A 50454-nucleotide genomic window follows, 5' to 3' on the forward strand; every position below is an offset into this window, starting at 1 on the left:
TATCCACGTTAATTTATTTAGCTTATATATAGGTACTCCTGTTAATTTATTAAGTTCTTTTATAATAGGGGAATCAGGTTGGACATCAAAAAGGTGATCCTTAGTTGTTCCTATATTCTTGCATATCCAGCTCACACTATCATATAAATTCTCAATAGTTAATCTGGTAATATAACTGCTTAAACATTCGTCTTCAAAAGGCTCTAGAGAAATTAACAATTGTTGTTTCATTATTAACACCCTTTGTATTCAAATTAAATAAAGATGATACCTTAGAAGAAAGGCATCATCTTTATTACAACTAATTATGAAAAATCATTCTAACTAATTATGAAAAATTTCTAACTAATTATGAAAAATCACAAAATTTTTATATAGCCTGCTTCACATTCGCTTTTTCTTGTATAAATATGATTCCTAACTCGTAGTGTTCTCCTTCAAATAACGCTCTCTGAACAAAACGAATTTGATCATATACATCGAAGACCTCTAATCTACAATGTGCTCGATTTTTTTGTAAAGCCTCATAGAATTGCTTTTCTGATTGAACAGCTTGTCCATTAACTTTTGTAATAACCTCACCTATACTTAAACCCATTTTATCAGCAGGAGAATTTGGAATAATCCCTAAGATTAAAACACCTTTCTTCTTTTTCGTAAAATAAAAAGGCAAACGATTTTCATTCATTTTCATAAAATAGTGAATAAGTTCTCTACCTAGTATAGCAATTGTAGCCGCTATAATAGATAAAATCGGCATCCAAATACTTCCGATAGCAACTGCTAATACGACGAATCCTACCATTAACACTCTTGTTCCTGTCATGGAAATGGCTTCTTCTGGTAATCTCGCTTGAACTTTTTGAGAAAAACCCATTAAAAAAGGTACAAGAATAAGTGTAACTGATAGATTGTCAGCTAATTCAAATACTGGCCACCAATCAAATGGTAAAGGTAAATCCCCTCCAGGAATAAATAAAAAAAGTGGTAAAAGCCAAAGTTTTTTCGATTGATGTGCTCCAACGGTCATTCCTCTATTAGAAGTAATCAGCATTGGAGATGTACCCTTCGCTCCATTACTTTTAATTAAGATTGATTCAGCAATCATTAATAATCCCATTAATACCGCTAACGATGGAAATAGAGACGTTTCCATGTTTGCAATAGCGTCTCCTAAGTATGGAATTGGAACTTCTTTTTCAAATAAAAAAAACAAAATAAAGATAGAACTTCCGATTACATAGGCAGGTGACAACAAACGCACCTTTAATGTCAAACTAATAAAGATGGTAACTGCACAAATAATAATAATAGCAGCAAATGGAATGACTAATCCACTTATTATAGTAATAATGGACAATGCTAATCCTATGAGAATAGCAATTGGTAATAGATTTTTCAGCTCAAAATAGCCGCTTTCGACACGAATCTTGAAATCTTTTCTTTCTCTCTTTACACGTCTATAGCCGAGCACTATACAAAGATAAAAGGAAAAATAAAATAGTGGATGTAAAAACAACTTCCCTGTCCCTAACAAAAATTCAATCAGCCATTCGGTTCCCACCTTTATCCACCTTCCTTTTTGAATATACTAATTACTATTTTATCAAAGACCTACTTCCCTGCCTATGCTATAACCAAATAAAGTGAAGCTTCCTTCAGCCATTTTATGATAATTTAATTGATTCTTTTGGAATTTTGACTTTGCAAAGGGCTTTATCGCACTCATATTCCTCTTTCAAAGCCGTTTCTTAAGTAAACGGATATCTCTACGACGGAATTCATTCAACTTTTCACTGATTTGGTTCAACTCTACTATCATTCCATTCAACTTTTGAGGTTTTTAATTCAGCTTTTAACTAATCTCATTCAACTTCCCGTTATAGCATAAAAAAGCACTTGCTCATCAGCAAGTGCTTTCCCTTAATGTTATTTTACTAAATATCGTAAGGCTGTACGTAATTGAAGGTCATTGTCATCGTCTTTCATTTTACTACTTACCTTTTGTTCTAGCAATCTCGCTGTTTTAACATCAATTTTCCCTGTCGCTTTTACTCCTGAATTATTTTGAAAAGCCTTGACAGCAATTTCTGTTTTCAAATCAAAATATCCATCGTTTCTACCTGGTTCATAGCCTAGTACTCTTAAGATGTCTTGCGCATGCTGAATTTGATCTCCTGTCATATCCCGTTTCAATGTTTTTTCAATGTTGATAGCTTGTGTATTAAATAGTTTTGGTTGTTTGATAGCAATCGTTGGCTCTATTCCTGTTTTGTGAATCCAGTTTCCATCTGGAGTTAGCCATTTCGCTAATGTTAATTTAATATTGCTACCATCATCTAGCTTAACGGCTTGCTGGACAGTACCTTTTCCATACGTTTTATCTCCAATTAGTTCATAGCCACCAGCTTCCTGTAAAGCTGCAGCTAATATTTCCGATGCAGAAGCACTTCCATTATCAATTAATACCGCAATATTGTATGGTTTCTTTTCTTTCAGCTTAGAGAAAAGCTTTTCATGTTCACCATTTCTTCTTTCTATTTGTAAGTACGGTTTTTCATTTATAATTAATTCACTGACTATTTCATCTACAGAAGAAAGCAATCCACCTGGATTTCCTCGAACGTCAATGATTAGTCCCTTAATATCTTTAACTTCCAATACTTTTAGTTGTCTTTTGAAATCAGCTGCTGTTTCACTCGAGAATTGCGTGATTTCAATATACCCGAGCTTCTCTCCCGACTCTTCCTTTATTTTGGAATGGACCGTTTCAATCGGAATGGTATCGCGGATGATTTCAAAGGTTAATATTTTTGTAACACCTGGTCGTTTAATCTCAAGTTTTACCTTTGAACCTTTTTTCCCTCGAATTTTCACGCTAACATCTTGTACATTCAGTCCTTGTACACTTTCATCATTTACAGAAAGGATTTCATCTTTTGCTTTTAGGCCTGCTTCTTCTGCTGGTGAGTTTTTATAAGGAGAAACGATAATAATTTTATCATCTTCCACTCCTATCTCTGTTCCAATACCCTCGAAAGAAGAATCTAGAGATTCTCTAAATTGATTAGCCGCTTCCTTATCCATATAAACAGAATAAGGGTCCTTTAATTTAGCTACCATTCCTTCTATCGCACCTGTAATAAGATCATCATCTGTCATTTTTTCAATGTAATGCTCTTTGATTAATTGATATACCTGTTCCACTTTTACTAGCTCTAATTGGTCATCCTTATTTGTTGTCGGCTCTTGCTTTAATTTGTCATTCTTAGGAGCATCCCATTTGAGAAAAATATTCGGTCCCATATACAATCCTCCCACCAAACCAACTAATAAGGAAAGAGTAATTGCTAAAGGAAGTACCCAGCGTTTATTCATAAAAAGCTCCTTTCTATTTAGAAAAACCGGCACCGTTCCTTTTTGATTTGACTGTTAGCTTAGAAAAAATTTTTGCCCTTTACCTAACTCATATTCAAATATGTTTCCTGTCAAAAAGGAGACATGCGGGAGCCTATAAGACAAGCCTTGCAGGAAGGGGCGGGTATTTCCTTCCGTAAAGGAAAGGCTTATAGCCTAGCATGGCAGGTGTAAGGTTAGACATCTACCAAACTCCATTTATTCTCAGATTATAGAAATACATTTTACTCTCACACATCTATATAAAAAAGACACCGCACATTTGTGTGATGCCTTGTACTTACTATAGATGTATGAAAAGCTTGTACTTTTTATGATAAAAAACGATTACAGTTTCGTTAAAATAACAGGACCATCCTCTGTAATGGCAAGTGTATGTTCATATTGAGCAGATAACTTCCCGTCGACTGTACGTGCTGTCCAGCCATTACTATCCATCTTACTATGCCATGAGCCTTCATTAAGCATTGGCTCAATCGTAATAACCATACCGGCTTTTAATCTAGCTCCTTTTCCAGGTGTTCCGTAATGAAGAACCGTTGGATCTTCGTGCATAGTACGTCCAATGCCATGCCCTGTAAAATCTCTTACCACAGAGTAACCTTTACTTTCTGCATAGCTTTGAATAGCATGACCGATGTCTCCTAAACGATTGCCAGGTACGGCTTGTTCAATCCCTAAATACAGTGACTTTTCAGTTACCGCTAATAAATCCGCTGCTTTATCAGATATTTTACCTACTGTATGAGTCCATGCAGAATCCGCTAAATAGCCATTCAGATTGACAACCATATCCACTGTTACGATATCACCTTCTTTAAGAGGTTTGTTTGTCGGGAAACCGTGACAAATTTCGTCATTTACAGAAGCGCAAGTGGCGAAAGGAAAACCATGATATCCTTTTTGTTCAGGTGTTGCTCCATGGTCACGCATATATTTTTCTACAAAAGTATCAATTTCTAACGTAGTCATACCAGGTTTCATCATTTTTTTTACTTCTTGATGAATCGTTGCTAGCAGAATTCCTGCTTTTCTCATGTTCTCAATTTCACTTTTTGATTTTAAAATAATCAACAATGACACTCTCCTTTTACATATAAGACCGTTGCGATAAGATATCTTATTTAGTAATCTCTTCACTGACTTGAATTATTCATACCTATTCTATAATAGTATCAATAATATGAAGCATTACCAAAGAAAGTGCAAATTTTTCTAAGAAAAATCATAATTAATATTGTAGCATTGTATAATTACGGTTCATTTTGCTCCATTAAAAAAAGACTCTTCCTTCAGAAGAATCATTTATAAATCGCGTATAATCCCATGACTAGAGCCAAATAAAACCTCTTTACCCAATTGGTTTCGATAAACGGATTTAATGGCTACTTTCTTATATCCATTCATTTGCTCAACATTTGTAAGCAAAACCTCACAAGTAATCGTATCACCTGCAAAGACAGGTCGAACAAATTCACTTACCATTTCTCTTGCAATATAATTTAAATCTCCACCGATTTTTGTTCCTAAACTAGCCGTTAATAAGCCATGAACCATAATACGTCCTTTATCGTCTTGCTGCATATGATGATGACCTTGATCTCTTGTTATTTCAGCAAACTGCAATACTTCCTCTTCAGTAAACGTTCTGCTCCAAGTTAATATAGTACCTTCCTCTATGTTCATAGCCATCCCCCCTTTGTTCTTCATCCTTTTACACTATAACATACGGAACAAAAAATGAATATCAATTCACTATTATAAAAAAAGCATAACTACTCTTTCAGGTCCTACCCGTCCCAAACGGGCTAATCCTTCTTTCATGATGATTTTTTTCATTAATTTCTAAAATAAAAATCCGAAATATAATATTCCTAAATAAAATATCTTGACTTCGAGATATTTTGTGTTTATAGTAATAAACAGATACTAATTAACGTAATCAATGACGATAAAAAAATAATCGATTTGAGTTTATCGTCTTAAATTTTAGGGTAATATCTTGAAGTAGAGATAAATGATGAGGAGGAATTTTCAATGGCAAAATACGTAGTAGACAAATCACATTCAAACATCGGTTTCCAAGTGAAGCATATGATGGTATCAAAAGTGAAAGGTAACTTTGAAAACTATACAGCTGATGTCGTGGCAGCAGACTTATCAGATCTTACAACAGCAAATATCACATTCACATTCGATGTAGCAAGCATCAATACAAAAAGTGAAGATCGCGATAATCATTTAAAATCAGCGGACTTTTTCGAAACAGAAAAGTATCCTGAAATGAAATTTCAATCAACAAATATTACGGGTTCTGGAAGTGACTATGAAGTGACTGGTGACTTAACAATTAAAGACGTAACAAAACCAGTATCATTTGAGGTAACATATAACGGAAAAGGTACAAACCCTTGGGGTGTAGAAGTATACGGATTTGAGGCTGAAACTAAAATCAATCGTGAAGAATTCGGACTAACTTGGAATGCAGCACTTGAAACAGGCGGCGTTTTAGTTGGTAAAGATATTAAAATTAGCATTGAACTTGAGTTAAATCCTGAAGCACCTGCAGCTGAGTAATATATAAATACAAATCAAAGTAGGTATCCCAAAGGCATAGTTATGTTGGATACCTCTTTTTTATTTGCTGTTTTTAACTAAGTTCAGAGCATAAAAAAGGGCGATTAAAGAGTAAGTGCTAGCCTCCTGTAACAGAATTCAACTCGAAACTTGTTCATAGGCCACGAAGTATTCGATCAAGAAGGGCCACTCAAAAGTGATTGAAAATTACTTTTGAGTGGCCCCGTTACTTTAGATTTATAGATTCTTAAAGAATTTCTTTAAACATAGCAATTGTTTGTTCTTTTGTTGGCATAAATGGATTACCTGGTGCACAAGCATCTAATAAAGAATTGCTTGCTAATAAATCTAAATCAGGATTTTCAACGCCAAGATCTTTTAAAGATTTTGGAATACCTACTTCTTCAGATAAAGTCATGATTTTATCTAGAACAAATTGGCTGCACTCTTCGTCTGATTTATCACATACATGCATACCTAATACCTTCGCAATTTTACGGAATTTCTCTGGTGCATGTTTAGCATTTTCACGTTCAACGATTGGTAATAACATCGCATTACATACACCATGCGGAAGGTCGTAAATACCTCCAAGCTGATGAGCCATAGCATGAACAAACCCTAATCCAGCATTTGAGAATGCAGCTCCAGCTAAGAAACAAGCATAAACCATTTGTTCACGAGCATCTACATTATGACCATCTTTCACAGCTGTTGGCAGTGAATCGAAAATGATACGTACAGCTTCAAGAGCTGTTGCATCTGTAATTTGAGTAGCCCCTGGCGTTACAATGGTTTCAATTGCATGTGTTAATGCATCCATACCAGTAGCCGCTGTTAAACTAGCAGGTTTATCTAGCATGAGCATTGGATCATTAACTGAAAGAAGAGCGAGGCTATTCTTATCGACACAAACCATTTTTACTCCGCGATCTTCATCTGTAATGACATAATTTATCGTAAGCTCTGCAGATGTACCAGCTGTTGTATTAACTGCCACAGTCGGGAATCCTAATTTTTTTGATTTATGAAGTCCTTCATAATCACGAATATTTCCTCCATTAGTAGCAAGGATACTCATAGCACTTGCACAATCTTGTGGAGATCCCCCACCAATAGAAAGAATAAAATCGCAGTTTTCAGATTTTAATATCTCTACACCCTTATCTACTTGGGCACATGTTGGATTTGGAGTTACTTCATTATAAATCGTATATGTAACATTTACTGCATCTAATTGATCTGTCACTTTTTTTACAACGCCGTTTTCACTTAAGATTTTATCCGTTACAATCAGAGCCTTCTGAAACCCCAATGCTGCAACTTCAGCTCCTAACTGATTTAAACAATCTCGTCCAATCAAGTTCTTGCTTGGTAAATAATACATCATAATTAGTCTTCCCTCCAATTATATTGTTCAAAGTTTCACAAATTTATTATAAAATGCAGAGGGAATATTTAAAATAAACTTTTTTAAGTAAATATTCCCTCTATTTACATAGATTTTTTAGCTAGCTTTACCATATCGCTCTTCTTGTATTTGCTCGAGCGTTTTTCCACGAGTTTCAGGAGCCATAAAGATTCCTATTAACATATGTACTACTAAGAAACCAATCATAATAGCACCGGCAACTTTGAAGCCTAATGTAGAAATTAAAACCGGAACAGCTAAAGATATTAATCCTACACCAACACGAGCTACAAAGAACATAAGACCTTGTGCTTGTGCACGATATTTCGTATGGAACAATTCACTTGACCATAGACCGTAGAAACACTGCGCACCAAATCCACATGAAACTCCCCAGAATAGCACGTAAATTAATAGTTCCGTAATACCCATGCTACCAAATGCTAGTACAGCCCACGCGACAATACCTAATGCTGCTCCAATTCCAAATAGCAGCTTTCGGCTCACTTTATCTCCAAGTTTAATAAATACAAAGTACGTTGCAACAACTGTTAAGACCCATAAGAATGCTTGCAACAGATTTGCTTGAGCAGAAGTTAATCCACCGACTGTTTCATAAATATAAGGCATAAAATAACCATTTGTTCCAGCTACTAGATTCCAGAAGAAATAGATACCAATTAACAACGTTAAAGCTCTTAAGTTAGCTTTGTTTGTAAACAATTCTTTAAGTGAACCTTTTTCCAGCTTACCTTTCTCTTTATCCTCTTTCTCTTTCGCTTTCTGTTCTTCCCAAATAGTTGATTCATTAATTTGTTGTTGTAAAATCCAGGTAATTAAAGCGATTACAAAAAGCTGAGCAAAAATAATTCTGCTTCCTAATAAGCCAAGAGGTGCTAAAGCAACAGATAGAAGTAAAGAAATTACTGGCCCAATTCCCCAGGCTAACTGTCCCCAACCTACACGGGCGGCACGTTCCTCAGCTGGAGCTTCTTCTGCAATATATGTCCAAGCGGCAGGAATCGCAGCTCCTACAGCAATACCTGTAATAACATAACCTGCTAAAAGCATTGGAAAATTGAATGAGCAAGCAATTAGTGCTACTCCAAGCATGTACACTAATAAATCATATTTATAGATAAACTTACGACCATATCGATCAACCAAAAATCCCCCAAGTAATGCCCCAATAGCCGCCCCAAATCCATTTGCACTTAGAGCCCCTAATAAACCTACCATTGAATCATTCAAGCCTAAATATTCAACCCAAAGCGTTAAACCACCAGCACCGGCCACAATAGATCCAGCTTCTAAGTAGTTGGACATTGCTACAGTAATCGTTGACTTCAAACTGCCTTTATTAGTTCCAGCCATTCTATTAACTCCTCTCATGGTGTGACGCTTTCCCCAGTATTACAGCTAAGGAAAACGAAATAGATTATTTACTTTAAGAAAAATACTTCTTTTAAATCAGTAGCTATTGGACTGTTATCTGGATTTGTTTCCATCAACGGTTCCATGTAAGCCCACCACTTCTTACAAATATCTGTATCTGCCATGGAAGCCCATTTGGCTTCGTCTTCGATTTCAACATAGGCAAATAATTGACCTGTTTCTTCTAATAAGAAAATGGAATAGTTATGTGAACCATGCTTGCGTAGTTCATCTGCCATTTCCGGCCAAAGTTCATCATGGCGACGTTTGTATTCCTCATATTGATCACGGTAAACCTTCATGACACTAGCTTTTCTAATCACGCTACATCACTCCTAGATTTATTAAATAGGCTGTTTTTGCATACTTTATTACAAATGAACAAGCAGTAATATAGACTAAGTAAAATCCTCTTCAAGATGCTCGCTTTCCGCGGGGCAGACAGTGAGCATCCTCAGCACTTTGTGCCTGTCGGGACACACCTGTCCCGCTGCTCCCGCAGGAGTCTCGCACTTTACACTCCATCCGACCATTTTATGCCCATTGGTTCTGTGAACTTATTTAAAAACAACAATCTATTAGATAACTTTCAATTAAATAAGAACACCTTCACGAACCTTTAAAATGCCAGGTCTTGCCTGCACACCGAACGCATCTGCTAGCTCTTGTAATTGTTCATCCGTGATGGTTTGTTTTTTCCCACCTTGAGCACAAACAATTGTGTATACTTCCGCTGCTTTTTCTGCTGTTTCAATTAAACCAAATGTTTCATCCATTGTTGTACCTGCACCAAAAATACCATGATGTGGCCACATTACAATACGCACTTCTTTCATTTTCTCTGCAGAAGCTTCTCCAATAGCATCTGTTCCTGGTACCATCCAAGGAATGATTCCTACTCCTTCAGGGAAGACAACGATACATTCTGTACACATTTCCCATAATGTTTTCGTGAATTCTTTTTCATCTAAACTATGAGTAAATGTCATACCAATTAAGTGTGTAGCATGACAATGCATAATAACACGATGGTTTGGATCTACTTGTAATCGTTGAATATGATTCATTAAATGTGTAGGCAATTCACTTGTCGCTACACCACCATCTTCAAATCCCCAGAGCAAATCATAGCTTCTACCGTCCGCTGCAATTCGAATAATTCCTAGATTCACTGCAGGATTTCCCATTACGTTTTTAAAATATTTACCCGAGCCAGTTACAATGAAGTATCTTCCTGCTACTGCTGAAGCATCAAAGCTCATTGGAATCGTACGTGATACTTTATTTATATCAAGATATGTTTGAACTTCTTCTTCATTTAATAGATAACTAATATTGCCTCCGTTGCGCTCATCCCAACCTAAACGATATAGGTTTGCTGTTGTATCGCACATTTCTTTCACGAAAGGTGCGCTTAGTATATCCTGATACATGTTTCATCCACCTTTTTTTTAAAGTTTTGCCATGTTAAACTTCATTGTTCATAAATCTTCCCTTCGTTTGCACAACGGGAGAAGGCCAAGCCTCCTCGTTCTATCCTTACTCTAGAGTCATGGTCTTTCTAACTTCTCCCGCGGGATACTCACGAATTTTCTTGTTAACTATCAACAGTAACGTTTAACAGAGCCTAAGACATAGAAATTGTTCTTATACTAATACTGGTTCTACATTTCTCTTAACTAATACTTCTTGTTCATACGCCTTTACTTCTTGTAACCATTCTTCACGAACTGGTACATTTTGAGTTGCACAATAATAATCCCAAATAGCTCCGAAAGGATATGATTTTAGTTCTTCCATCAACGCCAAACGAGTAGTGTAGTCACCATTCAACTCAATTTCTTTTAGCTGTTCCGTTGGTTCCAGCATTGCCATTAACAATGCTTTTAGCATATTACGTGTTCCAATAACCCAAGCAGCAACACGGTTAATGCTTGCATCAAAGAAATCTAATCCAATGTGAGTTGTTTCGAGCATGTCATTTACAACTAATTCTCTAGCGATTGCTTGTAGTTCATCATCAAATGTCACAACATGATCACTATCCCAGCGAATAGGACGACTCACGTGAAGTAATAATCCTTCTGTAAATAATTTCATCGCCGATAGTTTAGTAGATACCACCTCTGTTGGATGGAAGTGTCCTGCATCTAAACAAATTAATTTATTTCTTGATAAACCATAGCCCATATAAAACTCATGAGAACCGACTGTATAACTTTCTGCTCCAAGCCCAAATAATTTACTTTCAACAGCATCTAAGTTATAGCTCGAGTTTAATTCTTCAGCGAATACCTCATCTAATGATTCTTGTAGACGTTTACGAGGAGCTAAACGATCAACGGGGTTGTCTTTAAACCCATCAGGAATCCATACATTTGTTACACAAGTTTGCCCAAGCTCTTTTCCAAAGTACTCTCCTATTTTACGAGCTCGCTTACAATGCTCAATCCAGAAATCACGAATCTCTTTATCTGGATGACTTAATGTAAAGCCATCAGCCGATTTAGGATGAGAGAAGCAAGTAGGATTAAAATCAAGGCCTAGACCTAACTTCTTCGCCCAATCTACCCATTTAGAATAATGACGTGGTTCAATCTCATCAAAATCAATCTTTTCATCCGTATCTGTATAAATCGCATGTAAATTCAATTTATGCTTACCAGGAATTAAAGAATATGCTTTCTCTAAGTCTTGGCGCAATTGTTCTGGTGTCGTTGCTACTCCAGGGTAGTTCCCTGTTACAGAAATTCCACCTGTTAAGTCTTGATCTTTATTAATGAAACCTCGCACGTCATCGCCTTGCCAGCAGTGCATTGAAATTTTAATTTGGCTTAATTTCTCCATTGCAGCTTCTACGTCCACTCCAAGATTGGCGTATAAATCTTTAGCTATAGCATAATTTTGCTGAATTTTCTCGTTCATTTGATGTAACCTCCTTGAATTGTTGAAGCATTTCTGTACGATTCATAACTTGTGGTTGATATTCTTTTATTTCAAATGATTCTTTAATGAAGTGGCGTGCCTCTTCTATATTCTTCAATTCATCTGTTGCAATCATTTGCATAACCAAATTGCCAATAGCCGTCGCTTCCGTAGGACCTGCATAAACTGCTCTACCACTCAAGTCAGCTGTTAATTGATTTAGCAATTCATTATGAGCGCCACCACCTACAATATGTAGACGATTGACTTTCTTACCTGTAATTTGTTCTAAATCATTGATTGAATTGGTATAAATGATTGCTAAATTAGTATAGATACAACTCGCTAACTCTCCAGCTGTTTCTGGCACGACTTGATGTGTTTCACGACAATAACTTTGAATTTCTTCAATCATATTAATTGGATTTAAAAATCGCTCATCATTGAAATTAATAAAAGGTGGAATCCCAGTCACTTTCTTAGCTTCTTCCACAAACTGTGCAAAGTTATAATCTTTTGGAAGAAGCCTTCTTACTTCTTGAATGAGCCACATCCCAATAATGTTTTTTAAAAAACGTGTCGTTTTAAAAGCCCCCCACTCATTTGTATAATTGTGCTGAAAGGCTTGTTCAGAAATCACAGGCTGATCAAGCTCCATTCCAAGTAAGGACCATGTTCCACTGCTTAAAAATGCCCAATCATCTTTCGTTCCAGGTGTCCCTAATACCGCTGATGCCGTATCATGAGTAGCCACAGTAATAACCTGACAATCTGGAAGTTCATATTCTGGGAACCTGCTTTTTTCCACATTTCCAAGTACAAAACCAGGCTGTTTTAGTGGAGGAAATTGTTCTCTTTTCATATGTAACAGTTTTAGTAAATCCTCATCATAGTCACCGCTGTGTACATTTAACAATTGTGTTGATGAGGCATTGGTTGCTTCTGATACTGCATTTCCCGTCAGACAATAACCTAAATAATCAGGAACCATCAATATATGCTTTGCTTTTGCTAGTTTACTTGGATCTTCTTCATACAACTGATAAAGAGTATTAAAAGGCAAAAACTGAATACCTGTTTTTTCGTATATATCTTCTTTCGAAATCTGTTTTGTCACTTTATTTATTGTGTTTTCTGTACGATGATCACGATAGGATACAACCTCTTGTAACCGCTTACTTTTTTCATCAACTAATACATAATCAACTGCCCAAGTATCAATGCCTACGGTACAAGAATGATGCCCTAAGCTTTTCACAACCTGTAAACCTTTAACAATTTCTGTTAATAAATGATCAATGTCCCAATAACATGTCCCACCTACTTCAGTAAATCCATTTGCAAATCTGTGAATTTCTTTGATTTCAAGTTTGTCATTCTGGATCTCTCCTAACACTAGGCGACCACTTGATGCACCTATATCAACAGCTACATAAGTCAATTATTTCACTTCCTTGAGAATCCGTATTGTTCTTCGTTTACAACCTCATAATACTATCAAAACAAAAAAGAATCAACATATTTTGTTGTTTTTCTTTTGTTTTTTATTTATTTGTTCAAAATTTAGCCTAAAACAAACACAAACAAAGAATATTTTCTGTCTTTTTGTTATTTATTATGTTTTTTTCTGTTTTTTAGGTAAAATAATACGTATAGAGGTGGACTGAATATGAAAGCATTCGAAAGAAAAGAATTAATAATGAAAGAATTATACAAGGAAAAGAAGGTGCTAGTGGCTCAATTAGCTGCAAGCTTTGATGTAACCGAAGAAACGATACGGAGAGACTTAGAAAAGCTTGAAAAAGAGGGTGTGGTAACTCGTAACTATGGTGGTGCAGTATTAAACATTCATACAAACGAAGATTTACCTTATCAAACTCGTAATACTCGAAATATGGACAAAAAACTTCAAATAGCCGATCAAATTCTATCATTAATTCAAGATGATGAAACGATCTTAGCTGATTCTAGCTCAACGGTATTCGAAGCAGTAAAGAAACTATTAGAGCAAAGAGAAAATTTAACGATTATATCCAATTCCGTTACAGTTTTACAAGAATTCAATAATGCCAATCATACTATCATTTCTACAGGAGGAACTTTACGTGCCAAATCAAGTGCATTGCTAGGTCCTGTAGCAAGACACACCGTTCAAAACTATAATGTTGGTGTTGCCATCTGCAGCTGCAAGGGACTCTCTATGCAGCACGGCATTACAGATTCAAACGAGCCTGAAAGTGAATTAAAAAAGCTCATGAACCAGCAAGCAACGAAAACGATTCTTTTAGTAGACTCTACAAAATTTGATAAAATCGGCTTCGTCAAAATGTTTGATTTCAGCCAAATCGACTACTGCATTACTGATCAAAAACCAGGTGAAGAATGGATTAGCTTTTTGGAAGGTCAAAATATTACTCTGTTGTACAATTGAACTTTTTATCTCTAATCACAAGAAAAATCCCGTTCATTAAAACGGGATTTTTTCCTATCATTAACCTTATTTTCATTTGAAAAAGTACGTCTGGTTAATATATTTTATAGTGGTACAATTCCTACTGGATTAATCGCACCGCTTTTCGATGCAGTCCAAGGACCTTTGTGCAATTCAAAATGTAAGTGTTGACCAAAAGATTGACCAGTATTACCCATAATACCAATTTGTTGACCTTTGCTTACTGTTTGACCATTTGATACCATACGACTTTCCATATGAGCATAAACTGTTGTATACACTTGTCCATTAATAGAATGTGAGATAAATACTGCATTTCCATAAGAAGTTGAGTAGTAAGATCTCACAACAACCCCATCAGCTGCCGCCACAATCGGCACATCAGAAGAGTTAGCGATATCTACCCCATAGTGCATAGTTCCCCAACGTGATCCGAATCCTGAGCTTAATCTGCCAACGGCTGGTCTTGTAAAGTTTCCTGATGAGATAGCTGGAGCTTGTCCACTACCTGATCCTGAGCCTGAGCCAGAGCCTGAACTAGAACCACCGCTTGATTCACTTTTAGCCGCTGCTTTTTTTCTAGCTTCCTCTAGTTCTGCTTGTCGTTTCTTCTCGTTAGCAATTGCCTTATTAATAGCATCTTGTTGCGCTGCTAAAATATCATCTTCTTCTTTTAAACTCATTTTATATGTATGAGCATCTTTCTCTTCAGCCTCTAATTTTTTCATTAGAGAATCTTTTGTTGCTTTTTGTTTCGCTAAAGTTGCTTTCATGCCCTCTAATTCTTGTCGTAAATCATTTAAATTAGATAGCTTCTTTTCAACTTTCTTTTGAGTATCTTCTAGGTCTGCTTTATCTTGTTCATGCTGCTTTACTAAATCTTGATCCGCTTCCATAATCGTTGAAACGGCTTGTACACGATCTAGTAAATCTCCGAAACTAGTAGCTCCTAGCAATACTTCTAAATAGTTAACCTTACCGCCATTCTCTTGAAAAGAAATCGCTCTATCTTTTAAAATCTGATTTCTTTTCTCAATGCGTTGTTTTAATGTTTCAATTTGCTCTTCTAATTTCTTAATTTCTGCTTTTGTATCAGTAATTTCACTATTTTTTTCACGAATTTTAGCATTTGTATCGGCTACTGCCAAATCAATACGTTTAATTTCTGCAGCAAGTGTATCTTGGTCATCCTGCAATTGTTTAATTTTTTCATCTGTACTTGAAATATCCGACTTTAATCCTGAACGCTTGTCCTGAATTTGTTGCTTTTTGCTTTCCATATCGCTAATCGTTTCAGCACTTACACCAGTAGTAACAACCGTACTAGTTAGTCCAAGAATGATTGTTGTATTTAAAATGAACAATTTCTTTTTTAGCATGTACACTCACCTTTCTTTCCTTTACAAATAATAAAAGAGGAGTTGAGCCAACGAATTGGCTCACCCTCTTTTTAGATTTTTAGGAATTTACGTACAGACATCATACTTCCCCATACTCCAATTAGTCCGCCCATTAGAATGAGAATTCCAGCAATCTGATAAACAAATGGATTGAATGAAAGTAATTCAATAAATGGTACATCTATTCTTGGAGTTACATAGTTATAGACGTTGTAGTACGTAGTTGCAATTAGAATGATTGGAATAATGGCCCCTAAAATACCAAGCCATAAACCTTCTAAGAAGAAAGGCCAGCGAATAAACGAATTCGTAGCACCTACTAATCTCATAATCTCTATTTCAGACTTTCTTGCAACAATGGTAATTTTGATCGTATTTGAAATTAGGAACATCGCTGTAAATAGTAAACCAATAATTAAAGCTATACCAATATTACGAGAGATCTTCACAAAATCGAATAACTTCTCAACTGTTCCTTTTCCGTATTTCACTTTTTCAACGAAATTTAGCTTTTCGATTTTCTTAGCTACTGAAATAACATCTTGTGGTGTTTTGGTTTTAACCACATATACATTTCTTAAAGGATTATCCTGTTCAAATAAAGAGAATGATTCTCCCATTGAATTAATTAATTGATCTAATTCTTCTTCCTTAGAAGAGAACGTAACTTTTTTGACCTGAGGTATCTCTTTAAGTTCTTTCTCAACCGTCTTCATATCTGCTTGCGTTGCAGCAACATCTAAATGAACACGAATTTCCACATCATTTTCAACATTCTTTGCAAAATTATTTAAGTTCATCATCAGTACGAAGAACACCCCTACTAAAAGAAGGGTAACTGTTACCGCACTGACTGAAGCAAATGTCATCCACCCATTACGACCAAGACTTTTAAAGCTCTCTCTAAAGTGGCGACGGATACTATTAATATTCATAACCGTAGTCACCTCTTTGTTCATCTCTAGTGATTTTCCCGCCTTCAATTGCAATAACTCGATGCTTTAAATTATCTACAATCTCTTTATTATGCGTCGCCATTACAATCGTTGTTCCACGTCTATTAATCTCTTCGAAAATATTCATAATCTCCCAAGAAGTTTCTGGATCTAGGTTACCAGTAGGTTCATCTGCAATAACAACCTTTGGATCATTCACAATAGAGCGAGCAATAGAAACACGTTGCTGCTCTCCCCCAGATAACTCGGCTGGTTGCATTCTCGCCTTATGCTTTAATCCAACAAGATCAAGTACTTCCATAACACGTCTTTTTATCTCTTTTGGTTCTTCTTCAATTACTTCCAATGCGAAAGCAACATTCTCGTAAACTGTAAGTTTTGGTAATAGTTTAAAGTCTTGAAAGACCACACCAATATTTCTTCTAAAAACCGGAACTTTCGAGTTACGGATACTCGCTAGGCCTATACCATTTACAACAATTGAACCACTCGTTGGTTTTTCTTCACGGTACATCATTTTTATAAATGTTGACTTACCCGCACCACTTGGTCCAACAACGTAAACAAACTCACCTTTTTTTATTTTCACATTAATCCCATTAACAGCTTTAACACCATTAGGATACGTTTTTTGAACATCTATCATTTCTATCATAAAAAAACCACCTATGCTTTTCCTTGTTATTCTTCATTAAAAAGGACTATTTATAATCTTTATTCGACAAATTATCATCATAAATTAACAAAATTAAACAAAAACCCTTATTTTCTACTAAGCCATTATACCATCAAACCTTACGAATGAGGGGCTAATTAATATTACATTTTCATTTCAATCGTGTGTTGGGATTGTATTTGTACCAATGTATTTAAATATTGGAGAAAAAACGGGATCGTGGAATTAAATGGAAGTAACTCATCTACAATGTAACATATTTATAAGCATCATTCACCTAGAAATTTGTCATAAATAAGAATTATTTGTCAAATATAACCATTAAGCATTGTCAATATAGTACTCGATTTAAACATACTCCAAACCTAATCTACTATGTAAAACAAAAAGACTAAATCCATCATGCTGGACTTAGTCTGATTAACTACTATTTTTTTTCAGATAACCATTGCGCAACTTGTGAAGCCTCTTCCCCTTGAAGCTGTTCTTTCGGCATTGAACCCTTACCTTCTAGAATAACCTTCTCAATCTCATCCTTTGATAAAGTAGCACCGACTTTCTTCAATTCTGGACCTACCAATCCTTCTAGATTTTCACCATGACAGCTCGCACAATTATTCTTATATAACTTCGCTTCTTGACCAGAATCAGCAGTTGTTGTACCGCCATCACTCGAAGGCTTATCATCTGCTTTATCTCCCCCACACGCAGCTAGAACAATGGACGTACCAAGCATTAAAGCAAGTAACTTTTTGTTCACACCTATCCCCCCTACAAAATTTACAAATACAAGAATATTATACCATTTTGTAGGTGCTATTAAACGCCATTAAATCCTTCTCCTAGAACCTCAGAGGCATCCATTACTACAACAAATGCTTGAGGATCAATGCTTTTCACCACTTGTTTCAATTTTGTGAATTGCGAAGTATCTACTACACAAATAAGCACTGGCTTATGCGTTTCTGTATAACCCCCTTTTCCATTAAGCTCCGTTACCCCTCGATCAATCTTATCAAAAATCGCTGTGCGAATTTCTTCTTCCTTATTCGTAATAATCATTGTCATTTTTGAGCTTTCAATTCCAACCTGTACAAGATCAATTGTCTTACTTGTCACATACAATCCAATCAGCGCATATAGTCCTCGCTCAATATCAAACACAAAGCTCGCTGTGATTACAATTAATCCATCAATAAGTGCCACACATTTCCCTAAACTAACATGCGTAAATTTGTGTAAAATTTGAGCCGCAACATCTGTTCCACCTGTTGAACCTTTACCTCGGAACACAATTCCAAGTCCTAAACCGACACCCAAACCTCCACAAATAGCGCCAAGTAATGCATCTGTTGTCCACGGGTCCCAATCTTTTGTTATATATACGACTAACGGAAAAAACATCGTTCCAACTAATGTCTTTAACCCAAACTGCTTACCTAATAAAACAACTCCCGCAATAAACAACGGAATGTTTAGTGCCCACTGCGTAAAAGCAGGCTCAATTCCAAATTGCGAAGCCACGATTGTACTGATCCCGCTTGTACCACCCGAAGCTATTTTATTTGGAAGCAAGAAAACATTAAAGGTAATAGCAATAACGGCAGCACCTAACAATACATGCCCGTATTCCCATACCGTATTTAAATACTTGTTGCTATTTTTCATACTGGCCTCCTATTGCAAAATCCATCTATTTCTAGTATTTCTTTTTTCTCATATAATTTTCACCAAAAATGAGTATAGCACCCTATAAATGTGTATGTAAATAACAGCTAGATAACGTAGTAAAGCGTTAAAACAACATTTTAGCTATATTTTTGTTTTATTTTCGAATGATGAATTGCGCTCGGGAGATTTTGATTCAACTTTCAATCAATTTCGTTCAACTTATCGTTCGTTCGGTTCAACTTCTAGCAAATTGGATTCAACTTTTGCTGGATTTGATTCAACTTCTTATTCTGAACCGGTTCCGGAAGTAGAACAAAAAAAACTGCAAGACTTATAACAAAGTCTTGCAGTTTCAATTAAGCTAATTTTGAGCGTAAATAAGCATCGATAAAGGCATTTAAATCGCCATCCATAACCGCTTGCACGTTTCCTGTTTCCACCCCTGTACGATGGTCTTTAACCATTGAATATGGGTGGAATACATAAGATCGAATTTGGCTTCCCCAACTAATATCACTCTTATCGCCACGAATTTCATCAAGCTTCGCTTGTTGTTCTTCGATTTGACGTTGATATAGCTTGGATTTCAGCATATTCATCGCACGTTCACGGTTTTTAATTTGCGAACGCTCTGTTTGACATGTTACAACCACACCCGTTGGAATATGAGTAATACGAACAGCTGAATCAGTCGTATTAATATGCTGACCACCTGCACCTGTTGCACGGTACGTATCAATTTTCAAATCTTCTGTACGAATATCAACTTCTATTTCATTATTAAATTCAGGCATTACATCACATGAAACAAATGATGTATGACGACGTCCTGACGCATCAAATGGTGAAATACGAACTAAACGATGAACACCTTTTTCAGCCTTTAAATAACCGTAAGCATTATGACCTTTAATGAGTAGCGTTACACTTTTAATACCCGCTTCATCTCCTGCTAGGTAATCTAGTGTTTCTACTTTAAATCCTTGCTTCTCTGCCCAACGTGTATACATTCGTAGAAGCATAGAGCCCCAATCCTGTGACTCTGTACCACCAGCACCTGGATGAAGTTCAAGAATAGCATTGTTTTTATCATAAGGTTCACTTAATAAAGCTTGTAATTCATATTCACTCATTTGAACAATTAATTGCTTTAATTCTTCTTCTAATTCAGCACGTAAATCGGCATCGTCTTCTTCTTTTAAAAGTTCAAATGTCAACTCCAGATTTTCATGATTTTCACTCATCGATTGGAATTGTCCCACTAATTCTTTTAATGCATTTGCTTCATTAATTACCACTTGAGCCGTATCTTGATTGTTCCAAAAATCCGGATGCGTCATTTCATGATCTAATTCCGCAATGCGAGCCTCTTTCTCTTCTAAGTCAAAGAGACCCCCTAAAGTCCGCTAATTTTTTAGCTGTTTTTTCGAGCTCTGATCTGATTTCTGCTAATTCCATATGCTCTTCACCTCAAAAATTTATTTATATCTAACAATGTATTCAAATCCCTTAACAATAATCCTTCAGGATAATTATCTAAACAAAGGAAAGGAGGAGGCAATGAATTGCCACTCCTCCATTGTTCCTAACTATACGCTCACTGCATTTATAGTCTAAAGACGATTATGCTTTTCTTATCGACCGCAGCAGTTTTTATATTTCTTGCCACTTCCACATGGGCAAGGTTGGTTACGTCCAACTTCTTCTTTCTTTTGAACAGGCTTTTTCTTCACTTCTTCGCCTTCTTTTGGATGTACAGCTTGTCCCTTCGCAACCTCTTCTCTTTCAAGGTTATTACGAATTTCAGCTTTCATGATATATTTAGCAATTTCATCTTCAATCGATGCAATCATTTCTTCAAACATCGCGAAGCCTTCTTGCTGATATTCTCTTAGTGGGTCAATTTGACCGTATGCACGTAAATGAATACCTTGACGAAGCTGATCCATTGCATCAATATGATCCATCCATTTGCTATCTACTGAACGAAGAACGATAACTTTTTCGAACTCGCGCATTTGCTCTTCAGATAATTGCTCTTCCTTATCATCGTATACATCTTTCACTTTTTCTAAAATAAGTTCCACAATTTCCTCTTGTTCTCTACCTTGTAAATCACTCTCAGTGATAACTCCTTCACGAAGAAGATTACCATTGATGTAATCTACTAAACCATGTAGATTCCAATTCGATTGCTCCTCATCTGTTGTAAAAGCAGCTACATGGCGTTCTACAGAAGAAGCGATCATTTGTTCAACGATGCTTCTTAAGCTTTCACTATCTAATACTTCAAAACGTTGCTTATAGATAATTTCACGTTGTTGACGTAATACATCATCATATTGCAGCAATTGCTTACGCGCATCAAAGTTGTTTCCTTCAACACGTTTTTGAGCTGATTCTACAGCTTTTGTAACCATCTTACTTTGGATTGGCTGATCATCGTCCATACCTAGACGAGTCATCATTGTTTTCATATTATCAGAGCCGAAACGGCGCATTAATTCATCTTCCATTGATAAATAGAATTGTGTTACCCCTGGGTCACCTTGACGTCCAGAACGTCCACGAAGCTGATTATCAATACGACGTGATTCATGGCGCTCTGTACCAATAACCGCTAAACCACCGAGCTCTTTAACCCCTTCACCAAGCTTGATATCCGTACCACGACCAGCCATGTTCGTTGCAATTGTAACCGAACCTGGTTGTCCAGCATTTAAAATAATCTCTGCTTCACGACCATGGTTTTTCGCATTCAAGACATTATGAGGAATTCTGTGCTTAGTTAATAAACTTGAAATAAGCTCAGATGTTTCAATAGCAACCGTACCCACAAGAACAGGCTGCCCTTTTTCATGACGCTCTTTAATATCTTCTACAACTGCGTTAAATTTGCCCATCATCGAAGCATAAATTAAATCGGCACGGTCATCACGCATGATTTCACGGTTCGTAGGAATCGCCACAACATTCATATTATAAATATTACGGAATTCTTCTTCTTCCGTTTTCGCAGTACCTGTCATACCTGCCAGCTTTTCATACATACGGAAATAGTTTTGGAAAGTAATAGTCGCTAAAGTCATGCTTTCATTTTGAATATCTAAGCCTTCTTTTGCTTCGATAGCTTGATGTAAGCCATCACTATAACGACGACCTTTCATTAAACGACCTGTGAATTGGTCAACAATCACAATTTCACCGTCTTGTACTACATAATCAACATCATTATGCATACTTACATGTGCTTTTAATGCTTGATTAATGTGGTGATTTAAAGACACATGTGATATATCAAATAGGTTTTCAATTCGGAAAGCACGTTCCGCTTTTGTAATACCTTCTTCGGTTAATTGAACACCTTTTGTTTTTTCATCATACGTATAATCTTTTTCTTTCGTTAATGTACGTACGAAGGCATTGGCTTGCATATATAATTGCGTCGATTTCTGAGCACTACCAGAAATAATCAATGGTGTACGTGCTTCATCAATTAAAATCGAGTCAACCTCGTCAATTACAGCATAATGTAATGGTCTTTGAACCATTTGCTCTTTGTACAACACCATGTTGTCACGTAAATAGTCAAAACCAAATTCATTGTTTGTACCATAGGTAATATCTGCACGATACGCTTCTTGTTTTTCCTCACGAGAAAGACCTGTTAAATTCAAGCCGACGGTTAAGCCTAAAAATCTATATAACTCGCCCATTTCAGTCGCATCACGAGATGCCAAATATTCATTGACTGTAATAACGTGCACACCTTTCCCAGTAATCGCATTTAAGTAAACAGGCATGGTGGACGTTAACGTTTTACCTTCACCGGTTTTCATTTCTGCGATATTCCCATCATGAAGAGTCGCGCCCCCCATTAACTGAACTGGGAAAGGAAACATTCCTAATACACGCTTAGAAGCTTCACGCACAACAGCGAACGCTTCTACTAGCATGTCATCTAGCTTTTCACCATTATTATATCGATTTTTAAATTCTTCCGTTTTCGCTTGAAGTTCCGCATCTGACATGGCCTCCATTGTAGGCTTTAGCACTTCAATTTGATCTGCTAATTTTTGCAGACGTTTCACTTCACGCTTATTTGGATCGAACACTTTATTTAATATTGATAACATTCACAAACGCTCCTCTGTTTTGTGATTATGATTCGAATAGCCATTTCTGCTATACCATGAACCAAAATGAACTATTGACACAATGACCTATTAAAAACCTATTCCAGGTTTTTATTTTCATTTAAAAGTAAACCTAATTTTAACGCCTAAATGACGCCTAATTCATGATAATTTAAAAAAATTATCCATTTTTTATAATACCATTTCTACAAACATGGTACAACTAGTGGAGATTGAGAGAGGCATAAGGATTTATTCATAGAAGATAATCAAAACAAAAGGAACAAAAGAGTATTAATGAAAAAAGCCAACTTTTCATATATTCATTAAGAATGTGAAAAGTCGGTCTTTTTTATGACAATAAGTATAATATTTTTCACTTGGATTACTGTCTAGCTTCAGCGCCTAGCCCCTCGATGTCATAAGTCGAGTCATCTAGAAGATCAAAGAGCAACCTTCTTGCCAACTCGACTTATGCTGGTCGGGGCTGATCAAGGCGCTTGCGCTTAAGTTATTTTATGAAAGAAGTTCTCTTTGAATCCTTAAGATTCTGGCTACTTCTTATTTATTTGGCTCAATTAATCCGTAACGGCCATCTTTACGTTTGTATACAACATTTGTCACTTCTGTTTCAGCATTTGTATAAACGAAGAAGTTATGACCAAGCATGTTCATTTGAAGAATTGCTTCCTCACTGTCCATTGGCTTAAGGTAAAATCGCTTGTTACGTACAATTTCTAATTCTTCTGCTTCAACAACATCTTGCGGATCTGCTTCATCTTCTGCTTCAAAAACAAATACCTCTGGAGTTGTTCCAGTTGCACGGAACTTACGATTTACTTTTGTTTTATGCTTACGAATTTGTCTTTCAAGCTTATCCGTAATCATATCGATTGCTGCATACATATCTGTGTTTCTTTCTTCTGCGCGCAATACAAGATTAGTCATTGGTACTGTAATTTCAACCTTACATGTTTTATCGTTATAAACCTTTAAGTTTACGTACGCATTAGCATTTGGTGTGTTGTTAAAATATCTTTCCAGTTTTCCAACTTTCTTCTCCACATATTCGCGTAGAGCTGGAGTTACCTCAATGTTTTCACCACGAATGTTATAATCCATAAGTGAGTCCTCCTTTAAATAAAACTATACTATATAAATTCTATGATACCCCTTTCAAACCCTTCATGAAACATAAAAAAAATTTGTCGAATTTTCGAACAAAAAACTTCATATTTTTTTCATTGTTTAAAACGTACAGATTTGTCTACTCTTATTGTTGATTTCGACAAAAATCGTTTACTTTCTGTCATAGCTTTATAACATATGTAAAATAGGCTGTCCGTCTATCAACTGAAAAAGCACTATCTTTTTGAAATCCACTAAAACAAAAAGGTAACTCCAGATGGAATCACCTTATTGTTTTTTATCGTAAAAATAGCTACTTGCTCCTGCATTACCATATCCAAGATAGCTATTATTCGATTTCTCTTTCTTCTTCAAATCTCTAATTTTGAGTTGAATTTGCTTTTTTATTTCTACTAGATTACGATCAATTTCTTTATTAAATTCTAAAATTTTCGAAGCATATTCTTGTTCTATAGTGTCTGATGGTTTTTGCAAGGCTGGAAATAAATGTTCGCGCTTTCTCAAAACATCATTGATTTCCTGATATTGCTCGTCACTTATATCATTTGGTTTAATTCTCGACAGCTTTAGCAATTGCCCTGTTAGTTCATAGCAATTTTTCAGTGTTTCTTGCATCAAATAGCTCCACCTTGGTATTGTTTTTTTCGATTCATCTGTACAACTTGCTTCCAAGTATCACGGAATTCTTTTACTAGTCCTTCTGCTTCCACTAACTTCGCCAATTCACTTTGAATATTGGCTTCTGTTAACAAGCCATTAATATATTCATAGATAGTCATCATATTTTTGGATACTTCATAATCCATATTCAAAGTAACCATTAATTCACGTATAATATTTTGTGCTTTCTGGATATTCGTATTGCGTTCCTCAATATGATTCTGCTCAATTGCTATTTTAGCTTTTCCTATAAACTTCAAACAGCCGTTGTAAAGCATTAAAGTTAATTCTCCTGGTGAAGCTGTTGTAACAGAGTTTTGCTCATATGCTTTATATGGATTGTTTATAGACAATTGTAACCACTCCTACTCTAATTAAATGTTCATTAAGAACTAAAGAACTGCGACAAATAGGCTGACTGAGAATTCGAATTTTGTATCGCCTGTTCCATCGCATTAAATTGGGACCAATAACGAGTTTCTAACATTTCTAAACGTTCCTCAAAACGAGTTTGTCTTTTTTCAAGATCATCTAATTCTCTACCTATTTTAAAAGTTTGATTCGTCGAATTGGAATTCCCTGCTTTCTCCTTTAAGGCATCCATTGCATTATTGACTGTTTTTTGTAGATTTTCGATAATTCCATTTTCACCACGGAATAATTGTTCAACAGATTCCGGATTTTCCTCAATCGCTTTCTTCAATTGTGTTTCATTGATTTCTAGCTTTCCTCCATCTAAATAATTCGCCGATGTCGTAATGCCAATTTTCGAAAGCTGATTATACTTATCAGAGATTTCGTTATTTTTAACCGTAGCATAAAAATTGGAACGCATGTTAGAAAGAACTCCGCTTAATATAGAGTCCCTACGTAATAAACCACTCTTCGCTAACCCTTCCCACTTTTCTTGTTGCTTATCGCTCAATGATTCTTTTTGATCATCTGTTAGCGGTTCATAGTCTTTATAACGCTTTTCATCAAGCTTCAATTGAATTTGACCAATCAACTCGTTGTATTTGTCGATAAAGCCCTTGATGTTGTCGTAGATTTTATTTGTATCGTTTGTGACACCAATCGTTACTGGTGAGTCCGTACTTTCAAAAGCTTGTTTCAAATTAAAGGTAATACCATCAATGGTGAAATTATTCGAATGACGTTCTGTATCCAGACCGTTAATCGTAAATTTCGCATTTGTTCCTTGTATAGTGGAAGCTCCAGTTCCAAAACGAAGAGTATTATTTAACAAATCACCGTATACTTCTAAATCATTTCCACTCTTATTAAAGTCTCCTGTTTCTTTCCGAGTAAGTGTCATCTGTCCTGTATGGGAATCATAAAACATGGATACCCCTACATCAGAATCACTGATTTTTCCAGAAAGGTCATTTAAGGAATCTGACCCAGTTACTAAAAACTTCTCATATTGTTTCCCGTCAGATGTATTGGTAATTAATGAGACATTTGTGTATTTGTGACTATATTTCATCTCTAACGTATAAGAAGCATTATCATTTTTAGGAGCTTTCTCATTAAATTTAATTTCGCCCGTTTCCGCATCAACAGCTCCAATAACTGTATCATTTTCATCTAGTATTTCACCAGTAGATTTTAAAGTGTAATTGACCTCTTTTTTCTCACTTGTCTTTTTATCAACAATCGTCACTTTTAGTTTCTCTTCTGTTCCAGCACTTGGTAACGAAATTCCAATTTGTGAAAGCTTGACTGTACCATTTGTGGATACAGCTACATTTTCCGTTTTTTTCAAACCTATATAATCCAAACGAATATCACTATTTGCATCTATATTATCCTTAAATGTTAATGTTTTTCCGTCATTGGATAATAGCACCTGATTAGCATCTGGTGTCCCACTTGTCACAACTTGATACGATTTCCCATTTACCTTTACACTCCATGAAGACAGCTGATCTTTGTCGATATTATCTACATTAAAACTCTCACCATCATTCATTTTAATTGCGCTCAAATCAATCGTATTGCTTTTTTCCGTTGTTTTAAAATTTTCCGTTAAAACGGCTCCTTCTTTCCAATTAATTGGTCCAGTAGTAAATGAATTATTTTGTGAGTATAAACTTTTGGAAGCATCAAATGTTGAACCATTTTTCGTAATCGAACCTGCATTTTTTCTCACTTCAGCAGTAGCAAGTTGTTCCACTCGAGAAATTGTATATGAAGCATTACTTGCTGAGCTTGTAGCAGTTGCTGTTATCTTACTTTCATCAGATGAACTTACTACTTTTGTACGATAACTACTCGTCAATTTCATATTCACTAATTCATTAGTACGGAAATTCAATAATAATGTATTCATTGAGCGATAATCATCCCGCTGCCATTCAAGTAATTGTATCTTTTGCTTTATTTTATCTAATGGAGCTCTTTGTGCCTTCATCATATTTGAAACGATACTATCAATATCCATACCGCTTGCTAAACCACTGATCCTAGTGACCATTATTCCTCACTCCTTTAAATCTTCTGATCTACCACTATTCCTAATACCTCTGACATCATCGAGGCATACATATCCAACATTTTCTTAGAGGGAATTTCTTTGATGACTTCCTGAGTGACATCATCGACAACGGTCACATAGTACTCTCGTAATTCGTCATGAAATTCAAATTTCAAATGCGTATTAGAAGCTGTCAAAAACTGATTCATGCTATCTACAACTTTTTCAAGCTGTTCTTTTGATTGACCATTTTTGATTTGTCTTTCAAATTGTTCAATCTGTTTCAACCCTTCTTCACGATTCTTTGTTCTATCCAAATCGATTCCGCTAGTCGATTTAATCCCAACCGAACCAGAAGAACCCGTCACTTTGTCCATCATTCATCTTCTCTCCTTTCAACTAAACGACATCTTTATGTATATTATCGGTTTCAGCTTTGAAGTTTTTACTTGATGTAGAAATATAGTTATCTCTTTTATATAATAGTCCTTTCCCTAAGTTAAAGTTCCTCTTACTGAAACATAGTCTTCTCTATCTTCTCTTCTTAAAATAGAAAAAGCCCTAACTCTATTAAAAGGAATTAAGACTATTCTATCTCGTAATATAATGATATATAGATACTTTACTTTTTTTCTATTTGATTCAGCTAAAATTCGTTTAATCTACCATCACAAAAAAGAGACTCTAGAAAATCTAAAATCCCTTTCTTTAATATTATTAACGTAATAGTTGAAGAACACCTTGTGGTTGTTGGTTCGCTTGAGCAAGCATTGCTTGAGCAGCTTGTTGTAGGATGTTGTTCTTCGTCATTTCCATCATTTCTTTCGCCATATCAGTATCACGAATTCGAGATTCAGCAGCTGATAGATTTTCAGATGATGCACCTAAGTTATTGATTGTGTGCTCTAAACGATTTTGATATGCCCCAAGTTTAGATCGTTCGCCTGATACAGTATCAATAGCTGACTGAATTTTAGTAATAGCTGCAGCAGCGCTCTCATGCGTTTCTACACTTAGTGCAGCTTCGACAGACATATTGTTTGTACCATTATTAACCGAATTATCATCTGTAAATCCATTCGATCCTTTTACTCCTGTAATACCTAACGCACTAGCTCGTAAGTCTTTAATTTCCATACTCATCGATTGGTTTTCGTTTGCACCAATTTGTAATGTAATAGATGTTCCTACTAACTTAATATTTGGAGCTGTCGCGTTACCTGTATTTTGCTCTAGTTGAATTTTCCCATTAACATTACTAGCCGTATATTTAGCACCTAAAGTTCCATCTCCATTAATTTGCGCAACTAAAGTATCGACATCTTTATAACCTGAAACACCTGTGGAATCGTAGTTAAGCGCAATCCCATCAATATTAAAATCATAATTACTAAAATCAAATTGATATTGTCCCTTAACCTCTGTAATAGGAGGCGTAGCTGTTCCATCTGCTGTCACACCTGCTAATGTAGTGAGCACATCAACACTTGATAATTCAGTAGATTTTTCACCATTTAATAATTTTTGAGTATTAAATTCTGTAGTATTTCCGATACGATTTATTTCAGAGGTTAATTGGTTAATTTCCTTTTGAATTTCACCACGATCTTGGTCATTATTAGTATCATTTCCTGCTTGAACTGCCAACTCTCTCATACGTTGTAGAATACTATGTGTTTCATTTAAAGCACCTTCCGCTGTCTGAATTAACGAGATACCATCTTGAGCATTTTTGGCAGCCATATCTAAACCTCGAATTTGACCACGCATTTTCTCAGAAATAGCTAAGCCTGCAGCATCATCACCAGCACGGTTAATTTTCATACCTGAAGATAATTTCTCCATATTTTTTGATGATGCTGTTTGATTTGTCCCTAATTGACGATAAGTGTTTAATGCTGCAATATTGTGATTGATACGCATATAAAACTTCCCCTTCCATGAGCTCCATTTTCAATAAAAGCATCCTTACTTTTAAAGTTTTGTAGGATGTCATAATGATTTTTGATAACTAATGCTGTTTTTTTTACAAATGATTATCATATGTAAAGATGCTTAAAACATTTAGAATAAGTTATCAAACTTATTCAATATCAGTCTGTTCAATTTACTCTAAGGTCATTATGTATCTTACAAAATAATTTATCGGAGCTATTAGGTTAACTTATATGAACAAAAATCACTATTTTAAATATTCAGTTATTTATATCTATTTGCTTATTATATACCTCATACAGCAGCAAATTAGTAAACTATTAGTCATATTTTTCAAATAGATAAATATATATATTTATCTATTTACACAAAAAAACTGGGGATAAAATAATCCCCAGCTTTTTATCAACCTATTATTAACGTAATAATTGAAGAACACCTTGTGGTTGTTGGTTTGCTTGAGCAAGCATAGCTTGAGCAGCTTGTTGTAAAATATTGTTCTTAGTCATTTCCATCATTTCTTTAGCCATGTCAACGTCACGGATACGAGACTCAGCAGCTGTTAAGTTTTCAGAAGATGTACCTAAGTTGTTGATAGTGTGCTCTAGACGGTTTTGACTTGCACCCAACTTAGATCGCTCACTAGATACTGTATCAATTGCTTTTTGTATCGTAGTCACAGATTTAGCAGCGTCTGCATGAGTTAAAACATTTAGGGCAGTTTCAGTTGCAGTATTATTAGTACCATCAGTTACTGCCAATTTAGAATTCGTATTACCAGCTGTAGTAATACCCAAAGCTGCCGCTCTCATGTCTCCAATAGTAATTGTCATACTTTGGTTTTCATTAGCTCCAATTTGCAACTGTAAATCTGCACCTGCTCCTGCTGCTTTACCAGTAACACCAGGTGTAGTTACAGCTAAAGTTCCACCAGCAACTACAGGTTCCGTTGAAGATTCTGCACCAGTTTTTTGTGTTAATGTAAAGTCAGTACCTGTTCCACCACCAGTGTATTTACCTTTTAAATCATCATCTTTAGCGATTAAAGCTGCTAATCCTGCAGCAGTTTTAAATGTTGCTACCGATCCGTCATCAGCACTATTAGTATCATATTTGAAAGTTTTCCCATCAATTGTTACATCTGCAGCACCTATTGTTATTGCATATTCACCAGCAACTGCTTTAATTTCCGGTGATCCATCCTTATCACCATTCAATAATTTTTGAGTATTGAACTCAGTAGTATTACCGATACGGTTAATTTCAGATGTTAATTGGTTAATTTCTTTTTGAATCTCTTCACGGTCAGTTGTTGTATTTGTATCATTCGCTGATTGTACTGCTAATTCACGCATACGTTGTAGAATAGATTGTGTTTCATTTAATGCACCCTCAGCAGTTTGGATTAAAGAAATACCATCTTGAGAGTTTTTAGATGCCATATCTAAACCGCGGATTTGTCCACGCATTTTTTCAGAAATAGCTAGACCAGCAGCGTCATCGCCAGCACGGTTAATCTTTAAACCAGAAGATAATTTCTCCATGTTTTTAGATGCTGCTGATTGGTTAGTACCCATTTGACGGTATGTGTTAAGAGCTGAGATATTGTGATTAATTCTCATTATATATTTCCTCCTTGAATTTAGAAGTTCACGTCCGTGTGAACTTTATGAAATTTGGAAAGGGTGGCGGCCGTCCACCATTTTCTTTACACGCTATATATCGACATACTTTTCGATTATTTTAATAGAATTAACTAAATTCTTTTATTTCTTTTGTCCTAGTAGCTGCTCCAAATGGTTCAAATGGTTTAATGCTTGTTTATTTTCATTTTGAATCGCTTGATAGATTTCTTTTCGGTGAATTTCCACATCTTTTGGAGCTTGAATGCCTAATTTGATTTGATCGCCTTTCGATTCTATAACCGTGATTTCGATTTGCTCACCAATAATAATCGTTTCGCCGATTTTTCTTGTTAATACTAACATGTCATCACCCCTGTTCAGCTTTCAAAGATAAAGGATGCTTCGTTTGATAGTCTGTTTCATGAAGAATAATCTGTTTTGCATGGTGATTTTTCATATTAAGTATGATTGGTGCTTGTAAATTTGCAGTAGAGTTTTCGAGCGTATCTTCTAATGTTAAAATAACGAGTGGACAAACCTCGTTTTCATTACCTATATCTAAAGTTGCTAGTACATTTTCATCAAGATTAAATTCATAGTCTTTAAAAAACGCAAATGGATTTGCAACAATAAACGCAATTTCACTATGTACAACTGATTGTAAAATTGAAAAAACATCCTGATCTGCTAACGGATATAGTAAAAATTGTTTTTCCTCTAGAAATCCAGGTATCCCTTTATTAAAATGCCAAAGGTCGTTCTCATCTACATCCATCTCGCCATGATATTTCGTCATTATTTTCATTTTGTTCATCTCCTCATGCATTAAAGTCTACGTTTACATAATCAATTTGTAAGGATTCTTTTTGTCTCAAGCCTACCTCAACCTTACCAGGTGTGTAATCTAGTGTCGGCTTATTTGTTCTTGTATTATTTTCCACTTTATTCACTTTCCAATTTATATCAAGTTTCGTTGGTTCATAATGTAACTTTACACTAAAAAGAGGTGGCACAAATCCAATATTAAATTGCTTTTCTGGTCTCTCACTATTTTGTTTAGCCTGCGATACTATAGGGTTTCCTCCATTTTCTATTCGCATTAATTCATCGCCTTCATTCGCTCTTCTCGCCAATCCTTCAAGCCATTCTTGTCGTCCATTTTCAGCAAACTCTTCAATCCTTTTTCGAATCGATTTTAAGTCAACCGCCTCTCTTGCTGCCGTTTGATCAATCGTCAGCTGAGAAGGTGTTCTTTCAATGGTCATTTCAGCAGGTGGTTGCTTGATATCTAATTCCGCTTTAGGTTGTTGAAGCTGAGCAACTGCGTTTTGAGTTTGAAGGGAAATAAGAGCAGACTGCGACTGCAGTCGGATTTGTGGCAATTTCATCATCATGCCCTCCTTTATATAAATGACAATTTTTAAAAAGGACAACATCCTAACACCATATAGGCCAAAAAGAAGCTCTATATAGTGTAAGGAGTGGTTGTCCCCAAAAGTCATTTTATTACCAATATTTTACATAAAAGTAGTTATTATCATTTCTCTATCGTAAAAAGTCCATAAGTGTAGGTTGGATAATTCTTGCACCGACAGCCATTGCTGCTCGATGAACACTTTCCTGAGCTGTCAAAGCCATAATCGCTTTTTCCATATCGACGTCTTCATTATCGGATAGGATACGTGTTGAAAATACTTCCTGTGAACCCAAACGATCTTCCATTAGTTCCACACGATTTTGCTTAGCACCAACCGTTGCACGAACAGCTAAAAGATTATTAATTTGGGTATCCAACTTAGACAGAAATGTCCCAATTTCTTCTTCACTGCCACCATTTTCTAACGTATTGATTAACTCTTGAAGAACACCCGATTTTTCTGGGTTCGTAATAGGTGATGGTTGACCATTATCTAGCGTGATAGTAAACGTCTCATCTGTTTTGGCATTTGTTAAATCAATGGTAATGCCATTAATCGTTGCGTTTTTACCATTAATATCTACCTTTTCTGTACCGTTATCTAACTGCCATTTTTGAGAGGCTGTATCATAGGATACTTTTAATTCGGTAACCGCGTTATCACCATATGTTCCTTTGACATTAATAGTGGAAGTTCCTGTATCACTCGTAATATTGGAAGAAGCAGGAGTTCCAACTAAATCAGGAAACAAGCTTGCTCCTTCTGTATTAACGGAAAATTTGATTCCGTTAAAGATTTCAATTTCGATTAAACCTGTTGCTTGTGAGAAATCATCCGACGGTTTCACATCTGTTTTTGTTCCGCCAAATAAATATTTACCGCCAATTTGTGTATCTCCCACTGATTTAATTTGCTCTTTTAATTGCTTAATCTCTTCCGCAATATAGGAGCGTTGGCTTTCTTCAAGGGTTCCATTACTTGCTTGAACAGTTAATTCACGAATTTTTTGCAAAGCCAAATTGACATTATTAAGGGCGTCATCTGTACTATCCACCCAGTTGTTGACTTCTCCAATATTTTGTTGATATTGCTGAATACGATTTAAATCTGATCGATATCCCATTGCTCTCATAGCCGCAACTGGATCATCCGAGGGTTTTGTGAATTTCTTGCCCGTATATAATTGCTTATCTAATTGAGATAATTTAGTATAGCTACTCGATATTTGTCTCAATGTATTATTACTTAGCATAGATTGTGTTACACGCATTTAAATAAGCCTCCTTATCTGCCAACCGTTCCCATTCCGTTTATAATCTTATCCAATACTTCATCAACCACAGTGATCATTCTTGCTGAAGCGTTGTAGCCGTGCTGATACTTAATCATATTGATCATTTCTTCATCCAACGAAACAGAGCTGGCAGACATCCGTCTTTCTTCTATAGAAGCCGTAATCGTAATCGAATTTGTTAAATTAGTATACGCTCCTTGAGAAACCACACCTAGTGAGCCGATTACACCTTGATAGAAGGAATCTATATTGCCTGTCATCTCTGATGGTAGATTCCCGGCAGTTATGTATTGAGAAAAATCCTTACTTTTAATCTCAGCTAGCTTTTGAGCATTTTCGTTATTTCCGGCATCACCATTCGGATTTCCAGCTGCAATTTTAGATGAATCCTTCATAATTTCATCATTCACTTTAATGATTTGTGCGACATTGCTAATATCATCTAAACTATACATTCCGTTAGCATCAGGCGTTAGTCCATCTAATACGAAGAAATTCATTTCGCTCGGTGCTGTTTCATTTAACGCTACACCTTGACGGTGGATGGCGTTAAATTCATTCACAAAGGCAATCGTCATTTTGTTTATATTTTCAAGCATTTCTGGATAATGACCTTTTATAGTATCCTTTTCGATATATCCATAGTTTTCGATAATCCCTGATAGCTCACCTGTTTTTTTGAAATCACCTATATCAATGGTATGTGTTCCAACTTTAATTCCTGTAACCATATTCGATTTATCTAGATCCTTCTCAATAGAAATCGTGTTTATCTGACCGATTCCATTACCTGTTACTTCAATTAAATTAAGGCCACCATCAACATACGACGTGCCATCTTCTTTTACAATTTCAATATTATATAAGCCTTCTGCCATTTCCTTAGCATTACCATATTCATCTGGCTTTACTTTAGTTACCTTTATGTTAACAAGTCCTGACAGCTGGTCAACTAGTACATCACGTGCATCATATAAGTCATTTGGTAATAAACCGTGTGGTTCTACTTCCGATATTTGCTTATTTAACTCGGCAATTCGATTAATAATATTATTAATCTCTTTCTCTTTCACGCCTAATTGATCCCCAATATCCTTTTGGACACGTGTTAAAGAATTGTAATAATAATTAAATGTCTCCGCTACAGCTTGACCAGTTGAAGCCACTACATTTCTCGCTCCGCTATTTTCTGTATTAGCTGCCAATGTTTGTAGGGAATTCCAAAACTTATCCATTGTTTGTTGCAAGCCACTGCTAGACGGCTCATTCAGGATTTCTTCCATTTTCACAAGCGAATCATTCAACGCACCGAAATAACCTGTTTTATTGTATTGCGTTCGATATTGCAAATCAGCAAATTCGTCACGAATTCGTTGAATAGAACTTGCCGTGGCCCCTGTTCCTAATTGACCAGCAATACCTGGGCGATTCAACCCCGGACTTGGATAGGGTGTTGTCGTGGCAAGATTCACTCTTTGTCTTGAGTATCCAATCGTATTGGCATTTGAAATGTTGTTTCCAGTTACATATAAAGCATTTTGTTGTGCGTTCATTCCCCGTCTTGCTGTTTCTAATCCAAAAAAGGTTGAAGCCATCTTATTTCCTCCATTATCGCTTATTTACCTATTTAAGCTTTTGAATCGAACATTCCTCTATTTATACCTTTTGGTGCTGCATTAGTTGGTTTCTTATAATTAAAGTCTGCTGGTGGTGCAGGTCTTAACATATCCAGAGTTAAATTAACGTATTGTAATGAATTGTAAATCAACTGTTGATTCAATTGGTTTTGACTTTTTAATTGATTTACAAGCTGCAAAAGCCTTTCTCTTTGGCCTAGCAATTTCCCACGCTCTTCATCTGATACATATTTCACTACATCGGTTAAGCTTGTCGATTGACTTTGATTGCCTATTAAACTAGCAACAGTATGCTGTCTTTCACGTTCAACTTGTTCAATCGCCTTTACATACTTTTGCTCATCTTTTAAAAATTTATCGAGACCTTCCATGTCGCTTTTCTTTATTACATCCGTCTTTTGAACAGAAAGCTTATACAGATTTTCATGAAGTTTAATTAATTTATCTAATAGTTCTATAATCTTCGCAGCAGACACGGTGCTCCTCCTCTATTTCTTTAAATAAAAGTTGATTAAGCTTTTAGCAGTTGCTCTTGCATCTAGTTGGTATGTGCCGTTCTCAACAGATACTTTTATCGCTTCTACCTTTTCCTGACGTTGTGAAACGAGCTGTGATGAATGTTGAAGCTCCTTAGCTGTTGTTGAAATTTCAATTTTATCTTTTGTATTGAAAGAAGATTTTTTTAGTTCGTTCATTTTATTTAGGTTTTTATTATAGGGATTGATCCCGGAAGGACCTACGTTATTAATTTTCATAAAATACTCCCCTCACTTTCAAAACGTATCAAATAATCTATTTATAATATCGGCTGTATTTTAGTAAGTTTTATGTCATTGTAGCATTTTTTATTGACAAAAAGAAAAGCTGAAAAGCCCTTCCAATGCTACGATAAGTAAATAGTCTATGGTAGAAAAGTTTGGATTTATAGCCAGATAGAATATTGTCTTCATTTATAGATTTTTAGCACCAAAAAGCTGTATGACAACAGTCATACAGCCTATAGATCCTTAAAATTTTTTGTATAGTATGTAGTCTTCCGATCTCTTTCTTCAATAGCTCGTTTACGATCTTCTTCTTGTTGGTAAACCTTCAAATCTGATAGAAAGGTCTCGGAGCATTTACTGCAAAGAATACCTTCTCGTATAATAGTCCCGCATTTCTCACACTTATAACCCAGATTTGGAAATTGAGCTAATTTGAGTCTACCAGTTCGAATAAATTTAAAAAGCAGTTCTTCATCTATATCTGTAGCATCTATCACTTGCTGGATTGTTGCTTTACGATTTTCTCTTTTTCTTATGTATTGATAGACCTTTTCAAAGAGAAGTTCTTCCTGTTTATAGCAAGCATCACAAACATCTCTAAACTGAGTTTTAATAAATATCGCTCCACAATTTGAACAATTTGACAAGTCATTCATTTCTTTTCTCCCCCCTCCTTAATTCAATACCTCGTTCTATAATTACTCATTCCATTATATATCTACTGTTAAATCTTTCATTTTTAATTTGTTTCAATTTTAGCAAAATTACCTCGCAATAGTTAGCGAATATATATTTTGGGCACCGATTTCTTTTAAAACTTTTGCCGCATGGCGTAAAGTTGATCCGGTAGTATAAATATCGTCTACTAGGAGAATTTGTTTATCTGTTAAATCTTTCTTATCAGCAGACAAAAAAATAGACTGTAGTTCTAGCCTTTGTTGACGTGACTTCTTTGACTGTTTTTCCGTATGGATTCTAGTTAAAATGAGAGAAGGAGTAACGCCTGCCACTCTAAGCAAAGCCTCACTTTGATTAAAACCTCTTTCAAGTAGACGCTCACTACTTAACGGAATAGGAACTACATAATCTACCTTCAATTTTGAAATGACAGAACGGATATCTTCAGCAAATATTTCTGCGATTGCATAATCTCCTCGATATTTAAACAAAGCTAATAACTCTTGAAGAAACGTATTATACTTATACAGTGATATATTTTGATCCAAAATATTTTTCCACCTATCATCCTGCTCCCATCTATAGCAATCTGAACAAAGATTATCATATATATAATCAGGCTCCAACTCCGATAACATTCTTGAACATTTACAACAACGTGGTTCAGCTAATAATTGAAGTTTGCTTTTACATTGATTACACAAATGAATTTTTATCGGTTTGATAGAAAGAGATGCCCAAGAATAATCTAGAATGGTTTTCGTTCCACAAATCCAGCATGGTTTTCCTCGAAAAATATCAATCATCAATTAATCCCCTTTCTCTAGCCTCTCTATTCATCTTGTGAATTTGCTTAACAGCCTGTACCATTTCATGAGTTTTGCCATAATGAAAGAATACAACCTCTCCTTTTGGATCTTCTTTACTTCTCCCTACTCTCCCAGCAATTTGGACCAAAGCACTTTCTGTAAAAATATCCTCTTCAACACCAATAACAGCTACATGTAGCCTTGGTATTGTTACACCTCTTTCTAAAATAGTAGTAGTTAATAGACCTAATACTTGTCCTGTTCTTAAATGATTCACTTTGGCTTTTCGCTCTGGGTCTTCTGCATGGACAGAAGATAGATTTTTATCATGCTTCTGGAAAAGAGGGAGATATTGATTCATTCGTTCAATGTTTGGAAAGAAAATAAGGAAAGGAATTTGCAGTTGAATTTTTTGTAGAAACCATTGATACAGCGGAGAAGGTATTCGACCTTTGGAGAAGATTTTTTTCCAATTTCCTGTCCATTTCAATTGAGGAACAGGAATAGAATGACGGTGATATCGGGCAGGAATGGTAACGCATGCTAATTTCTTTGCTGCAACTAACCTTTGCATTTGTTTTGAAGCTGTCGCGGTTAAATAAATAAGAGCTGATTGAGACTTTCGTGATTTCTCTACTGCAAATTGAAGAGATTGATCCATAGAGTATGGAAATGCATCTACTTCATCGACAATGATTGTATCAAATGCTTGATCATACCTTAATAGTTGATGTGTAGTACTAATGACGAGCTGTGCACAATTTTGTTTTTCTTCGCTGCCACCATAAAGAGCAGCTATTGATGTATAGGGAAATGCTGTTTTGATCCTCGGAGCTAGTTCCAACACCACATCGGTTCTCGGAGTGGCGATACAAACACGTTGATTTAATTTCAAAGCTGCTTCAATCCCAGAAAAAAGCACCTCGGTTTTCCCCGCTCCACACACAGCCCAAACAAGACAAGTTTCTTTCTGTAAAATAGCTTGCACGACTCTATTCGATGCAACTTCCTGCCCTTCTGATAGCTTTCCTCCCCAACGCATGGGTCCCTCTTGTTGCAGAAATTCAACATCAGGACCTATCCATGTCACAAGCTGCACACATTGTTGAGATTTCCCCATCATAATGCAATTTCGACAATACACACAAAGTTTGCTACAGCGAGCACATTCATGCTGATAAAAATGATAAGACTTATTCGTTCCACATTGATTACAAATCCAATGATTCTCTTTAGAACTAATAGCATCAGAATAAGCAACATACCCATTGATGAAGTGTTCATGTAGAAGAGACTGAAACTCTAAAAGTTCGCTTTGTAGAAGAGATTTACCGTAGAGAATTTTTTGAAGTTGATTTGAAGGTTGAAAATCTGTAATAATGAACATCTCCTTTTTTATACAAGTCTTATTTGATATTTCTTTCCTTTACAAACATCCAATTCTTTTAGAATTTTATAGGATATATTTCTAGAAGCTATTTTAAAAAAGCATCTACATTCTTGATTCGTAATAGTTGTATCTATTAAAAGTGCATAATCTTCAAATGTATCTATATGCGCCGTTTTAGAACGATATTTACATAACGGACAATTCCAAAATCCTTTATTACGCGTCATAGAAACGGAATGACAGGCTGGACAATGAACACCCTTTAGAATTTCATCTTTAGGAATGGAGTAATATTGAAGAAGATTGGGGTTATCGGGGATATCTTTCTTTTGTATAAGAGTAGATACACGTTTCAAGTCTTTTTTCTCGAAATAATCATATTTATATTTTTGGTGTAAAGTTATTAATCGATCAGGAAGCGCACCTGCATGGATAATATGGTATGAAGTTTTCCTAAATTTAATAATAGTGGAGGGATTACTAATTACAACGAGGAATTCAATTGGAATATCAGGAAATTTATCGAGCGATAGTCTTTTTTTCAAAAGAAGTGCATTTCTTTTCACTTGAAAGATAGGATGTGCATAACCTTCTTCTTTCTCTTCAAAAGTTCGAATCATTTGCATAAGTTCTTCATCAAAATGCAGGGTACCAGCAAAATTTTTCACTTCAAGTATAACTATAACTTGTTGTGATACTAGAAGAGTGTCGATTTGAAAGTAGCTATCATTAATTGGGAGCCTCACATCTTGATAAATATCAAATGAACTCCCGATGTATTTCAAGTGATAGTCTACTGCAAGTTCGCCACGAAATCCCGCGAGATATTTTTTATAATCTTGTTGGATTTGTTCTCTCTTCGGATGTGATTGAGGTAACCTTCTCAAAAGAGCTTCATATTTTCTAATTCTGAGCGTCTTCTTACGCTCTTTTTTTATCATTACATCATCTCCTTCCATTTTATATTGAAGTTATTCTCTATAAACATGATGATTCCTACAGAAAATTGTTATCATTTGTGAACTTTTTAAAACATAATTGAACTTGCAGTTTTAGATTCATTTAACAAGTTTTCATTCTCATACTCTTTGCGTCTGTTTCTCCAGTTTATGCGTCTAATTCCACACTTTTTGCGTCTATTTCACCAAGTATTGCGTCTATTTCACCAAGTATTGCGTCTATCTAACTATAGTTTGATTTCATTCTCCATTTTTTTGCGTCTAGAACTAGATTTAACTCTATGCAATCCACAAAACCAAAAAAGGAATTAACCCTTTACGGCTAATTCCTTCTTATATTTCAAATCTATCAATCATAGTATGGACCTTTAGTTCATTTCCATCACGGATGATATAATGTTGCGTTTGGTAGGTTTTCTGTGTTTCTTTTTGATCTGCATAAATGAGTTGATATACTTGGTTACTTACGACACTATAACCTTCATCTAGAGGAGTTATATTTATAACTTCAGTATTCAATAGCTTTCGTGTTACATCAGTATTCTCGATTCTTTCGAAGTATTGGTTCGCTTCAATATGAATTTTATCTTCGGCGTCAATATAAGGAAGTAAAATAGAAGCATCTTTCTTGTTAATTGCTATTGTAGCACTTTCAAAGAAACTCTCCATAAATTGCTTAATATCCTCTTTCGAGAACTCTTGCTGATCTGCCGTTATACTTTTCATATAATCTATTTCAAACATTAGATTTACTTCTGGCTCTACAACCGTAACGGCGTCCGTTTTTTCAATTAAGTTGCCTATTGTACGTTCTGCTTGAATTGTGACTGAGCCATCCATTGGGACTGGACCAAATTCTTTGACTTCGCTTATTTTTTTACCTGTATTTTTTCCATTCACATAAAGTATTGCATCTACATCATTGGAGTAGATTTTTACTTCCTTACCTTCGAGCTTTGGAGTTACTTTTAAGCGATTTTGGTTGGCGTTTGAAAAGTCAATTTCCTCTTCAAATAAAAGCTTTGTATATTCATTTTTGTATGTTGCCTTCAACCTATGCTCTCCTGGAAATAGGTAAGCCACACGATTCATTTTATGCGTATCTACAAGTGTTAACATTTTTTCTTTATCTACAAATATATCTGTTCCTGGATAATAGGAAGAAACAAGAAGCTCAATCGGATAAAATTGAATTTCGTATTCTGGATAGAAAAACCATTTCTTTTTTTCCTCTACTAACGAAAATAATTTGTTTCCATTACCATCTGTAATAACATTTCCCTCATTAATCAAACGATTGATTAATTCCTCCAACTCTTCAGAAGCATATATTTGTTGTAAATATACAGCGTATTTTTTGGCCTCTTCTTTGCTAACACGTAATTTATTTTGTCCCTCATTCATGATTTGAGCTAAACTTTCATAATCTTCATTCCGTATCGCTTCTTTAAATTCTGAAATGACTACATCGGGATTATATTTTTGCTTCATATATATATGAGTAGCCACTATTCCAACGAAAAGCATAGACGCTAATACTAAAAGAATAACAGCTCCTTTTCTCTTAAAAAATCGTGACTGTTTTTCCATACAAAATATACAATACTTTTCTTCTGGAAATAGGGACTCTCCACATTTTTTACATGTTTTCATCTCAATCTCCTTTATATTAAAATCGTATATTATTTTACTTTTATATAAATGATACAAAGTATCATCTTATTCAAAACAATATTATTACATTTTATGAACAACTCTATCTATTATATTACAAAAACATTACAAAGCGCATTCCATTTACTTCCACACATTTCAAAAGAGTTCATACAGACAAAAAAGAACGTATCTTAAACGAAGCTCAAGATACGCTCTTTTTATATATTCACAACAGTTGTGTAATATTCTTTATTTTTTGTACCAACCCATACCCATTGCACCTTCACCTAAATGAGTACCAATGACAGGTCCAAAGTAGCTAATTTCAAAATTCACATTCGGATATTGCGCTGCTAATTCTTCTTTCCATTCGATAGCTTCTGCTTCACGCTTAGCATGTATGATTACTGCTTCCATTGGAACACCCGTTTTTGCATCTTCATCTAATAGCTCAACGATACGTTTTAATGCTTTTTTACGTGTTCTAATTTTTTCAAAAGGAACAATTTTTTTGTCTTCGAAATGAAGCACCGGTTTTACTTGCAATAGACTACCCAAAATAGCTTGGGCACTATTTAAACGTCCACCTCTTTGTAAATGCGATAAATCATCAGCCATAAAATAAGCGCGAGTAGATTTCTTTATTTCATTCAAACGTTCTATAATTCGGTCTGGTGTTTCGCCTGCTTGAGCCATTTTCGCAGCCTCTAGAACATAAAAACCTTGGATGCTGCAGCTAATTTCTGAGTCAAAGCCATACACATCTATTCCTTCTACCATATCTCCTGCTGCTACTGCTCCTTGGTAGGTACCACTAATCCCGCTAGACAAATGAATGCTAATAACGGCATCATAATCCTTTGCTAACTCTTCAAATTTTTCAACGAACATTCCAATAGAAGGTTGTGAAGTAGTTGGAAGTTTATCCGCATTCTTCACTTCTTCATAAAAGTCATCTGCTGTTATGTCAATTTCTTCACGGTATGATTCAGCTCCAAAAACTACACTTAACGGAACCATATGTATGTTTAATTTTTCACGCAATGTTTTTGGGATGTACGCTGTACTATCCGTTACAACTGCCGTTTTCATAAAATAGTACCTGCCTTATAAAATATTTCTTCCAATTATATTTATCATTTTATATGATTATGCCTACTTTTGCATTAAAATGTTATTTTACCGTAAATTACACATACTATGTAGACTCATTATTATCATTTTAATTACATTTTACACATGACATTCTTTGACTCATCGATTTCTCGTCATATTCCTTTAACTATTTTCTGACTTTATAATAAGGAAAGCATTCTCATTTAAGAGACTTACGGTGGATTTAATAAGCTGAAGTATTTGTTCAAGTTCATTTACAATAGGAACATTTTTGATAAGAAAAAATCAGAAGACTTCACTTTGTATCTACAAAAAGAGATGCTATAACATATACGCATCTCTTTTCAGACCAATATTTTCTATGGATTTAAATTATACCTAATAATCTGTTCATTAAAGGTGAAAAACTATTATCTTACTTCTACCCAGCCATTTTTAATAGCCATGACAACAGCCTGTGTACGATCGTTCACATCCATTTTTTGCAAAATATTGCTCACATGGTTTTTAACTGTTTTTTCCGAAATAAATAATGTTTCACCAATTGTACGGTTACTTTGTCCATCTGCTAATAATTGAAGAACTTCACATTCTCTTCTTGTTAACAAGTGGAAAGGTCGTCGTATTTCTGGCGTTGAATGTTGTGATGCTTTATAATCATCCATGGCTAATCTTCTATATTCTTTAACAAGATTATGTGTTACCTTCGGATGAAGATACGAGCCTCCATCAGCTACTACCTTTACTGCATCAATTAATGCGTCTGCATCCATTTCTTTTAAAAGATATCCAGCTGCACCTGTTTTCAAAGCATGTGTTACATAATTTTCATCATCATGAATCGATAAGATAATAACCTTTGTTTCAGGATATTGCTCTACTAAATGCTTTGTTGCCTCGACACCATTTGTAACAGGCATATTAATATCCATAATTACTACATCAGGATGATATGCCTCTACTAAATTTATTGCTTCATTGCCATCGTCACCTTCGGCAAGTACTTTAAAAGTAGATTCAAACTCTAGTATTCTCTTAACTCCTTCGCGAAATAGTTGATGATCATCAATAATAACAATCCCTGTAGTATTCAACTCTTTCCCCTCCCTTTATCTATTCCTTGTTCATATAAAAAACGATCAGCTATATAACAAAGCATTCCTTATCTAAAGTATTTACTTTTGCTATACAGCGATTGGAATACTAATAATAATAACGGTACCTTTTCCAATAATTGAATCAATCGTAATTTCACCATCTAGAAGTTCTGAACGCTCCGTCATTCCAAGTAAACCAAATGATCCTTCTTTTTTTACATTTACGTCAAAACCCTTACCATCATCTTTAATCACAGCAATAACATTTGACTTATTAATTTCAACTTTAACGCTAATTAACGAGGCATTCGCATGTTTAATCGCATTTTGAACAGATTCTTGAATCAATCGAAACAAGGCAATTTCAAACTTAGTTGGTAACCTTATTTCTTCACGAATAGGGATGAAATCAATTTTGACAGTTTTATTGTATTCTTCAACATTACTCAAATATTTCCGTAAGGTTGGTATTAAACCTAGGTCGTCTAATGCCATCGGTCTTAAATCATATATAATACGTCTTACTTCATACAAAGCGTTTCTAACCATTCTCTTTAAATCGCGAATTTCTTCCAAAGCTTCTTCTGATCCACGTTCACGAAAAATTCGATCTATTAAATCAGATCTCATCATTACATTTGCCATCATTTGTGCAGGACCATCATGAATTTCTCTCGACAAACGCTTTCTTTCTTCTTCTTGCGCTTCAATTATTTTAAAGGCAAATTCCTGACGTCTTTTAGCATCATATAGTAGTTCACCCATATGAGCTAAATCGCCAGTAAAGAAATTCAAAACAATACTAATTTGAGAAACAAGATGATCTGCTCGTTCAATGGTTTCTTTAACACCAATTAATCGTCGTTCAATATCATCTCGTTTATTTCTAAGTTGCTTCTCTAGCTGCCGGTTCATCTGCAAATCAACTTGTAGCGAATGTGCTATTTCATACGCTTCACGAACTTGCTTTTCACTATATGTATTAAAATGTACACTAACTTCTGATAAACGTTTGCGAGCCATTCTAGCTTTTACTTCAAGTTCGTCTCCTTCTTCAATCACCTGAACGACCATTTTTTTTACATGATCTAATTCTTGGCGCAGTGTTTCAAAATCAGTTCTACTTTGTTCAGCAATTTTGAACACTTCATCTTTACTATGATCTACTACTCTAACCATCTTATCTAATATTCTATCTAATTCTTCGATGTCTACTTTTTTCATGGACATGGACATTCCTCCGAGTTGGTCCAAAATCTCTCTGGGGTCGTTCTCGATGTTTTTGAATAAATGACTATTTATACGGTAGGTGATGAACTATGTCAAATATAGCCTATATATTCTCTATCATATTGTTTTTTTTATAAAAAATAAATTATTATGCAGAATTTTTTATAAAAATAATTATTTTTAATTTATTATTTGCAAATTACCATGTATAAAAGTTTGACACAGTATTTTATTATTTTAAACAAAAAGAATTAACTTTTACATATGTCATTTATCCTGTTCGTTCCATTATTAAACTCTTCAAACAAAATATACCTTTTATTTTATTTCATATTTCTATTACACTATCTTTTTCTATTATTATCACTGATTTGTTTAACAAAGTCATCTTAAAAGCTTATAATATCACGTTTTTTTACGCACTATCGAAAATAGCATCTATTTAACGTGTATATTCTCCGATTATATATGCGAATTGCTAGATAATATTAGGAAGATTATAATAAAGAAGCTAATAAACATCTCATAAGAAAATAGTTCTATGAAAGATTTCCTATTCGAGGAGGGATTATATGCTTCAAGAATATCTAACAGTCAAAGGGTATGGAGAACATGAAATTGTTATTCAAAAATCTCGATTCATTGCTTATATTAATCGTGTAGAAACAGAAGAAGAAGCGCAAAGCTTCATTCAAGATATAAAGAAAAAGCACTGGGATGCTACTCACAATTGCTCAGCCTACATGATTGGTGAGCATGATCAAATTCAAAAAGCAAATGATGATGGTGAACCAAGTGGTACAGCCGGCGTTCCGATGTTAGAGGTTTTAAAGAAAAAAGGATTAAAAGACACTGTCGTCGTCGTTACAAGATATTTTGGTGGAATCAAATTAGGTGGCGGGGGCTTAATCCGCGCCTATGGAAAGGCCACTTCTGAAGGAATTAATGCAACCGGAGTAGTAAATCGTAAATTAATGTGCGTCATGCATACAACCGTGGACTACACTTGGTTAGGAAAGTTAGAAAATGAATTGCGATCCTCTCATTACGGTTTAAAGGAAATTCATTATCTAGACAAGGTTGAAATTGAGACATTCGTTTCCGTTCCTGAAAAAGAACTCTTTAGAAATTGGATGATTGAGTTAACAAATGGTCAATGTGAAATAATAGAAGGCAATTTATTATATCAAGAAGAAATTGTAACGTAACTTTTCTTGTTTTCGTCTAATTGAACAATACTACAAAAGGGAGAAAACAATATGGAGCAGAAAAGAAGTAGAATAGATAAAAAAACAAGGAAAAAGAGAAGATGGAAGAAATTCCTCTTATTCTTTATGGCTATTATATTATTAGTTGGTGGATATGGAGCTTATGTGGTCTATCAAGCGATGCAAGCTGCTAATAGCTCATACAGTGAGCTAGATCGCGGAGATAAATCTTCTCTACGAGACAAAGCTGTAAAATTTGGTAAAGAGCCCGTTTCCATTCTATTATTAGGAATTGAAGACTACGCTTCTGGAGGTAAGGGCGGACGTTCCGATTCCATTATGGTCGCAACCTTTAACCCCGAATTAAAAACAATGAAGCTTATGAGTATCCCTCGTGATACAAGAGTTTATATACCTAGTAAGGACAAAAAAGCAAAAATCAATTCAGCATATAATAATGGAAAGGATTCAACTATCGAGACCGTTGAACAATTCCTCGATATTCCAATCGATTATTATGCAACGATTAATTTCGAAGGATTTAAAGACATTATCGATGAAATTGGTGGCGTAACAGTAAATGTCCCATTTGATTTCTGGGAATACACAGATACATTCCCTCGTAAAAAGCTGTATTACAAAAAAGGTGAACAGACTTTAGATGGTGAAGAGGCATTAGGATATGCTAGAATGCGTAAACGTGATCCAAATGGAGATTTTGGGCGTGCTGATCGTCAAAAAGAAATCGTTAAAGCTGCTTTAGATTCTTTAATATCTCCGAAAAATTTATTAAAAGTAGACGATATTGCTGAACATCTCGGTAAAAATATCGAAACAAATTTAAAAGCGAGCGATGGTTTAGCATTCGCTACAAAATTTAAAGATTTTTCATCTAAAGATATCTCAACTCTTACATTAGAAGGTGACGGAGATCAATCTACAGGAACATGGTATTTCGTTCCGAATGATGAAAGCTTAGAGAAAGTAAAAAAAGAGCTAAAAGAGCATTTAGAATATAAGAAATAATAGTAGAGGGCTGTCTAAAAGAGATTGAAATCACTTTTTAGACAGCCCTTACGCTTTATGTTTACCTATTTCATTATCAGTCATACTCTTTTATAAAAGCTGTACTGTCGCGTTATAATCGCGATAAGAAAACCTTTTTGCCCTGTAAGAGGCTTACACTAATAATTAAAATATAGGAGTGTTCCCAAAAGGATTCATTTTAGGAACACTCTTTATGCTTTAATTTGACTTTTATTACACCTGAGCATAAACGAAAGCCCACTTTATCATTCAGACTGTTTTCTCCTTTCAAAAAGACTCGCTGAGTAAAGTTCGCAGATACAGAGGTTTAGTTGATTGAGCGATAAGTGCGAGATTCCTGCGGGAGCAGCGGTATAGCTGAGACATTATTGGTGCTTGCCAAGAATGCTCCGGAAAGCGAGCATCCTGAAGCAGAATTCAACCTATACTCACTTCTTATTAATAACCAACAAAGTTCACAAAAACTTCCCAAAAAATAACAAAGAGGCATTCCAAGAACCATTTCCCAATCATTTCTTGAGCACCTTTTCATTATATAGTGTAGGATATATCTCTTTTTCTTCATGCATCTAGTTCATTTCCCCTACTTTTAAAATACTCGAATGATTATTGCTGAATAATGAATATTTATCCACTATTCTTTGTAACATAAATATAATTTTACGAATGAGAAAAAAAATTGTAAAATATAGTTTAGCGTATTTATGATGTTAACTAAAAGGAGAACTCAAGAATGATGAACCGTAAAGTATACGTCGTCAAAAAGAGGAAAACAAGTCGTAAAAAACTGGCTATACTCTTATTAACACCAATTTTTGTATTATTACTCGGAACTGGAGCATATTTTGCACATATATACAATCAAGCACAAAAAGCAGTTGATAAATCTTACGAATCGATTGATGGTACCGATAAAGCAGTAGCAGAGTTAACGAATAAAATCGGAAATACTTCTATATTATTCATAGGAGTCGATGATAGTGATTCACGAAAGTATCAAGAATCTACTCGTTCAGACGCTTTGATGCTTGCTACCTTTAATAAAAAAGAGAATTCAGTTAAATTATTAAGCATTCCTCGCGATTCTTACGTTTATGTACCTGCAAGAGACGACTATACAAAAATCAATCATGCATTTGCTGTCGGCGGTGCTAAAAGTACCATTGAAACAGTCGAAAATCTATTGGGTATCCCTATTGATTATTATATGCGTATGAACTTCTATGCATTCATCGACGTCGTTAATGCACTAGATGGTGTCGAAATCGATGTACCTTATGAAATGTATGAAAAGAATTCACAGGATAAACATAATGCCATTCATTTAAAAGAAGGACTTCAAACATTGGATGGAGAAGAAGCATTAGCCTTCGCTCGTACACGTAAACAAGATACGGATATGATGCGTGGACAACGTCAGCAAGAACTATTAAAAGCCATTATGAATAAAGCTACGTCTGTTTCTTCTATTACTAAGTACACAGACTTAATTGAAGCACTTGGCGATAATATGAAAACAAACATGACCTTTTCACAAATGAAGGGCTTTATGGCACTTGCTATAAAGAATAAAGGCTTTACTTTGGATACGATCCAATTGAAGGGTGAAGATAGTTATATTAATGACATCTACTATTACAAACTAGATGAAGCGGCTTTAGAAGAAACAAAACAAACTTTAAAAGATCACTTAGCAGGAATTCCATCAAATAGAACGGAAAATATTGTTCAGGATGATCCAAATAGTGATACGAATCAAGATTTATAAAAACACAAAAACGAGAGAAGATATCTTCTCTCGTTTTTTTCCTATTTTTCTTAGTCTAATATTAAAGAATTAGTGCAGCAATTATTCCAAAGATAAATAAAGGAATATTATAATGTAAAAATGTTGGGATACAAGTATCCCAAATATGATGATGCTGTCCGTCTGCATTCAACCCAGAAGTTGGACCTAAAGTACTATCTGATGCCGGAGAGCCTGCATCTCCTAAAGCGCCTGCTGTACCAATTAAAGCCGCTGTTGCTAACGGTGATAAACCTGCTGCTGCACATATCGGCACATATAAGGTAGCTAAAATAGGAATAGTACCAAAGGAAGAACCTATACCCATTGTAATGACTAACCCAATTGAAAGCATTACTACTGCAATCATAACTCGAGATGTTCCTAGCAGAGCCGTCGTTTGTTGAACTAAATCATTTACAGCACCTGTTTCCTTTAAGACCGTTGCATAACCAGATGCAAGCAACATGATAAAGGCTATCATTCCCATCATACTTACACCCTCCTGAACAACTCGATCCCCTTCCCTTTTATGAACGACCCCCGTTATAAATAAAATCAAAATACCACCTAAAGCACCTAATACTAAAGAATCCGTCCTTATTTGGATCATTAAGGCGACAATAATAGCTAAAATCGTAAACCACTGCTGTATGCCCCATTTTGTTTCTAAGCTCATATCTGGGCCAACAAACAATGTTTGCTCGGTTTGATATTGTCTATTTTTTCTGTAGCTAATGAAAACAGCAATAAACAATCCTACTATCATAGCTAGACCTGGAAAAAGCATCGAGAGCGAAACTTCTTTCAACGAAATCATCATATGATTGGCATTCATCTCATCTCGTATTATTCCTTGAAAGATTAATCCAAAGCCAACGGGAATCATAATATAAGGAGCTTTCAAACCAAATGTTAAGGCTGTGGCTACAGCTCTTCTATCCAATTGAAGCTTATTAAACAATGATAGTAATGGCGGTATTAAAATAGGTATAAAAGCTATATGAACTGGAATCAAATTTTGGGATAAACAAGCAATTCCAGCGAGCGTTAGAACAAGCGTTAGTTTTTTCCCTTTAAAAAGTGACAGCATTTTATTAACGAGGAAAGTAGTAATACCCGATAAACCAATCATCACAGCAAAAATCCCAAGAAAAATATAGCTTAAGGCTGTATTAGCTTGCCCAGTCATACCGGATATCATTAATTGAGTTGTATCTACAATCCCCTCACCCGCCAACAATCCTGCCGTCAAAGTAGCAATAACAATCGAAAATAAAACATTTATTCTAAATAAGCTTAGTATGACCAACAAAATCACACTAATTAATACAGCGTTGAAAATCATAATAGTTTCCCTTTCTATGTCTCTCTAATACGTTGCCTAACTAAAGTAACATAACATGACTCCAGTGAAAACACGTTAAATAATGGAAAGAAAGGGACATTTACATACAAAAAAACC

At 35.2% G+C, this 50454-nt stretch carries 46 protein-coding genes; 5 read left to right on the forward strand and 41 right to left on the reverse strand.

The window, feature by feature from the left end; all coding sequences use genetic code 11:
• From BN349_RS24005 to BN349_RS14545, 5 genes are all read right to left on the reverse strand, one after another.
• Positions 1 to 231, reverse strand: a 231-nt coding sequence (locus BN349_RS24005) for a TniQ family protein (RefSeq protein WP_034294431.1), incomplete at its 3' end; no start/stop codon positions are given.
• A gap of 139 nt (positions 232 to 370) precedes the next feature.
• A complete protein-coding gene (locus BN349_RS14525) occupies positions 371 to 1564 on the reverse strand; it encodes a PDZ domain-containing protein (protein WP_019243053.1) in 1194 nt (397 codons plus the stop codon).
• A gap of 365 nt (positions 1565 to 1929) precedes the next feature.
• The gene (locus BN349_RS14535; RefSeq protein ID WP_019243055.1) at positions 1930 to 3378 is read right to left on the reverse strand and encodes a S41 family peptidase; all 1449 of its coding nucleotides are present in this window, start codon (positions 3376 to 3378) and stop codon (positions 1930 to 1932) included.
• 366 nt (positions 3379 to 3744) lie between these two features.
• Complete coding sequence (gene map, locus BN349_RS14540) at positions 3745 to 4491, reverse strand: type I methionyl aminopeptidase (protein WP_019243056.1); 747 nt, start codon at positions 4489 to 4491, stop codon at positions 3745 to 3747.
• 231 nt (positions 4492 to 4722) lie between these two features.
• Positions 4723 to 5103 carry a MaoC/PaaZ C-terminal domain-containing protein gene (locus BN349_RS14545; protein ID WP_019243057.1) on the reverse strand — a complete coding sequence of 127 codons (381 nt, stop codon included), beginning with the start codon at positions 5101 to 5103 and terminating at the stop codon, positions 4723 to 4725.
• Positions 5104 to 5454: 351 nt separating this feature from the next.
• Here BN349_RS14545 and BN349_RS14550 point away from each other — a divergent pair, with 351 nt between their 5' ends.
• On the forward strand, positions 5455 to 5994 hold the full coding sequence (locus BN349_RS14550) for a YceI family protein (protein WP_019243058.1): 540 nt from the start codon (positions 5455 to 5457) through the stop codon (positions 5992 to 5994).
• A 247-nt stretch (positions 5995 to 6241) separates the two neighbouring features.
• Here BN349_RS14550 and BN349_RS14555 read toward each other — a convergent pair whose 3' ends face one another.
• The 6 genes from BN349_RS14555 to rhaB form a co-directional block, all read right to left on the reverse strand.
• On the reverse strand, positions 6242 to 7384 hold the full coding sequence (locus BN349_RS14555) for an iron-containing alcohol dehydrogenase (protein ID WP_019243059.1): 1143 nt from the start codon (positions 7382 to 7384) through the stop codon (positions 6242 to 6244).
• A gap of 117 nt (positions 7385 to 7501) precedes the next feature.
• Complete coding sequence (locus tag BN349_RS14560; protein ID WP_019243060.1) at positions 7502 to 8779, reverse strand: MFS transporter; 1278 nt, start codon at positions 8777 to 8779, stop codon at positions 7502 to 7504.
• Between the two features lie 68 nt (positions 8780 to 8847).
• Entirely contained in the window at positions 8848 to 9162 is a 315-nt protein-coding gene (gene rhaM, locus BN349_RS14565) for an L-rhamnose mutarotase (RefSeq protein ID WP_019243061.1), read from the reverse strand.
• 270 nt (positions 9163 to 9432) lie between these two features.
• Positions 9433 to 10272 (reverse strand): rhamnulose-1-phosphate aldolase, encoded by an 840-nt coding sequence (gene rhaD / locus BN349_RS14570; RefSeq protein ID WP_019243062.1) that lies wholly within the window; start codon positions 10270 to 10272, stop codon positions 9433 to 9435.
• Between the two features lie 214 nt (positions 10273 to 10486).
• Entirely contained in the window at positions 10487 to 11764 is a 1278-nt protein-coding gene (rhaA, locus tag BN349_RS14575; protein ID WP_019243063.1) for an L-rhamnose isomerase, read from the reverse strand.
• Positions 11727 to 13205, reverse strand: coding sequence for a rhamnulokinase (gene rhaB, locus BN349_RS14580; RefSeq protein ID WP_019243064.1), 1479 nt, complete (start codon positions 13203 to 13205; stop codon positions 11727 to 11729). Before rhaB ends, rhaA begins: the two co-directional genes overlap by 38 nt.
• 228 nt (positions 13206 to 13433) lie before the next feature.
• Here rhaB and BN349_RS14585 point away from each other — a divergent pair, with 228 nt between their 5' ends.
• Positions 13434 to 14195 carry a DeoR/GlpR family DNA-binding transcription regulator gene (locus BN349_RS14585; RefSeq protein WP_019243065.1) on the forward strand — a complete coding sequence of 254 codons (762 nt, stop codon included), beginning with the start codon at positions 13434 to 13436 and terminating at the stop codon, positions 14193 to 14195.
• Positions 14196 to 14299: 104 nt separating this feature from the next.
• On the opposite strand, the gene BN349_RS14590 is transcribed toward BN349_RS14585, so the two are convergent.
• From BN349_RS14590 to BN349_RS14730, 29 genes are all read right to left on the reverse strand, one after another.
• On the reverse strand, positions 14300 to 15595 hold the full coding sequence (locus tag BN349_RS14590; protein WP_019243066.1) for a murein hydrolase activator EnvC family protein: 1296 nt from the start codon (positions 15593 to 15595) through the stop codon (positions 14300 to 14302).
• Between the two features lie 71 nt (positions 15596 to 15666).
• On the reverse strand, positions 15667 to 16551 hold the full coding sequence (ftsX, locus tag BN349_RS14595) for a permease-like cell division protein FtsX (protein WP_019243067.1): 885 nt from the start codon (positions 16549 to 16551) through the stop codon (positions 15667 to 15669).
• Positions 16541 to 17227: a cell division ATP-binding protein FtsE gene (gene ftsE, locus BN349_RS14600; protein ID WP_019243068.1), complete on the reverse strand. Its 687-nt coding sequence runs from the start codon at positions 17225 to 17227 to the stop codon at positions 16541 to 16543. Before ftsE ends, ftsX begins: the two co-directional genes overlap by 11 nt.
• Positions 17228 to 17675: 448 nt before the next feature.
• Positions 17676 to 18008, reverse strand: a complete 333-nt coding sequence (gene cccB / locus BN349_RS14605; protein ID WP_019243069.1) for a cytochrome c551 — start codon at positions 18006 to 18008, stop codon at positions 17676 to 17678.
• A 59-nt stretch (positions 18009 to 18067) separates the two neighbouring features.
• Positions 18068 to 18916 (reverse strand): YitT family protein, encoded by an 849-nt coding sequence (locus BN349_RS14610; RefSeq protein ID WP_019243070.1) that lies wholly within the window; start codon positions 18914 to 18916, stop codon positions 18068 to 18070.
• 359 nt (positions 18917 to 19275) lie between these two features.
• Positions 19276 to 20377, reverse strand: a protein-coding gene (prfB, locus tag BN349_RS14615) for a peptide chain release factor 2 (protein ID WP_148335161.1) whose coding sequence is annotated in 2 segments (ribosomal slippage) — positions 19276 to 20304 and positions 20306 to 20377 — 1101 coding nt in all. Because the reading frame shifts where the segments join, the coding sequence is not laid out codon by codon here.
• A gap of 176 nt (positions 20378 to 20553) precedes the next feature.
• Positions 20554 to 23055, reverse strand: a complete 2502-nt coding sequence (gene secA, locus BN349_RS14620; RefSeq protein ID WP_019243072.1) for a preprotein translocase subunit SecA — start codon at positions 23053 to 23055, stop codon at positions 20554 to 20556.
• Positions 23056 to 23616: 561 nt separating this feature from the next.
• Positions 23617 to 24177: a ribosome hibernation-promoting factor, HPF/YfiA family gene (gene hpf, locus BN349_RS14625; RefSeq protein ID WP_019243073.1), complete on the reverse strand. Its 561-nt coding sequence runs from the start codon at positions 24175 to 24177 to the stop codon at positions 23617 to 23619.
• Between the two features lie 294 nt (positions 24178 to 24471).
• Positions 24472 to 24819, reverse strand: a complete 348-nt coding sequence (locus BN349_RS14630) for a flagellar protein FliT (RefSeq protein WP_019243074.1) — start codon at positions 24817 to 24819, stop codon at positions 24472 to 24474.
• The gene (gene fliS / locus BN349_RS14635; protein ID WP_019243075.1) at positions 24819 to 25217 is read right to left on the reverse strand and encodes a flagellar export chaperone FliS; all 399 of its coding nucleotides are present in this window, start codon (positions 25215 to 25217) and stop codon (positions 24819 to 24821) included. Before fliS ends, BN349_RS14630 begins: the two co-directional genes overlap by 1 nt.
• A gap of 32 nt (positions 25218 to 25249) precedes the next feature.
• Positions 25250 to 27340, reverse strand: coding sequence for a flagellar filament capping protein FliD (fliD, locus tag BN349_RS14640; protein WP_019243076.1), 2091 nt, complete (start codon positions 27338 to 27340; stop codon positions 25250 to 25252).
• Positions 27341 to 27354: 14 nt separating this feature from the next.
• Positions 27355 to 27720: a flagellar protein FlaG gene (gene flaG, locus BN349_RS14645; protein WP_019243077.1), complete on the reverse strand. Its 366-nt coding sequence runs from the start codon at positions 27718 to 27720 to the stop codon at positions 27355 to 27357.
• A gap of 337 nt (positions 27721 to 28057) precedes the next feature.
• Positions 28058 to 29263, reverse strand: coding sequence for a flagellin N-terminal helical domain-containing protein (locus tag BN349_RS14650; RefSeq protein ID WP_019243078.1), 1206 nt, complete (start codon positions 29261 to 29263; stop codon positions 28058 to 28060).
• Between the two features lie 428 nt (positions 29264 to 29691).
• Positions 29692 to 30897 (reverse strand): flagellin N-terminal helical domain-containing protein, encoded by a 1206-nt coding sequence (locus tag BN349_RS14655; protein ID WP_019243079.1) that lies wholly within the window; start codon positions 30895 to 30897, stop codon positions 29692 to 29694.
• 144 nt (positions 30898 to 31041) lie between these two features.
• On the reverse strand, positions 31042 to 31263 hold the full coding sequence (gene csrA / locus BN349_RS14660; protein WP_019243080.1) for a carbon storage regulator CsrA: 222 nt from the start codon (positions 31261 to 31263) through the stop codon (positions 31042 to 31044).
• Positions 31264 to 31267: 4 nt separating this feature from the next.
• Positions 31268 to 31705: a flagellar assembly protein FliW gene (gene fliW / locus BN349_RS14665; RefSeq protein ID WP_019243081.1), complete on the reverse strand. Its 438-nt coding sequence runs from the start codon at positions 31703 to 31705 to the stop codon at positions 31268 to 31270.
• Positions 31706 to 31718: 13 nt separating this feature from the next.
• Entirely contained in the window at positions 31719 to 32294 is a 576-nt protein-coding gene (locus BN349_RS14670; RefSeq protein ID WP_332306680.1) for a DUF6470 family protein, read from the reverse strand.
• 151 nt (positions 32295 to 32445) lie between these two features.
• Positions 32446 to 33588 (reverse strand): flagellar hook-associated protein FlgL, encoded by a 1143-nt coding sequence (gene flgL, locus BN349_RS24935; RefSeq protein WP_019243083.1) that lies wholly within the window; start codon positions 33586 to 33588, stop codon positions 32446 to 32448.
• A gap of 14 nt (positions 33589 to 33602) precedes the next feature.
• Positions 33603 to 35207 carry a flagellar hook-associated protein FlgK gene (flgK, locus tag BN349_RS14680; protein ID WP_019243084.1) on the reverse strand — a complete coding sequence of 535 codons (1605 nt, stop codon included), beginning with the start codon at positions 35205 to 35207 and terminating at the stop codon, positions 33603 to 33605.
• 32 nt (positions 35208 to 35239) lie between these two features.
• Positions 35240 to 35725 (reverse strand): flagellar protein FlgN, encoded by a 486-nt coding sequence (locus BN349_RS14685; RefSeq protein ID WP_019243085.1) that lies wholly within the window; start codon positions 35723 to 35725, stop codon positions 35240 to 35242.
• A 12-nt stretch (positions 35726 to 35737) separates the two neighbouring features.
• The gene (flgM, locus tag BN349_RS14690; protein WP_019243086.1) at positions 35738 to 36004 is read right to left on the reverse strand and encodes a flagellar biosynthesis anti-sigma factor FlgM; all 267 of its coding nucleotides are present in this window, start codon (positions 36002 to 36004) and stop codon (positions 35738 to 35740) included.
• 242 nt (positions 36005 to 36246) lie between these two features.
• Complete coding sequence (locus tag BN349_RS14695; RefSeq protein ID WP_019243087.1) at positions 36247 to 36669, reverse strand: TIGR03826 family flagellar region protein; 423 nt, start codon at positions 36667 to 36669, stop codon at positions 36247 to 36249.
• Between the two features lie 108 nt (positions 36670 to 36777).
• Positions 36778 to 37497, reverse strand: coding sequence for a ComF family protein (locus BN349_RS14700; protein WP_019243088.1), 720 nt, complete (start codon positions 37495 to 37497; stop codon positions 36778 to 36780).
• Entirely contained in the window at positions 37490 to 38887 is a 1398-nt protein-coding gene (locus tag BN349_RS14705) for a DEAD/DEAH box helicase (RefSeq protein ID WP_019243089.1), read from the reverse strand. Before BN349_RS14705 ends, BN349_RS14700 begins: the two co-directional genes overlap by 8 nt.
• A gap of 8 nt (positions 38888 to 38895) precedes the next feature.
• Complete coding sequence (locus BN349_RS14710) at positions 38896 to 39831, reverse strand: nuclease-related domain-containing protein (protein WP_019243090.1); 936 nt, start codon at positions 39829 to 39831, stop codon at positions 38896 to 38898.
• 351 nt (positions 39832 to 40182) lie between these two features.
• A complete protein-coding gene (locus BN349_RS14715) occupies positions 40183 to 41502 on the reverse strand; it encodes a TcaA 3rd/4th domain-containing protein (protein ID WP_019243091.1) in 1320 nt (439 codons plus the stop codon).
• 252 nt (positions 41503 to 41754) lie between these two features.
• Positions 41755 to 42597 carry a DegV family protein gene (locus BN349_RS14720; RefSeq protein ID WP_019243092.1) on the reverse strand — a complete coding sequence of 281 codons (843 nt, stop codon included), beginning with the start codon at positions 42595 to 42597 and terminating at the stop codon, positions 41755 to 41757.
• A gap of 434 nt (positions 42598 to 43031) precedes the next feature.
• Complete coding sequence (locus BN349_RS14725; protein WP_019243093.1) at positions 43032 to 43715, reverse strand: response regulator; 684 nt, start codon at positions 43713 to 43715, stop codon at positions 43032 to 43034.
• A gap of 90 nt (positions 43716 to 43805) precedes the next feature.
• Positions 43806 to 44948, reverse strand: a complete 1143-nt coding sequence (locus BN349_RS14730; protein ID WP_019243094.1) for a sensor histidine kinase — start codon at positions 44946 to 44948, stop codon at positions 43806 to 43808.
• Positions 44949 to 45520: 572 nt separating this feature from the next.
• Between BN349_RS14730 and BN349_RS14735 the strand changes: the two genes are divergently transcribed.
• The 3 genes from BN349_RS14735 to BN349_RS24015 all read left to right on the forward strand — a co-directional run bounded on the left by BN349_RS14735 (position 45521) and on the right by BN349_RS24015 (position 48971).
• Positions 45521 to 46156 (forward strand): YigZ family protein, encoded by a 636-nt coding sequence (locus BN349_RS14735; RefSeq protein WP_019243095.1) that lies wholly within the window; start codon positions 45521 to 45523, stop codon positions 46154 to 46156.
• A 51-nt stretch (positions 46157 to 46207) separates the two neighbouring features.
• Positions 46208 to 47182 (forward strand): LCP family protein, encoded by a 975-nt coding sequence (locus tag BN349_RS14740; RefSeq protein ID WP_019243096.1) that lies wholly within the window; start codon positions 46208 to 46210, stop codon positions 47180 to 47182.
• Positions 47183 to 47936: 754 nt separating this feature from the next.
• Positions 47937 to 48971 carry an LCP family protein gene (locus tag BN349_RS24015; protein WP_019243097.1) on the forward strand — a complete coding sequence of 345 codons (1035 nt, stop codon included), beginning with the start codon at positions 47937 to 47939 and terminating at the stop codon, positions 48969 to 48971.
• A gap of 61 nt (positions 48972 to 49032) precedes the next feature.
• Here BN349_RS24015 and BN349_RS14750 read toward each other — a convergent pair whose 3' ends face one another.
• Positions 49033 to 50337 (reverse strand): Na+/H+ antiporter family protein, encoded by a 1305-nt coding sequence (locus BN349_RS14750; RefSeq protein ID WP_019243098.1) that lies wholly within the window; start codon positions 50335 to 50337, stop codon positions 49033 to 49035.
• Positions 50338 to 50454 lie beyond the last annotated feature (117 nt).

The organism is Bacillus sp. AP8, from assembly GCF_000321185.1.
Taxonomy (GTDB): domain Bacteria; phylum Bacillota; class Bacilli; order Bacillales; family DSM-1321; genus Bacillus_AD; species Bacillus_AD massilioanorexius.

Bases quoted from the DNA above. Each gene is read 5' to 3' on its own strand.
- BN349_RS14535 (WP_019243055.1), bottom strand. From the start codon at position 3,378: ATGAATAAACGCTGGGTACTTCCTTTAGCAATTACTCTTTCCTTATTA.
- BN349_RS14545 (WP_019243057.1), bottom strand. From the start codon at position 5,103: ATGAACATAGAGGAAGGTACTATATTAACTTGGAGCAGAACGTTTACT.
- BN349_RS14550 (WP_019243058.1), top strand. From the start codon at position 5,455: ATGGCAAAATACGTAGTAGACAAATCACATTCAAACATCGGTTTCCAA.
- BN349_RS14555 (WP_019243059.1), bottom strand. From the start codon at position 7,384: ATGATGTATTATTTACCAAGCAAGAACTTGATTGGACGAGATTGTTTA.
- BN349_RS14560 (WP_019243060.1), bottom strand. From the start codon at position 8,779: ATGGCTGGAACTAATAAAGGCAGTTTGAAGTCAACGATTACTGTAGCA.
- rhaD (WP_019243062.1), bottom strand. From the start codon at position 10,272: ATGTATCAGGATATACTAAGCGCACCTTTCGTGAAAGAAATGTGCGAT.
- rhaA (WP_019243063.1), bottom strand. From the start codon at position 11,764: ATGAACGAGAAAATTCAGCAAAATTATGCTATAGCTAAAGATTTATAC.
- BN349_RS14585 (WP_019243065.1), top strand. From the start codon at position 13,434: ATGAAAGCATTCGAAAGAAAAGAATTAATAATGAAAGAATTATACAAG.
- BN349_RS14590 (WP_019243066.1), bottom strand. From the start codon at position 15,595: ATGCTAAAAAAGAAATTGTTCATTTTAAATACAACAATCATTCTTGGA.
- ftsX (WP_019243067.1), bottom strand. From the start codon at position 16,551: ATGAATATTAATAGTATCCGTCGCCACTTTAGAGAGAGCTTTAAAAGT.
- ftsE (WP_019243068.1), bottom strand. From the start codon at position 17,227: ATGATAGAAATGATAGATGTTCAAAAAACGTATCCTAATGGTGTTAAA.
- BN349_RS14610 (WP_019243070.1), bottom strand. From the start codon at position 18,916: ATGAAAAATAGCAACAAGTATTTAAATACGGTATGGGAATACGGGCAT.
- secA (WP_019243072.1), bottom strand. From the start codon at position 23,055: ATGTTATCAATATTAAATAAAGTGTTCGATCCAAATAAGCGTGAAGTG.
- hpf (WP_019243073.1), bottom strand. From the start codon at position 24,177: ATGGATTATAACATTCGTGGTGAAAACATTGAGGTAACTCCAGCTCTA.
- BN349_RS14630 (WP_019243074.1), bottom strand. From the start codon at position 24,819: ATGCAAGAAACACTGAAAAATTGCTATGAACTAACAGGGCAATTGCTA.
- fliD (WP_019243076.1), bottom strand. From the start codon at position 27,340: ATGGTCACTAGGATCAGTGGTTTAGCAAGCGGTATGGATATTGATAGT.
- flaG (WP_019243077.1), bottom strand. From the start codon at position 27,720: ATGATGGACAAAGTGACGGGTTCTTCTGGTTCGGTTGGGATTAAATCG.
- BN349_RS14650 (WP_019243078.1), bottom strand. From the start codon at position 29,263: ATGCGTATCAATCACAATATTGCAGCATTAAACACTTATCGTCAATTA.
- BN349_RS14655 (WP_019243079.1), bottom strand. From the start codon at position 30,897: ATGAGAATTAATCACAATATCTCAGCTCTTAACACATACCGTCAAATG.
- csrA (WP_019243080.1), bottom strand. From the start codon at position 31,263: ATGTTAGTATTAACAAGAAAAATCGGCGAAACGATTATTATTGGTGAG.
- fliW (WP_019243081.1), bottom strand. From the start codon at position 31,705: ATGAAAATAATGACGAAATATCATGGCGAGATGGATGTAGATGAGAAC.
- BN349_RS14670 (WP_332306680.1), bottom strand. From the start codon at position 32,294: ATGATGATGAAATTGCCACAAATCCGACTGCAGTCGCAGTCTGCTCTT.
- flgL (WP_019243083.1), bottom strand. From the start codon at position 33,588: ATGCGTGTAACACAATCTATGCTAAGTAATAATACATTGAGACAAATA.
- flgK (WP_019243084.1), bottom strand. From the start codon at position 35,207: ATGGCTTCAACCTTTTTTGGATTAGAAACAGCAAGACGGGGAATGAAC.
- flgM (WP_019243086.1), bottom strand. From the start codon at position 36,004: ATGAAAATTAATAACGTAGGTCCTTCCGGGATCAATCCCTATAATAAA.
- BN349_RS14695 (WP_019243087.1), bottom strand. From the start codon at position 36,669: ATGAATGACTTGTCAAATTGTTCAAATTGTGGAGCGATATTTATTAAA.
- BN349_RS14700 (WP_019243088.1), bottom strand. From the start codon at position 37,497: ATGATTGATATTTTTCGAGGAAAACCATGCTGGATTTGTGGAACGAAA.
- BN349_RS14705 (WP_019243089.1), bottom strand. From the start codon at position 38,887: ATGTTCATTATTACAGATTTTCAACCTTCAAATCAACTTCAAAAAATT.
- BN349_RS14710 (WP_019243090.1), bottom strand. From the start codon at position 39,831: ATGATAAAAAAAGAGCGTAAGAAGACGCTCAGAATTAGAAAATATGAA.
- BN349_RS14715 (WP_019243091.1), bottom strand. From the start codon at position 41,502: ATGAAAACATGTAAAAAATGTGGAGAGTCCCTATTTCCAGAAGAAAAG.
- BN349_RS14720 (WP_019243092.1), bottom strand. From the start codon at position 42,597: ATGAAAACGGCAGTTGTAACGGATAGTACAGCGTACATCCCAAAAACA.
- BN349_RS14730 (WP_019243094.1), bottom strand. From the start codon at position 44,948: ATGTCCATGAAAAAAGTAGACATCGAAGAATTAGATAGAATATTAGAT.
- BN349_RS14735 (WP_019243095.1), top strand. From the start codon at position 45,521: ATGCTTCAAGAATATCTAACAGTCAAAGGGTATGGAGAACATGAAATT.
- BN349_RS14740 (WP_019243096.1), top strand. From the start codon at position 46,208: ATGGAGCAGAAAAGAAGTAGAATAGATAAAAAAACAAGGAAAAAGAGA.
- BN349_RS24015 (WP_019243097.1), top strand. From the start codon at position 47,937: ATGATGAACCGTAAAGTATACGTCGTCAAAAAGAGGAAAACAAGTCGT.
- BN349_RS14750 (WP_019243098.1), bottom strand. From the start codon at position 50,337: ATGATTTTCAACGCTGTATTAATTAGTGTGATTTTGTTGGTCATACTA.